At 54.9% G+C, this 56,069-nt stretch carries 55 protein-coding genes and 1 riboswitch (1 of these 56 only partly in view); of the genes, 10 read left to right on the top strand and 45 right to left on the bottom strand.

What is annotated here, in order from left to right; translation table 11 throughout:
• The 8 genes from HGKM_RS05115 to hflX all read right to left on the bottom strand — a co-directional run.
• On the bottom strand, window positions 1–297 hold the 5' portion of the coding sequence (locus HGKM_RS05115) for a penicillin-binding protein (protein WP_019134272.1). It extends 1,857 nt beyond the left edge of the window; 297 of the gene's 2,154 nt are visible here — the first part of the coding sequence; the start codon lies at window positions 295–297; its stop codon lies beyond the left edge, outside the window.
• Window positions 298–328: 31 nt separating this feature from the next.
• Window positions 329–850 (bottom strand): septum formation initiator family protein, encoded by a 522-nt coding sequence (locus HGKM_RS05110; protein WP_019134271.1) that lies wholly within the window; start codon window positions 848–850, stop codon window positions 329–331.
• Window positions 843–1,790, bottom strand: a complete 948-nt coding sequence (gene rsmH / locus HGKM_RS05105) for a 16S rRNA (cytosine(1402)-N(4))-methyltransferase RsmH (RefSeq protein WP_019134270.1) — start codon at window positions 1,788–1,790, stop codon at window positions 843–845. The genes HGKM_RS05110 and rsmH overlap by 8 nt, the downstream gene beginning before the upstream one ends.
• Before the next feature lie 12 nt (window positions 1,791–1,802).
• Window positions 1,803–2,240, bottom strand: coding sequence for a division/cell wall cluster transcriptional repressor MraZ (gene mraZ, locus HGKM_RS05100; RefSeq protein WP_019134269.1), 438 nt, complete (start codon window positions 2,238–2,240; stop codon window positions 1,803–1,805).
• A 210-nt stretch (window positions 2,241–2,450) separates the two neighbouring features.
• Window positions 2,451–3,254, bottom strand: coding sequence for a prolipoprotein diacylglyceryl transferase (gene lgt, locus HGKM_RS05095; RefSeq protein WP_019134268.1), 804 nt, complete (start codon window positions 3,252–3,254; stop codon window positions 2,451–2,453).
• A gap of 18 nt (window positions 3,255–3,272) precedes the next feature.
• Entirely contained in the window at window positions 3,273–3,998 is a 726-nt protein-coding gene (locus HGKM_RS05090) for a YebC/PmpR family DNA-binding transcriptional regulator (RefSeq protein ID WP_019134267.1), read from the bottom strand.
• A 48-nt stretch (window positions 3,999–4,046) separates the two neighbouring features.
• Complete coding sequence (locus tag HGKM_RS08845; protein WP_019134266.1) at window positions 4,047–4,679, bottom strand: IMPACT family protein; 633 nt, start codon at window positions 4,677–4,679, stop codon at window positions 4,047–4,049.
• A gap of 21 nt (window positions 4,680–4,700) precedes the next feature.
• Window positions 4,701–6,008, bottom strand: a complete 1,308-nt coding sequence (gene hflX / locus HGKM_RS05080) for a GTPase HflX (protein WP_019134265.1) — start codon at window positions 6,006–6,008, stop codon at window positions 4,701–4,703.
• A 212-nt stretch (window positions 6,009–6,220) separates the two neighbouring features.
• Between hflX and HGKM_RS05075 the strand changes: the two genes are divergently transcribed.
• The 3 genes from HGKM_RS05075 (at window position 6,221) to HGKM_RS08285 (ending at window position 11,233) form a co-directional block, all read left to right on the top strand.
• Complete coding sequence (locus HGKM_RS05075) at window positions 6,221–9,118, top strand: transglycosylase domain-containing protein (RefSeq protein ID WP_019134264.1); 2,898 nt, start codon at window positions 6,221–6,223, stop codon at window positions 9,116–9,118.
• Window positions 9,119–9,188: 70 nt separating this feature from the next.
• Window positions 9,189–9,887 carry a response regulator transcription factor gene (locus HGKM_RS05070; protein ID WP_019134263.1) on the top strand — a complete coding sequence of 233 codons (699 nt, stop codon included), beginning with the start codon at window positions 9,189–9,191 and terminating at the stop codon, window positions 9,885–9,887.
• The gene (locus tag HGKM_RS08285) at window positions 9,884–11,233 is read left to right on the top strand and encodes a sensor histidine kinase (protein WP_019134262.1); all 1,350 of its coding nucleotides are present in this window, start codon (window positions 9,884–9,886) and stop codon (window positions 11,231–11,233) included. Before HGKM_RS05070 ends, HGKM_RS08285 begins: the two co-directional genes overlap by 4 nt.
• Here the strand turns inward: HGKM_RS08285 and dusB are convergent.
• From dusB to HGKM_RS05000, 13 genes are all read right to left on the bottom strand, one after another.
• A complete protein-coding gene (dusB, locus tag HGKM_RS05060) occupies window positions 11,202–12,179 on the bottom strand; it encodes a tRNA dihydrouridine synthase DusB (RefSeq protein WP_019134261.1) in 978 nt (325 codons plus the stop codon). The two genes, HGKM_RS08285 and dusB, sit on opposite strands and share 32 nt — an antisense overlap.
• Window positions 12,169–13,008: a type III pantothenate kinase gene (locus HGKM_RS05055; RefSeq protein ID WP_019134260.1), complete on the bottom strand. Its 840-nt coding sequence runs from the start codon at window positions 13,006–13,008 to the stop codon at window positions 12,169–12,171. Before HGKM_RS05055 ends, dusB begins: the two co-directional genes overlap by 11 nt.
• Window positions 13,009–13,082: 74 nt before the next feature.
• Window positions 13,083–13,700: an ECF transporter S component gene (locus HGKM_RS05050; RefSeq protein ID WP_019134259.1), complete on the bottom strand. Its 618-nt coding sequence runs from the start codon at window positions 13,698–13,700 to the stop codon at window positions 13,083–13,085.
• Window positions 13,701–13,746: 46 nt separating this feature from the next.
• Complete coding sequence (locus tag HGKM_RS05045; protein ID WP_019134258.1) at window positions 13,747–14,700, bottom strand: P1 family peptidase; 954 nt, start codon at window positions 14,698–14,700, stop codon at window positions 13,747–13,749.
• Window positions 14,701–14,709: 9 nt separating this feature from the next.
• A complete protein-coding gene (locus tag HGKM_RS05040; RefSeq protein WP_019134257.1) occupies window positions 14,710–16,338 on the bottom strand; it encodes a CTP synthase in 1,629 nt (542 codons plus the stop codon).
• A 17-nt stretch (window positions 16,339–16,355) separates the two neighbouring features.
• Window positions 16,356–16,904: a DUF5673 domain-containing protein gene (locus tag HGKM_RS05035; RefSeq protein WP_019134256.1), complete on the bottom strand. Its 549-nt coding sequence runs from the start codon at window positions 16,902–16,904 to the stop codon at window positions 16,356–16,358.
• Window positions 16,901–18,763, bottom strand: a complete 1,863-nt coding sequence (ftsH, locus tag HGKM_RS05030; RefSeq protein ID WP_051010896.1) for an ATP-dependent zinc metalloprotease FtsH — start codon at window positions 18,761–18,763, stop codon at window positions 16,901–16,903. The genes HGKM_RS05035 and ftsH overlap by 4 nt, the downstream gene beginning before the upstream one ends.
• A 59-nt stretch (window positions 18,764–18,822) precedes the next feature.
• Window positions 18,823–19,377, bottom strand: a complete 555-nt coding sequence (gene hpt, locus HGKM_RS05025; protein WP_019134254.1) for a hypoxanthine phosphoribosyltransferase — start codon at window positions 19,375–19,377, stop codon at window positions 18,823–18,825.
• Entirely contained in the window at window positions 19,362–20,915 is a 1,554-nt protein-coding gene (tilS, locus tag HGKM_RS05020; RefSeq protein ID WP_019134253.1) for a tRNA lysidine(34) synthetase TilS, read from the bottom strand. The genes hpt and tilS overlap by 16 nt, the downstream gene beginning before the upstream one ends.
• 33 nt (window positions 20,916–20,948) lie before the next feature.
• The gene (locus HGKM_RS05015) at window positions 20,949–21,611 is read right to left on the bottom strand and encodes an FtsB family cell division protein (protein ID WP_019134252.1); all 663 of its coding nucleotides are present in this window, start codon (window positions 21,609–21,611) and stop codon (window positions 20,949–20,951) included.
• Window positions 21,604–21,861, bottom strand: coding sequence for an RNA-binding S4 domain-containing protein (locus HGKM_RS05010; RefSeq protein ID WP_019134251.1), 258 nt, complete (start codon window positions 21,859–21,861; stop codon window positions 21,604–21,606). Before HGKM_RS05010 ends, HGKM_RS05015 begins: the two co-directional genes overlap by 8 nt.
• Window positions 21,862–21,937: 76 nt before the next feature.
• Window positions 21,938–22,408, bottom strand: coding sequence for a dUTP diphosphatase (gene dut / locus HGKM_RS05005; RefSeq protein WP_019134250.1), 471 nt, complete (start codon window positions 22,406–22,408; stop codon window positions 21,938–21,940).
• An 18-nt stretch (window positions 22,409–22,426) separates the two neighbouring features.
• Window positions 22,427–23,254 carry an HAD hydrolase family protein gene (locus tag HGKM_RS05000; RefSeq protein ID WP_019134249.1) on the bottom strand — a complete coding sequence of 276 codons (828 nt, stop codon included), beginning with the start codon at window positions 23,252–23,254 and terminating at the stop codon, window positions 22,427–22,429.
• A gap of 153 nt (window positions 23,255–23,407) precedes the next feature.
• On the opposite strand from HGKM_RS05000, the gene ypfJ reads away from it, so the two are divergent.
• Window positions 23,408–24,280 (top strand): KPN_02809 family neutral zinc metallopeptidase, encoded by an 873-nt coding sequence (ypfJ, locus tag HGKM_RS04995; protein WP_019134248.1) that lies wholly within the window; start codon window positions 23,408–23,410, stop codon window positions 24,278–24,280.
• A gap of 89 nt (window positions 24,281–24,369) precedes the next feature.
• Here ypfJ and HGKM_RS04990 read toward each other — a convergent pair whose 3' ends face one another.
• The 6 genes from HGKM_RS04990 to HGKM_RS04965 are packed head-to-tail and all read right to left on the bottom strand — an operon-like array spanning window position 24,370 to window position 28,578.
• On the bottom strand, window positions 24,370–25,131 hold the full coding sequence (locus HGKM_RS04990) for an SDR family NAD(P)-dependent oxidoreductase (protein WP_019134247.1): 762 nt from the start codon (window positions 25,129–25,131) through the stop codon (window positions 24,370–24,372).
• Window positions 25,128–25,715, bottom strand: a complete 588-nt coding sequence (locus tag HGKM_RS04985; protein WP_019134246.1) for a TlpA family protein disulfide reductase — start codon at window positions 25,713–25,715, stop codon at window positions 25,128–25,130. Before HGKM_RS04985 ends, HGKM_RS04990 begins: the two co-directional genes overlap by 4 nt.
• A gap of 19 nt (window positions 25,716–25,734) precedes the next feature.
• Window positions 25,735–26,397, bottom strand: coding sequence for a cytochrome c biogenesis CcdA family protein (locus tag HGKM_RS04980; RefSeq protein WP_019134245.1), 663 nt, complete (start codon window positions 26,395–26,397; stop codon window positions 25,735–25,737).
• A gap of 4 nt (window positions 26,398–26,401) precedes the next feature.
• Window positions 26,402–27,334, bottom strand: a complete 933-nt coding sequence (locus tag HGKM_RS04975; RefSeq protein WP_081585144.1) for a DNA glycosylase — start codon at window positions 27,332–27,334, stop codon at window positions 26,402–26,404.
• Between the two features lie 3 nt (window positions 27,335–27,337).
• Complete coding sequence (locus HGKM_RS04970) at window positions 27,338–27,967, bottom strand: chromate transporter (protein ID WP_019134243.1); 630 nt, start codon at window positions 27,965–27,967, stop codon at window positions 27,338–27,340.
• A complete protein-coding gene (locus HGKM_RS04965) occupies window positions 27,964–28,578 on the bottom strand; it encodes a chromate transporter (RefSeq protein ID WP_245550624.1) in 615 nt (204 codons plus the stop codon). Before HGKM_RS04965 ends, HGKM_RS04970 begins: the two co-directional genes overlap by 4 nt.
• Before the next feature lie 193 nt (window positions 28,579–28,771).
• Here HGKM_RS04965 and HGKM_RS04960 point away from each other — a divergent pair, with 193 nt between their 5' ends.
• From HGKM_RS04960 to ppk1, 3 genes are all read left to right on the top strand, one after another.
• Window positions 28,772–30,130 (top strand): NCS2 family permease, encoded by a 1,359-nt coding sequence (locus HGKM_RS04960; protein WP_019134241.1) that lies wholly within the window; start codon window positions 28,772–28,774, stop codon window positions 30,128–30,130.
• A gap of 646 nt (window positions 30,131–30,776) precedes the next feature.
• The gene (locus tag HGKM_RS04955) at window positions 30,777–31,691 is read left to right on the top strand and encodes a Ppx/GppA phosphatase family protein (RefSeq protein ID WP_019134240.1); all 915 of its coding nucleotides are present in this window, start codon (window positions 30,777–30,779) and stop codon (window positions 31,689–31,691) included.
• A 2-nt stretch (window positions 31,692–31,693) separates the two neighbouring features.
• On the top strand, window positions 31,694–33,868 hold the full coding sequence (ppk1, locus tag HGKM_RS04950) for a polyphosphate kinase 1 (protein ID WP_019134239.1): 2,175 nt from the start codon (window positions 31,694–31,696) through the stop codon (window positions 33,866–33,868).
• Here ppk1 and HGKM_RS04945 read toward each other — a convergent pair.
• Genes HGKM_RS04945 through HGKM_RS04905 form a run of 9 tightly spaced genes read right to left on the bottom strand, consistent with a single transcriptional unit; the run spans window position 33,865 to window position 44,568 of the window.
• Window positions 33,865–34,587, bottom strand: coding sequence for a type I 3-dehydroquinate dehydratase (locus tag HGKM_RS04945; protein ID WP_019134238.1), 723 nt, complete (start codon window positions 34,585–34,587; stop codon window positions 33,865–33,867). The genes ppk1 and HGKM_RS04945 overlap by 4 nt on opposite strands.
• Window positions 34,584–35,612 (bottom strand): 3-deoxy-7-phosphoheptulonate synthase, encoded by a 1,029-nt coding sequence (locus tag HGKM_RS04940; RefSeq protein ID WP_019134237.1) that lies wholly within the window; start codon window positions 35,610–35,612, stop codon window positions 34,584–34,586. Before HGKM_RS04940 ends, HGKM_RS04945 begins: the two co-directional genes overlap by 4 nt.
• 21 nt (window positions 35,613–35,633) lie before the next feature.
• Window positions 35,634–36,860 (bottom strand): 3-phosphoshikimate 1-carboxyvinyltransferase, encoded by a 1,227-nt coding sequence (locus HGKM_RS04935; protein ID WP_019134236.1) that lies wholly within the window; start codon window positions 36,858–36,860, stop codon window positions 35,634–35,636.
• Complete coding sequence (locus HGKM_RS04930) at window positions 36,857–38,125, bottom strand: shikimate kinase (RefSeq protein WP_019134235.1); 1,269 nt, start codon at window positions 38,123–38,125, stop codon at window positions 36,857–36,859. Before HGKM_RS04930 ends, HGKM_RS04935 begins: the two co-directional genes overlap by 4 nt.
• 21 nt (window positions 38,126–38,146) lie before the next feature.
• Window positions 38,147–39,283: a chorismate synthase gene (gene aroC / locus HGKM_RS04925; RefSeq protein WP_019134234.1), complete on the bottom strand. Its 1,137-nt coding sequence runs from the start codon at window positions 39,281–39,283 to the stop codon at window positions 38,147–38,149.
• Entirely contained in the window at window positions 39,276–40,307 is a 1,032-nt protein-coding gene (gene aroB / locus HGKM_RS04920; protein ID WP_019134233.1) for a 3-dehydroquinate synthase, read from the bottom strand. The genes aroC and aroB overlap by 8 nt, the downstream gene beginning before the upstream one ends.
• Entirely contained in the window at window positions 40,298–42,091 is a 1,794-nt protein-coding gene (locus HGKM_RS04915) for an ABC transporter ATP-binding protein (RefSeq protein WP_019134232.1), read from the bottom strand. The genes aroB and HGKM_RS04915 overlap by 10 nt, the downstream gene beginning before the upstream one ends.
• Window positions 42,054–43,529, bottom strand: a complete 1,476-nt coding sequence (locus HGKM_RS08280) for an ATP-binding cassette domain-containing protein (protein WP_172634696.1) — start codon at window positions 43,527–43,529, stop codon at window positions 42,054–42,056. The genes HGKM_RS04915 and HGKM_RS08280 overlap by 38 nt, the downstream gene beginning before the upstream one ends.
• Window positions 43,530–43,566: 37 nt before the next feature.
• The gene (locus HGKM_RS04905) at window positions 43,567–44,568 is read right to left on the bottom strand and encodes an ABC transporter substrate-binding protein (RefSeq protein ID WP_019134230.1); all 1,002 of its coding nucleotides are present in this window, start codon (window positions 44,566–44,568) and stop codon (window positions 43,567–43,569) included.
• Window positions 44,569–44,748: 180 nt separating this feature from the next.
• Here HGKM_RS04905 and HGKM_RS04900 point away from each other — a divergent pair, with 180 nt between their 5' ends.
• The gene (locus HGKM_RS04900; protein WP_019134229.1) at window positions 44,749–45,021 is read left to right on the top strand and encodes a (2Fe-2S) ferredoxin domain-containing protein; all 273 of its coding nucleotides are present in this window, start codon (window positions 44,749–44,751) and stop codon (window positions 45,019–45,021) included.
• On the top strand, window positions 45,018–46,544 hold the full coding sequence (locus HGKM_RS04895) for a 4Fe-4S dicluster domain-containing protein (RefSeq protein WP_019134228.1): 1,527 nt from the start codon (window positions 45,018–45,020) through the stop codon (window positions 46,542–46,544). The genes HGKM_RS04900 and HGKM_RS04895 overlap by 4 nt, the downstream gene beginning before the upstream one ends.
• Window positions 46,545–46,596: 52 nt before the next feature.
• On the opposite strand, the gene HGKM_RS08275 is transcribed toward HGKM_RS04895, so the two are convergent.
• From HGKM_RS08275 to HGKM_RS04870, 5 genes are read right to left on the bottom strand one after another with little or no spacing between them, the layout of a single operon-like run.
• Window positions 46,597–47,403 (bottom strand): C39 family peptidase, encoded by an 807-nt coding sequence (locus HGKM_RS08275; RefSeq protein WP_154645927.1) that lies wholly within the window; start codon window positions 47,401–47,403, stop codon window positions 46,597–46,599.
• Window positions 47,404–47,448: 45 nt separating this feature from the next.
• The gene (locus HGKM_RS04885; RefSeq protein ID WP_019134226.1) at window positions 47,449–48,123 is read right to left on the bottom strand and encodes an aspartate/glutamate racemase family protein; all 675 of its coding nucleotides are present in this window, start codon (window positions 48,121–48,123) and stop codon (window positions 47,449–47,451) included.
• Window positions 48,120–48,986, bottom strand: coding sequence for a bifunctional 5,10-methylenetetrahydrofolate dehydrogenase/5,10-methenyltetrahydrofolate cyclohydrolase (locus HGKM_RS04880; RefSeq protein ID WP_019134225.1), 867 nt, complete (start codon window positions 48,984–48,986; stop codon window positions 48,120–48,122). The genes HGKM_RS04885 and HGKM_RS04880 overlap by 4 nt, the downstream gene beginning before the upstream one ends.
• Window positions 48,986–49,711, bottom strand: a complete 726-nt coding sequence (locus HGKM_RS04875) for an FUSC family protein (RefSeq protein WP_019134224.1) — start codon at window positions 49,709–49,711, stop codon at window positions 48,986–48,988. The genes HGKM_RS04880 and HGKM_RS04875 overlap by 1 nt, the downstream gene beginning before the upstream one ends.
• A 19-nt stretch (window positions 49,712–49,730) precedes the next feature.
• Window positions 49,731–50,231, bottom strand: coding sequence for a DNA-deoxyinosine glycosylase (locus tag HGKM_RS04870; protein ID WP_019134223.1), 501 nt, complete (start codon window positions 50,229–50,231; stop codon window positions 49,731–49,733).
• A 148-nt stretch (window positions 50,232–50,379) separates the two neighbouring features.
• Between HGKM_RS04870 and HGKM_RS04865 the strand changes: the two genes are divergently transcribed.
• Window positions 50,380–51,072, top strand: a complete 693-nt coding sequence (locus tag HGKM_RS04865) for a hypothetical protein (protein ID WP_019134222.1) — start codon at window positions 50,380–50,382, stop codon at window positions 51,070–51,072.
• 4 nt (window positions 51,073–51,076) lie between these two features.
• Here the strand turns inward: HGKM_RS04865 and HGKM_RS04860 are convergent, their stop codons facing one another.
• From HGKM_RS04860 to HGKM_RS04845, 4 genes are all read right to left on the bottom strand, one after another.
• Complete coding sequence (locus HGKM_RS04860; RefSeq protein ID WP_154645926.1) at window positions 51,077–51,400, bottom strand: hypothetical protein; 324 nt, start codon at window positions 51,398–51,400, stop codon at window positions 51,077–51,079.
• Between the two features lie 60 nt (window positions 51,401–51,460).
• Window positions 51,461–51,532: riboswitch (Fluoride riboswitch) on the bottom strand.
• 42 nt (window positions 51,533–51,574) lie between these two features.
• The gene (locus HGKM_RS04855; protein WP_034578991.1) at window positions 51,575–53,311 is read right to left on the bottom strand and encodes an ABC transporter ATP-binding protein; all 1,737 of its coding nucleotides are present in this window, start codon (window positions 53,309–53,311) and stop codon (window positions 51,575–51,577) included.
• 3 nt (window positions 53,312–53,314) lie between these two features.
• Window positions 53,315–55,228, bottom strand: a complete 1,914-nt coding sequence (locus tag HGKM_RS04850; protein ID WP_019134219.1) for an ABC transporter ATP-binding protein — start codon at window positions 55,226–55,228, stop codon at window positions 53,315–53,317.
• A gap of 44 nt (window positions 55,229–55,272) precedes the next feature.
• A complete protein-coding gene (locus tag HGKM_RS04845) occupies window positions 55,273–55,878 on the bottom strand; it encodes a TetR/AcrR family transcriptional regulator (RefSeq protein ID WP_019134218.1) in 606 nt (201 codons plus the stop codon).
• Window positions 55,879–56,069 lie beyond the last annotated feature (191 nt).

The following is a 56,069-nucleotide window of genomic DNA, read 5'->3' as shown; positions in this document are numbered from 1 at the left end:
GTCGGCAGGGTCCACCTGCTTGGGCGAAAGATAGGCAGAGGTGATGTTGACAGAGATGGCCAAGGGCTCCTGGTTCCGGTCATAGATGGCCCCCCGCTCCGCCTGGGCGATTTTCTTGGTCCGCCTCTGGGCATAGGCCTGGGCTCGGTAGTCGTCGCCTCCAATGACTTGCAAAGAAAAAAGCCGGAGGAGAAATATGACCGTCACGACCAGGAGGCTGAGAAAAATAAATTTCGTCCTGGCATGAAGGTTAATTTCATTCGGCTTTTTTGTTCGTTTAAATTTTCTGAAAAGCATGCCTCACCACCTGGTTTCTGAGCGGCAGCGATTATCTTCCTTGATCAGCCAGTTGATTTTGACTGCCGGGATCCTTGTAGACATCCTTGGGATTGGCATGAATGGAGATGATATCCTTGTCTTGGGGCTTGACCATATGAAGGCGTTCTTTTGCCAGCTTTTCAATCCGGTCCGGATCGGTATAGGGAGCCATTTTCATGGTCAGGAGATCGGTCTCTGATTGGAGAGCTTGGACTTTTTGCCGCGTTTCATTGATTTGATTTTGAACCATTGATACTTCATTATAACTGATTAAGTTAGCGATAAGCAAACCAACAAAAGCGGTCAACATGACCAAAAGAGATAGCCCCTGGGCAGGAGTGAAAATTGCCCTCTGCCCGGTCCGGGCAGTCTTCGATTTTGCTCCGAATCTTTTCTTTCCTTTGGCTCCAACTTTTTTGGGAGATTGCCTCCTCCCCTTCTTCTGAGCCGGCTCCGGCAGGTCCTGAATGATTTCAATCCGGCGTCTCTGGGCCGGTCTCTCCATGATGTACTGTCTTGCTGGCTCACCCATTGTTATCCCCTAACTTTTCTACAATCCGGAGTTTGGCTGATCGGGCCCTCGGATTGGACGCGGCTTCCTCCGGGGAAGCCTCAATCGGTTTACGGTTTATCCATTGAATTTCAGGCCGGTGTCCGCAAACGCAAACCGGAAAATCCGGTGGGCAGATGCATCCGGCCGCCATTTTTTTAAAGGCTTTTTTTACAATTCGGTCTTCCAAAGAGTGAAAGTCGATGACACAGAGCCGGCCACCTACTTCCAGACGATCCACTGCCTTTTGCAAGGTCTCTTCCAGAACATCCAACTCATGGTTGACTTCGATTCGGAGGGCTTGAAAGACCTGCCGGGCAGGGTGCTTGTCCATCCTGGCCCCCTTGGGTACCGCCCACTTGATGATGTCCACCAAATCACCGGTAGATTCAATGGGCTTGGTCTTCCGGGCTTGGACAATAAATTCCGCAATCCGGTCGGCCCACCGGTCTTCTCCATAGTCATAAATGATCCGGGAAAGGTCCTCTTTGGAATAGCTTCGGAGAATATCCTTTGCCGTCGGGATCTCTGCAGACCGGTCCATCCGCATATCGAGCTCAGCCTCCTGGTGGTAGGAGAAGCCCCGATCCCCCTGGTCCAATTGGTAGGAGGATACGCCGATGTCCATGAGGATCCCGTCCACCCGGTCAATGGCCAGGTGATCGAGAATATGGTCGAGGTCTTTGAAATTGGCGTGGACAAAACGAACATGCTCGGCCCAGGGGGCCAGATTCACCTTAGCGGCGTCTAATGCCTCGACATCCTGGTCGATGGCGATGAGTCTTCCGTTTGTCAACGCTTTTACAATCTCTTTCGAATGGCCTCCTCCGCCAACCGTACAGTCGACGTAGGTGCCATCCTCTCGAATGCGCAGACCTTTCAAGGTCTCTTGAAGGAGGACAGGCGTGTGCTGGAATTCCATAAGCCCTCCTTGCTAGAGATCCGTATCGGTGGCATTCAGAGATTCTGTAAGCTCGTCATAGTCCATGGCGTCGGAATCCATATAGGAGGCCCAGGCCTCTTTGGCCCAAACCTCGATCCGGTCACTGACGCCTACAATGACGGCATCGTTTTCAATGCCGGCATAGGACCGTAAATGGGGTGGAATAACAAAACGACCTTGCTTGTCCAAGCTGACTTCCATGGCTCCGGCATAAAAGAGACGGGAGAAGCCACGGGCTGCCTTGGCCGTCAATCGGAGCTTGCGGATCTTTTCATCCATCCGCATCCACTCCTCCTGGTCGTAGATAAAGAGGCAGTCTTCCATACCTCGGGTGATGTAAAAGGGTTGGGAAAGCTGGTCGCGGAACTTAATCGGCAGGGAAATCCTCCCCTTGCTATCCACGCTGTGGTTGTATTCCCCTAAAAACATAACTTTCCTCCACTTTTCTCCACTTGCTTCCACTTAAATCCATTTTAGGCCATATATTCTGAAAGAACAAGGGCTAATTCATTGTTTTTCTAAAATTTTGCATAAAAAAAGAGCAAGCTTCTTTCAGCTTGCTCCCTTGATAGGGCTTGGATTTTCAATCTTTTTCAGGGAAAGGCTCCTCTATTCTTGAAAAAGTGGAGGGAATTCCCATCAAAGTGATGAAAAAGATTCATTTTCCTTATGGTGATAGGGATTCTTGCCGGGTATGGAGGCGTTATCCGGCTTTTTCGAAAGGATGATGAACCAGACCAGGCCGACCACAATGCCCAGAATGGCCAGAATCTGTGCCACCCGGAAGTCTCCAACCATGAGGGAATCCGTCCGAAGACCCTCAACAAAGTAGCGGAGAATCCCATAGCCCACGAAATAGAGGCAGGTCACCTGACCGTCCCTCCTGAGCCACTTCCTCGTATAGAGGACCAAGAGAAGGAAAAGAAGGATATCTCCCAGGGACTCATATAAAAAGGTGGGATGGTAGGATACCCCGTCGATAATGACCCCCCAGGGAAGGTCGGTGGGCACTCCATGGGCTTCATTATTGATAAAGTTTCCCCAGCGTCCAATCCCTTGGGCCAGGGCTAGTCCGGGCATGATGATGTCCGAGAGGCGGGGAAACCAGAATCCCTTCTTTCGGGCGAGAACCAAGCCCACGATAAGTCCGGCAATGATCCCGCCTTGTATGGCCAGGCCCCCATCCCGGATGTTGATGACATCCAGGAAGGAGTCGTAGCGGTGCCATTCAAAAATGACATACCAGAGCCTGGCCCCTACCACACCGAAGGGAAGGATCCAAAGACCGATATCATAGGCATTATCGGGATCCATCCCCCGTCGACCCATCTCCCTGGAGACCAGGTAGAGGGCCAGGACCATCCCGGTGACGATGATAATAGCATACCAGTAGACGTCAATTCCAAAAAGGGAAAAGGCGACACGGTCCCCTGTATATTGCATAGGCATTCCTTTCTTCGACTAGGCTTCCTCCCAGTTGGAATAAACATCCTGGACGTCGTCATTGTCCTCCAGGTCGGAAATCAGCTTTTCGATCTGGCCGGAGGCCTCTTCGTCGGCCACCTTGACCTTGTTCTTGGGCAGGTAACCCACCTGGGCGGAGGAAAAGCGGTACCCCTTTTCCTGGAGCTTCTTACTGACCGTGATAAAGTCAGCCGGCGGACAAGTGATCAAAAAAACATCCTCTTCGCGGACCAGGTCTTCAGCCCCGGCATCCAGGGCATCCATCATGACCTCATCCTCATCCTTGCCCTCTCCATCAACGACGAAAATCCCCTTCCGGTCAAATTGGAAGGTGACGGAACCCGGGTTCCCCAGGTTTCCCCCGTTCCGGTCAAAGATATACCGCATCTCCCCGGCCGTCCGGTTCTTGGAATCGGTCAGGGTCTCCACGATAATAGCCACTCCTTCCGGTCCATAGCCCTCATAGACGATGGAGAAAAACTCAGCATTGCCCAGCTCGCCGGCTCCTTTTTTGATGGCCCGTTCAATGTTGTCGTTGGGCATATTTTCCGCTTTGGCTTTTTCAATGGCCGATTGGAGGGCGGAGTTATATTCCGGTTCCGGGCCACCTTCCCGGACGGCCACCATGATGGCCCTGGACATCTTGGTAAAGACCTGGGCCCTCTTGGCATCCTCTTTTCCTTTTACGTTTTTCACCTTGCTCCATTTATTATGTCCTGACATGACTAACCTTCTTTCCTTGTTTGATCAATCTCTATATTGTCATACCCCTTATTTCGGATTCACTTCCGGGAGCATGAGCCTTTGTTTTTCCTCAAATTTTGCCTGGCCGGCACTGATCTCCATGACCTGGGCCCGGATCCAACCGACCCGGTCTTCCGGGATGAGCCAGGTTAGAGCGACCCGGTCCGTAAAGACCCGGTCCCTTTCGACCACCGGGGATTCCTGGAGGAGGTAGTCGCATTTCCCCAAGCTCTCGTAGGCAATCTGAATGTCCACTTCTTTCCAGGGGACGTAGGAAGTGACCCGACCGGCTTCCAGGGCCTCCCGGGCTGCCTGGCGGTAGGCCCGGACCAGCCCCCCGGCCCCCAGCTTGATTCCGCCGAAATACCGGGTGACGACAATGACCACATTGGTCAGCTCCATCTGTTTGGCTGTCTCCAGGATGGGCATACCGGCTGTTCCTGAGGGCTCACCGTCATCATGGAAGCGTTGGATGAGGCCGGCCTCCCCGATGATATATGCCCGGCAGTGGTGGGTGGCCTGGGGGTGGGCGGTCTGAACGCCATCAATAAAGTCCAAGGCCTCTTCCTCTCTTTGTACAGGGCAAGCCTGACCGATAAAGAGGGATTTTTTGATGTCCAATTCAATCCTTGACGCTTTTTCTATAGAATAAAAAGTCAACTCTCCCCCTCCTCTCACGGGTCATTCTTTATCCCCTCCACCCTCCAAGAGATCCGGCGGAGGCTTCCTTCTTTCCAAGGCAGGATTCTTCTTTAAGTAGCTATCCAAGACTCTTTCCCTGGTCCGGACCCACCAATGGAGGCCTTCTTCGTCCCCCCACTCCCTGATAACCTGTGACTGGTCACGGAAGACTTGGAGGTTGCCAATGGCTTCGTAGGGAAGAAGGAGGTGGACCCTGTCTTCCTCCCCATAAAGCTCCACAAGAATCCGGTCGACCAGGCCTTCCACCGACTCCGGATCCTTGGCTGAAATTCGTAGGGTCCTGTCCCGGTCGGTAACAAGGGGTGGTCGGGCCAGGTCGGATTTGTTCATAAGAAAAAGGATGGGCGGCGGGTCCCCCTGTTTGCGTAGGGTTTGAGTGACCAGGTTAATTTCCTCCTCATAGGCCGGGTTGGAGGCATCGATAAGGACTAAAAGGAGGTCGGCTGACTCTGCTTCCGAGAGGGTGGATTCAAAGGAAGGCAGGAGCTTGTCCGGAAGGTCATGAATAAAACCCACTGTATCCACCAGGAGGAAGGGAGGCTCTCCTTCTTTTTGAATTCTCCTTGTGGCGGTATCCAGGGTAGCAAAAAGCCGGTCATCAGCATAGACACCCTTATCCGACCGGGCAGGCCCGCCAAAGCGATCCAGGGTCCGGTTCATGAGGGTGGACTTGCCCACATTGGTGTAACCGACCAGGGCAACCAGGGGGACGGAACCCGACCGCCTCTTTTCCGCCGCCTGGGCGGCCTGGCCGGAAAGCTTGTTTAGCTTTGCTTTAATGGACTTGACTTGGCTCAATATGGCCCGACGGTCGGTCTCCAGCTTTTGTTCGCCGGGCCCCCGGGTCCCCACCCCGCCTCCCAGGCGGGAGAGGGATTCCCCATAGCCCCGGAGGCGGGGTAGTCGGTATTCCAGCTGGGCCAGGTGGACTTCCAGTTTAGCCTTCTTGGTTCGGGCCCTTTGGGCAAAAATATCCAAGATGACATCCACCCGGTCCAGGATCTTGGCATCAATGGCATCCTGGAGATTTTTTCGTTGGGAACCCGTCAGTGATTCTTCAAAAATAACCAGGTCCCAGCCATTGGCCTTGACCAATTCCGCCAGCTCACTCACCTTCCCAGATCCAATCAAAGTCTGGGGCGCATAGGAGGAAACTTCTTGACTGACGATAGCGGCAACATGAGCTCCGGAAGAAATCACAATGTCTTTCAATTCTTGCTTTCTTGCTTCTATCTCGTTTTGGTCCTGATTGGTAAAAACAAAAACCAAAACCGCTTCTTCTGCCATCGTCTCCTCCTTTCATCATTATCTTATACGTTAAAGAGGATAACAGATTCCTGTTCAAGATGAAAGCGCTAGTTAATCTCCCCTGTAGGTGAGCAACTATCGTTTTTGTGGTAAAATGCTCTTACTATGATATGCCGAATTTTAACCATTTTTTCCGCCAGTCCGGTTTGAAAAATCAAGTCGGCTGACGGCAAAACTTTTTGGAGGACATTTTGCATAAATCAATCGGAAAAACGATCGCAAACAGCATAGGGATTTTCTTCGTCTCCCTTCTGATCTTCTTAGGCATCCTTGGCGGCTACCTGGCCGGTTCCATGCTCCTCATCGCCTCTGAAGCTCCTGAGGTGGATTCCAAGGAGCTCCTTTCGGGCTTAACCGAATCGTCCAAAATTGTCGACCAGGATGGGAAGCTCATCAAGCAAATTGAAACGGCTGAATTCCGCAAGGTCATCCCCTATGACAAGATTCCGGAGGACCTGGTCAACGCCTTCGTCTCTGCGGAAGACAAGCGTTTTTGGACCCATAATGGGGTTGACCTCTTCGGCATTGCCGCTGCCTTGAAGGATTTGATGAGTTCCGGCAGCCTTCGCGGGGCTTCGACCATCACTATGCAGCTGGCCCGGAATGTCTATTTGAATTATGACGTCAACTGGACCCGGAAGATCCAGGAAATGTACCTGGCCCTCCAGATGGAAGAGGCTCTTAGCTCCCGCCTGGGCAAGGAAGAAGCCAAGAAGAAGATCATGGAAAGCTATCTCAACCGGATTTTCTTCGGCCAACAGGCCTATGGGGTCGAAGCTGCGGCGGAAGTCTACTTCTCCAAGCCCGCCATCGACTTGGACCTCCCCCAATGCGCCACCCTGGCTTCCGTCGTCCCCGCCCCCTCCCACTACTCCCTCTATTCCACCTACCGTCCTTCCCAGGTGACCGATGAAAGGGTTCTGGGCGAGACCACCATCAATGGGGAGCGTTATGTCTGCGTCTACAATGCCCCCGCCTATGAGCGGTCCAAGTACGTCCTTAAGGAAATGCTGGCCAACGGCTATATCACCGAAGACCAATATGAGAAGGCCTCCAAGGTGGATGTGGCGGGGACCATCAAACCGGTGACCAAGCAGATGGAAGCCTCCACCTCCTATTTCACCGACCTCATCCGCGACCAAGCCATCCAAATTCTTATGGACCAGGGCAACATTTCAGAGGAAGAAGCCAAGAACAAGCTCTTCTATGGTGGCCTTTCCATCACCTCAACCATCGACCTGGCCCTCCAGGAGAAGCTCCAACAATCCATCTCCTCCATCAACACGACAGTCAACCAAACTGCCGGAGGCGCTTCCCGAAAATTCCGCCTCAACCTCAACTACGACCGCTGGGGCAACGTCCTCAACGCCAATGGAACCATCATCTACTTCAAAAAAGAAAACCTCATGGATGACCAGGGCCGGGTGGTCCTGCCTCCAAAGACTTTCACCCAGGAGGAGGACGGGTCTTTGACCATCCAGCCGGGCAGGGTCCGGGCCTACAAGGGATCCCTGGATATCACCAACTTCTACACCTGGGATGAAAATGATGTCTTCCGGACCCACCAAGTGGGATCCATCGCCATCGGCGAGGACTATGTTTCCAAGGACCAGGACGGGACCATCCATATTTCGGCCGACTATTTTAAGACCAGTGAGAATCAGCTCTATTCCATCCGAGAGGACGGGGCCCTGGTCATCAATGCCGACCACTACACCTATGATGAAGTAGGCGTCAAGCAACCACAAACAGCGGTGACGGTCCTTGATACCAAGACCGGTGAAGTCCGGGCCATCATCGGCGGGCGGGAGGATGATAACAGCAACTTCGTCAACCGGGCCTACGGCCTCCCCCGGTCCCCCGGTTCTTCCATCAAACCCATTGCGGAGTACACGGCCGCCCTTGCCCAGGGCTATAACCAAGCCTCTCCCATGGACGATGTCCCCATCTCCATGGTGGACGGTAAACCCTGGCCTTCCAACAACAATGGACGCTACCAGGGGATCGTCTACATGAAGAAGGCGGTTTCCGAATCCCTCAACCCCCCTGCTGTCCGCTGGTTGGACAAGGTCGGCATGAAGGCCACCAAGGACGCCCTGACCCGCTACGGGATTATCAACAAAGACCACCGGGACCGGGACCACTTTATTGAAGAAAGCGAGTCCATCGGCGGGGCCAATGATGAGAACCTCTCCCTGGCTTTAGGGGCCATAACCCGGGGACTAACCACCCTGGATATGGCCAACGCCTACCAGGCCATCGGCAACAACGGGAAGCGGATACCCGCCCTGGCCATCTCCAAGATTGTGGATAATAGCGGGAAGGTTTATTTCGAAAATAAACATCCCGAAACCGAAGTCCTCAATCCCCAGGTCAACTATCAACTCCTGGATATGCTCCTGGCGGCATCCAAGCAGTCCTGGATCAACCCCAGCATCTACATCCGGGGTCTTGACCAAGGAGCCAAGACCGGGACGACCAACGACAATAAGGACTACTGGTGCTGCATCACCAACCCCTATTACACCACCTCCGTCTGGGTGGGGATGGATAATGCCCAAATGTCCATGGCCTCCAATTCCGCCGACGGGGTCACCATCTACGGAAGAGTGGCCAAGATCCTCATGGAGGACAAAGAACCGGCGAAATTTGAAAAACCCGAGGGGGTCTATCCCACTTACCTCTGTGCGGCTTCCGGTCTCAAGCCGGGTCGCTTCTGCAAGCACGATGACCGCCATCCCATCATACAGGTCCTCTGTTCCAAGGAAACCGAACCCAAGGATGTTTGTGATATCCATGTATCCCGTCTGGTGGATACCCGGAACCTCCTCCTGGCTACCTCCAAGACACCTGAAAAGGTCAAGGGCTACTGGGTCTTCACCCAAAGAAAAGAACCCTATGATCCACAAAAATTCAATGGAATTACCCCGGAAGACTGGCGGACTGAACTGCCTACCATCTATTCAAACCTTGGTCCTGTTGAGCCCGAATCCTCTGATTCCGCCGAGACCGAAGAGAGCAAGCCCCCTGAAGATAAACCGGGAGAAGCTGTCAACCGGCAACAGGGAGGTCAGGCCGGGGCAGAATAAGAAAGAGACAAAAGACCAGCCTTCACATGAGGCTGGTCTCTCTACATACGAAATGCGAAAGGAAGGGACCATGGCAAAAATTCTGATCTGTGAAGATGAACGCTCCATCCTGAATATTGAAAGAGCCTACCTGGAAAAGGAAGGCTATGAAGTGACCACCTCCACCAACGGCAAGGAAGGCTTAGCCCTCTTCCGGAAGGTCCAGCCGGACCTGGTCGTTCTGGACCTCATGCTTCCGGGCCTGTCCGGCGAGGACTTCCTCAAGGAGATCCGCCGGGAAACCAAGACCCCTGTCATCATCGTCTCGGCAAAAACCGATGTATCCAACCGGATCGGTAACCTCCGGGAGGGGGCTGATGACTACATGACCAAGCCCTTTTCTGCCAGGGAGCTGGTCGAAAGGGTCAAGGCCATCCTCCGCCGGGTCTCGACATCGGAGGAAAGCTCCACCGCCCTCCTCTCCGGCGATGGTCGGGTGGAGATGGATCTGGAATCCATGCGGACCTATAAAGACCGGGAGGAAATCCACCTAACCAAAAATGAATTCCTCATCCTCCAAACCCTTCTCTCCCACCCCAAAAAGATCTTCACCCGGGACGAAATTATTGAAGTGACCTTTGGCATGGACTATGAGGCCTATGACCGGGCCATCGACACCCATATCAAAAACATCCGCCAAAAGATCGAGGATGATCCCAAAAATCCGGAATACATTCAAACGGTCTACGGTGTGGGTTACCGTGCCGGCAGTCCGGCTAAGGAATCATGAGACTCCGAACTCGGTTGGCCATCCAAGTCCTCCTCTTTATGACGGTGGGGGTCTTAGTCATTGCCGGCGTCCTGGTTTTCTCCTTTACGGATTCCTTTGACCGACTCCTGGTCCATGTGGAAGAGGAAAGGATCCAAAGGGTGGTCGAAGATGTATCCGACATTGTCCGCCAGGAGGGCTTTTCCTTCCGAGAGGATTCCTGGCGGGAAAAATTGGCTGCCTATGCCAAAAATTCCAATATCAATATCTCCATTATGGATGAGTCCTCCCGGATCCAGGCAAGCTATGAGGGATTGGTTGAACATGAGGACCAGAACCTCCAGGTTGCCCGCTACCTCCTGGTGGATAATGACCAAAACCAAATCGGGACTCTCCTGGTCACCCATGACCTCAACAACCCCATCTATGAAAGCCTACAAAACCGCTTCGTGACCGGGGCCCTGAGCTCGCTGGCCTTCCTGGTCCTGGCCTATTTTGTCGGTGCCTTTTTTCTGACCAGCCGCTTTTCCCGTCGCATCACTGAGCCTATTGAAATCCTCTCCAAACAAACCTCCCGGATCGCCCGGGGGGACTACGACTTGGATCCGGTTCCTTCCAATGTTCCGGAAATTCAGAACCTCTCCTCCAACCTTAACTACCTGGCCTCCAGCCTGAAAAACCAGGATAAGACCCGACTGGACTATGCCCAGGATATTGCCCACGAGCTTCGGACCCCCCTCACCAACCTTTCTTTGGAGTTTGAAGCCCTGGAAGACGGGGTCATGGATTGGGACGAGGAAGTCCTAAAAGGCCTCCAGGCCAATGTTAACCAGCTCTCTTCCATTGTCATCGGCCTCCGGGAATCCTTCGATGATGCCTCCTCCGAGAACCGCCTGGCCTTCGAAGCCACCAACCTCACCCTCCTGACCGACCAGGTTTTGGATTCCTTTGAAGGGGCTATCCAGAAAAAGGGTGGGAACCTGATCCGTGTCCTGGACCCCATGATCAAGATCGATACCGACCGTAGGCTCTACCGCCAGATCCTGGGCAACCTCCTTTCCAATGCCATCAAGGCCATTGACCGGGGAGGAAAGATCAGGGTCAGTTTGAACCAGGCAAAAAACACGGTCTATTTGACGGTGACGGATAACGGGGTGGGTATTTCCAAGGCGGACCAGGCCCATCTCTTTGAGCGTTTTTACCGGGTGGAATCCTCCCGAAACAAAAAAATGGGTGGGTCAGGCCTAGGCCTTTCCATCACCCAAAATTTTGTCCACCAGCTGGGCGGACAGATTGAAGTCACTTCCCGGCCCGGTCGAGGGACCAGTTTCCGGGTTATCTTTGAACAAGATCCTTTGAAAGACTAGACAGGCGGTCCCCATAGGCGGACAGGATGTCAAACACTTCCTCCCGGGTCCCTGCCCCGTTCACTTCCTTCCGGACCTTAGCCGCCCCGAAAAAGCCTTCAATATAACAAGGAAGCTGGGTCCTCATGATGAGGAGGGCCCCCCTCTCCCCCCTTTCCCGGATCTCCAGGTCATAATGGCGACGAACCAATTCCAGAACCCGGTCATAGGTCATGACCCGGTAGGTCCCCTTCTCAAAATACTCCTTAATCTGCCGGAAAAGGAAGGGGTGGCCCATGGCCCCTCTCCCGATGGCAATCCCATCGCAGGCGGTCACCTCCAGCATGGCCTTGGCGGCCTCCGGCGAATCCACATCCCCGTTTCCAATGACGGGGATTTTTACGTGGTCCTTGAGCTTCCGGATGGCCTCCCAATCCGCCTTCCCCGAATACATGGCCTCCCGGGTCCGGGCGTGGAGGGTCAAGGAGGCAATCCCTTCTTCCTGGGCGATCCGCCCGATCTCCAGGTAGTTGATGTGGTCCTTGTCCCAGCCCAGACGGAACTTGAGGGTAACGGGCTTGTTGGAAGCCCGGACCATAGCCCTCATGACCCGACCGGCCAGGAGAGAGTCCTTCATCAGGGCCGACCCCTCCCCATTTTTCACGATCTTGGGTGCGGGGCAGCCCATATTAAGGTCGACGGCCACAAAGTCCTCCCTGGGGTTGACCTGGTCCTCCACCACCTTAGCCAGGATTTCCGGCTCATGGCCGAAAAGCTGGAGGGACAGGTCCCCTTCCTCAGGATGGGTCGCCATGAGGTCTTGGGTCTTTCCGCTTCCGTAATAGAGCCCCTTGGCCGAGACCATCTCCGTGACGGCGAAGTCCGCCCCTCCTTCAAAGGCCAGGCGGCGGAAGGAGAGGTCGGAGACCCCGGCCAGGGGGGCCAAGCCGACCTTCTTACTTTTCATTGGCCCTGGCCCGCATGGTTCTTTCATAGATGAGGCGAAGACCCTGGAGGGTCAGGTCGTGGTCGATGTATTGGGTGTAGACGGAATTGGAGGAGAGAAGGCTGGAGAAGCCGCCGGTGGCCACCACGGTCACCTCCTTGTCCCTGCCTTCCGTTTCCTTAATCTCATCAATCAAAATGGCGGTCAGGTGGTCGACCAGGCCGATGTAGCCTTGGATGATCCCCACCTGCATGGCTTCGGCTGTGTTCTTCCCGATCGCATGGTCCAGCAATTGGAGCTCCACTTTGGGGAGTTTGGCGGTCCGGGAAGTCAGACCGTCCGTGGCAATACCTACGCCGGGAGCGATGGTCCCACCCAGGTATTCACCTTTGGAGGAGATGACATCGTGGGTGATGGCGGTCCCGATATCCACAACAATAAGGGGGCCTCCGTACTTCTCATAGCCGGCTACGGCATTGACGATCCGGTCCGCTCCCACATCCTTGGGGTTGTCCATCCGGATGGCCATCCCGGTCCTCGTCCCTTCCCCCACGATGATGGGCTCATGCTTGAGAAAGCGACGGGACATGGTGGACATCCGGTGGTTCATCAGGGGAACCACGGAACCCAAGATGACATCCTTAAGGCAGGAGGCAGAATAGCCCCAATGGTTGAGGATCTGCTCAATTTCAATCCCGTATTCATCCGAGGTCTTAAGGGAGTTGGATTGGAGACGCCATTGGTGCTCGATGGTGGATCCTAAAAAGATCCCCATGGTGATGTTGGTATTGCCCACGTCCAGGGCAAGGAGGCGGGAATCCGGTACATTTTTGTTTAATACGCTCGCCATGGTAAAACAACCTTTCATCCGAGTAAAAAAGAAACCCGGTCGGCCTGGGGACCGACCGGGAAGGTTCAAATCGATTAGTGACTGGTCAAGCTAGAAGCCGTCTTGGACTTTCCGGTCTTGACATCATAGGCCCCCATAACCGCTAGGGCCAGGATGGCCGCAAAAACCGCTTCCGGAAGACCGTTGGTGGCAAAGACGCCCAGGACCATGGCCCGAACCGCTTCCATATTTCCCCCGATCATCTCAGCCAAACGCTGCCCATAGACCAGGTAGATTCCCCCCATGACCATGGTGGTGTGAACCATGGTGCCCAGGAAGGCGGGGATGGCATAGTGGAAGAAGGGGTTCTTGCCCTTTAACCGGTCCACCAGGAAGCCTACAAAGAGGCCGAAGAGGAGGCGGGGCAGGATGGACAGGAGGGGGTTCATAAAGAAGGGGGTCATGAGACCTTGTCCCCCCTGAAGGGCCCTGAAGAAAGAAGTCAGGCCGAAGGCCAGGCCCAGGATTCCCCCGTAACGCCAGCCACCGATGCAAGCCCCGATAATGACCGGGATATGCAAGGAAGTGACAGAGATGACGCCAACGTTGAAGTAGCCCAGGTGGGTGATGTCAATCACCAGGATAATCCCGATGAGGAGGCCCAAGTAGGCCAGGTTCTTTGCATTGAAAAAACGTTGATCTTTTGTGTTCATGAAAAACCTCCGATCCGGCTCGCTCAGGATGCCGGTCTGTTTCGAGTCATAAGGAAGAATGGGATTTGAGTCCGTAGGCTTCTTCCGCTGACTCCCCTGCGTTGACAATGGCTCTTTGAAGGACTTTAGCCCCCAGGATACCTACGAGGTTAGGTTCCGCATCCACCTGGTTGGAAGCCAGGCAGAAGAGGCTATCTCCATCAAAGAGGGTATGGACGGGTTCGATGGCCCGGGCCAGGCCGTCATGGCCCATCTGGCAAACTTTAAGGGCCCCGGCCTTGTCCAGCCTTGAATTCGTGGCGATACAGCCAATGGTGGTATTTTTCCCCAGGAGGTCGGCCCCTCTCTCCCCGTCCAGGAGAAAGTCCATGGTCGATCCCTGCTCCCCATTGGGGCCAAGGAGGCCGGCGACGGGGAGGTTACCCTTTTCCGGATCCCGGATGTCCCCCACTGCATTCACAGCGACCAGGCAGGAGACCACCAGGTCTCCAAGCCGGAGGGAGGCCTGACCCAGGCCGGATTTCATGGCCCGTTCCATGCCGGCAATCTTCCCCACAGAGCAGCCCGTTCCGGCGCCGATATTTCCCTGGGAGGCATCCTCCGACGAGGCATAGAGAAGGGCTTCCCTCCCCATGGCCATATTGGGCCACTTGACCTGGCCCAGGCCCAGGTCATAGAGGACGGCTGAGCAGACGATGGGGACCTTGGCAAAACCGGTTTCCAAACCTAGGCCTTGAGCCGCCAATTCATTCATTACCCCGGATGCCGATTCTAAACCAAAGGCCGAACCGCCGGATAGGACCACGGCGTGGACCTGGGAAACCTGATTTTCCGGCCGGAGGAGGTCGGTTTCTCGGGAGCCCGGGGCCCCGCCCCGGACATCCACCCCACCGGTGGCCCCTTCAGGGGGAAGGATGACCGTCACCCCTGTCCCCCAGTCCCTATTTTGGGCATGGCCCACCCGGAAGCCCGGAACATCAACCAAATGACCTGGATACATGGGACCCCCCTATTTCTTTATCTTCTTCGTTGTCGCCACCGGATCCAGACCCATGGCAGCCCGGATCAGACCCGTAAAGAGGGGGTGGGGGCTGTTGGGCCGGGAACGGAACTCAGGGTGGAATTGGCTGGCAATGAAGTAGTTGAGGTCGGGTCTTTCCACGATTTCCATCAGGTTCATGGAGAGCTTTTCCCCGGAGAAATGGAGACCCGTCTTCTTTTCAATCTCATCCACATACTTGCTGTTGACTTCATAGCGGTGGCGGTGGCGTTCCACAATATCCGACCGTCCATAGAGCCGGTAGGCCAGGCTTCCTTCCTCTACATGGCAGTCCTGGTTGCCCAGGCGGAGGGTCCCGCCCAGGTCATTCTTATTTTCCTGGTCCGGGAGAAGGTGGAGGACAGGAATATCGGCATCGGGGACAAATTCCGTGGAATCCGCCTCCTTCCAGCCCAATTCATTCCGGCAGGCCTCAATAACCGTAAGTTGCATGCCCAGGCAAATGCCCAGGAAGGGCTTGTCATGGACCCGGGCATATTCGATGGCATTGAGCATGCCCTGGATCCCCCGGTTACCGAAGCCGCCGGGAACCACGATCCCGTCCATGTCCTTAAGGACCGCATCCATGGAATCCCGGGTCAGGGATTCGGAATCAATGTAGTCCACGGAAACCCGAGCGCCCAAGTTATAGCCGGCATCGGTCAGGGCCTCATAGACAGAAAGATAGGCGTCCCTAAGCTTGGTGTACTTGCCGACCAGGGCGATGTGGACTTCTTTGTCGGCTGCCTTAAATTCCCGGCACATGTCTTCCCAGCGGTCAATCCGGTTGGCCTTGGGCTTGAGCCCGAAGTGCTTGAGAATATAGGTGTCCAGGTTTTGCTGGTGGAAGACCAGAGGGACCTCATAGATCAGGTCCACGGTCTTGGATTCGATGATGGCTTCCCTGGGGAGGTCGCAGAAAAGGGAAATCTTCTGGAAGACCTCATCAGTGATGGGCTCCTGGGCCCGGAGGATGAAGACGTCCGGCTTGATCCCGTAGGACATGAGTTCCTTAAAGGAGTGCTGGGCCGGCTTGGTCTTGAGTTCGTTGGAGGCCGGAATGGTGGGGATCAGGACCGTATGAATATACATGACATCATCCGGTTGGGAGGAGTGGATTTGCCGGATGGCTTCGACAAAAGGCTGGGATTCAATATCCCCCACCGTGCCTCCGATTTCCGTGATGATAAAGTCCGCTCCGGTATCTTCCGCCACCGTAAAGACCTTTTCTTTAATCACATCCGTAACGTGGGGGATGACCTGAACCGTCTTCCCCCCATACTCCCCGGCCCGCTCCCGGCGGATAACCGTGGAATAGATCCGTCCCGAGGTGATGGAGGAGTTCTTGGTCAGTTCCTCATCAATAAAGCGCTCGTAGTGGCCCAGGTCCAGGTCCGTTTCTCCCCCGTCCTTGGTCACAAAAACCTCTCCGTGCTGGTAGGGAGACATGGTCCCCGGGTCGACATTGAGGTAGGGGTCAAACTTCTGCATAAATACCGAATAACCCCGGTCCTTGAGCAAACGCCCCACACTGGCAGCAGATATTCCCTTGCCGATCCCTGAGATGACACCGCCCGTTACAAAAATAAACTTCGCCACAATCTCCTCCTCAACCTCTACTTGCCCAGCTTCAATTCGCGTATCTTCAGGTTGACGGCTTCCATCAAATCCGTTCCCACATGGATGGTGGTGTTGGATTCCGCCTTGCCCCTCTCCTTAATCAGGAGGACCAGGTCCCCCTTCTTGGGGTCCCAGGCCCATTTTTTGACCTCATTCCAGGGAACAAAGACATTGTTGGACAATATCCCGTTCTCCGCCAGGTAGATGGGGGACTTCATGAAGTAGAAGAAGACCACACCCAGCCCCACCATGATGGCCCCGTCAACCCACTTCTTATTAAAGCAGGACAGGACGCCCAAGCCCACCATCAGGAGGCAGAGGAGGACGTTGGTTTTGGCGGTCGACCGGTCAAAGCGGGAGACCTCCCCCTGCAACTTCCGGGTTCCCCGACTGGCCTGGATAAGCTGGAAGAGGAAGTAGGCCAGGAGGCCCCCATAAATAACCGTAATAAAGGTGATTCCCAGGGGCCCCTCGGAGGTCAGGAGGGGATTTCTCGCCACCTGGCCGGAGGTGGCTATCTGACTGCTGATCCCTTCTCCGCTCATTCGCATGCTCCTTTCATCTCTTCAAAAGTATGACCATATTCCTGGAATAAGGATTCAAAGGCATCCTTGCGGACCGTTTCCTCATCCAAAAGAAGATTGGCCAGTTTCTCCATCATGGTTCGGTTGGCTTCCAAAATTTCCATTGCCATATCATAAGCGGACTTCATCAGCCCCCGGACTTCTTTGTCGATCTGTCGGGCGGTCTCTTCCGAATAGTGCTTGACCTGGCCCAACTCATTACCCAGGAAGACATTCTCCCGGTCGAGTTCATAGGCCACCGGCCCCAGGTCCGGGCTCATCCCGTAGCGGACGACCATGGACCGGGCCATCTCGGTTGCCCGCTCGATGTCGTTGGAGGCTCCGGTAGAAATGTCATCCAGGAAGAGAGCTTCAGCGGCCCTTCCACCCAGGAAGGAAACCAGCTCGGCCTTCATGGATTTCATGGACATAAACATGCGTTCATCCTCAGGAAGGAAGGCGGTAAATCCTCCGGCCATTCCCCGGGGAACAATAGTGATCAGGTTGACCTGGTCCGTATCCGGGAGGGCCCGGGTGACCACGGCATGGCCCGCCTCATGGTAGGCGGTCAGGATTCTCTCCTTTTCCACCACCTTCCGGGACTTTTTCTCCGGACCGGCCTGGACCTTGATGGCCGCTTCTTCGAAGGTGGCCATGTCGATCAGGCGTTCATTTTTCCGGGCCACCAGGAGGGCTGCTTCATTGGTCAGGTTCTCCAGGTCAGCCGGGGTGAAACCTGCCGTCTGGCGGGATAGGGCATCTAAGTCGACGTCGTCGGCAATGTGCTTGTTTCTCAGGTGGACCTTGAGGATCTCCGCCCGCTCCTTGGCATCCGGCATGCCCACCATGATCCGCCGGTCAAAACGCCCCGGGCGGAGGAGGGCGGGATCCAGGATGTCAGGACGGTTGGTGGCGGCCATGATGATAATTCCTTCATTTTCATCAAAGCCGTCCATTTCGACCAGGAGTTGGTTGAGGGTTTGTTCTCTTTCGTCGTTTCCCCCACCCAGACCGGCCCCACGACGGCGGCCTACCGCATCAATCTCATCCACAAACACAATGCAGGGGGCGTTTTTCTTGGCCTCCTTGAAGAGGTCCCGAACTCGGGAAGCGCCTACGCCGACAAACATCTCAACAAAGTCGGACCCGGAGATGGAATAGAAAGGAACGCCGGCCTGACCGGCAACGGCCTTGGACAGGTAGGTCTTTCCGGTGCCCGGAGGACCGACCATGAGGATTCCCTTGGGGATCCGGGCCCCTACCTCCTGGTACTTGTTGGGGCTTTTTAAGAAGTCCACCACTTCTCCCAACTCCTCTTTTTCCTCCTTTAAGCCGGCGACGTCTTCAAAGGTGATCCGCTTACCCGTATCCTTGTGGAGTTGGGCCTTTGACTTGCCGAAGGTGTTCATCCCTCCTTGGGCAGCCTGGGTTCTTTTATAAAAGGTGTAGAGAATAAAGCCCATAAAGCCCATGAAGAGGAGGTCGGGGAGGAGGGCCAGGAGGAAGTTGGGCTGGGGCGTTTCTTCAAAGACCATCTTGACCTGGCCCTTCTCCACTCCCTCTTTAATATACTGGTCATAAAACTCCGGGAAATATTCCTTGGGGATAACCACCTCAAAGGACGAAGCCTTTTCATCTTTCAAGACCCCCCGAAGTTTGTCACCTTGGTAAACCAGGCTCTTTACCTGGTTCTTATTAAATTGTTCGATCAATTGGCCATGGGTCATGGCTTCCTTGGTCTCCGGATTCCATCCGCCAAAGCTGAAGAACATGGCGATGATGGCGATGGGGATCAGGTAGCCCAGCAAGAGTCGCCAATTTCGGTTCCTGTTATTATCCATGCTTTCTTTCCCAACTCCTTTTTTCTTCCAAATCCTCATTAAGATGAGGAGGTAAAAATTTACTTATAATATCTTTCCTTCAAGATCGCTACAAAGGGAAGGTTGCGGAGCTTTTGGTTGAAGTCCATGCCGTAACCGATCACATACTCATTGGGGATTTCAAAACCCACATAATCGGCATGGAATTCGTTGGCCCTCCCCCCTTCCTTGTTGAGGAGGGCGGCCACCTTCACCGACTTCGCTCCCCGGTCCTTGAAGTTCTTGGTCAGGTACTCCAGGGTGTAGCCGGTATCAATGATGTCCTCAATAATCAGGATATTCTTTCCCATGAAGGATTCCTGGATATCCTTGATGATCCGGACGTCCCCGGAAGAGACGGTGGAGGATCCATAGCTGGAGACCGCCATAAAGTCGATTTCCACATCCAGGTCGATTTCCTTCATAATGTCGGCCATAAAGATCACCCCGCCCTTTAAGGTGCAGACCAAAAGAAGGTCTGCTTCCTCCTTTTCATAGTCCCGGGTAATGATCTTGCCCATTTCCTTTACCTTGGCTTGGATCTCCTCTTCACTGATCAGGATCCGGTCCACATACTTCATTAAATCTTGGTCCATTTTGGCCTCCACTCCATTTCAACTGCTGGGGCTTCCCCCTCCAGGGGACCATACCCTGACCGTCCGGCCCAGGGTATCCAGATGATCCTTTCCCCCTCCCAAACAAGGGGGTAGTTTTCTCGTAAACAGGAAGGAATCTTCCATTCGTTGAAGACCTTCCGCAGGGGCTTTCTTCCACCGCCGAATTTTTCAAAAAGCTCTCCGGGCCGGCCGGGGCCAAGAGAAAGTCGGGTCAAGGCCTGGGCCGGAAAGTAAGCAAATCGGGGGTTGGTCAGGCGGTCAGCAGAGACCGGTCCCCGGCAGGTCCGAACCAGGATTTGTCCGGCCGGATAGGCCCAAGACAGGGTCAGTATCCGGGAATTCTCCGGAAGGCGAAGGGCTTTTCTCTGCCCCATCTCCCCTTTATTTGTGGCTGATTTTTCTCCAAAACCGGGGTCCGGGAAAAAGGAAAGACCCTGAAAATCACATAGAATTATCATACCACAAAGCCGGGTCCATGTTGAAACCGACCCCCCCGCTAAGTGGAAAATTTGTTCAATATCTTTATAGGTGACTTGCCGGTCGCCATCCTCAAAAGAAAGGAGGCTCCGGGTTAAGTCTCGGATAACCCGGTAGACCAGGGCCGGATCCAGGTCCAAGAGGTCTTTTTTCCGCAAGCTAACCCCTCCCAAAAGATGGGCATTGCGTTGGAAGACCCATTCATCCATCTCCCCCTGCGCTATAAGCCGGTCCAAGTCCATCAGGTCCTCTTCCGTCCGGATGAAAATCATGTCCATCAAGGCTTTTTGGCTCATCCGGTCCAAATAATCATTCTCAACCTGAAGGATCCGGGCAAAGCGCGAAAGGGCCCCGACGGCCTGGGGATTGATCGTCGATTGGATGTCGGGAAGAAGCTGGAGGCGGATCCTGTTCCTTAAAAAATCATCCTCACGGTTGCTGGCATCTTCCCGGAAAGGGACCCCCCTCTCTTCCAAAAAGCCCAGCAAATCTTCCTTGCTGAGATCCAGGAAGGGGCGAAAAATCCGGTATCCCGGCCATGGCCCCGGTTGGGGGAATTTTCGGTCGGAAAGTGGACGGATCCCCCCTCCTCCCTCCAGCCCGCTTCCCCTGAGGATATGGAGAAGGACCGTTTCCGCCTGGTCGTCCTGGTGGTGGGCCGTCAGAAGGATAGGGGGATGGTCGGCATGAACCATCCGGTCTTCAAAAAACCGGTAACGAGCCCGACGTCCTGCCGCTTCCAGGGAGAGGCCCTCTTCCTTGGCCAACTTGTTCACGTCCACAGACTCGGAAAAGCAGACAATCCTGTGGTCTCGGCACCAGGCTTCCACAAATTCCTGGTCTCCATCCGCCTCCTTCCCTCGGAGCCGGTGGTTGAGGTGGAGGACGGTCAGGTCGTGTCGGAAATGGCGGACTGTTTCCAGAAGGGCCATGGAATCCGGGCCGCCGGATACGGCAATAAAAAGGGAAGAAGGGGCACTTCCCGGCCCCTTCTTCCACTGTCTGGTCCACTCTTCAAAGATTTTATTCGTAAAAATCATGGTCATCTCCGCTTATTCCCGGAAGCCGGTGGATTACTCTTCAGGCTTGTTCTCGCTTGGCGTCTCCTCGGAAGAAGACTCTCCGCTCTGACCCTCTTGTGCAGATTCCTCGGATTCCTGGGCCTTTCTTCCCTCCAGTAAGCCCTTGACCGCTTCCTGGTTGACATCATAGGATCCATCCTGGGTCTGGACCAGGATTTCATTGGGTCGGATCATACCCAGCTTTTCATGGGCATATTTTTCCACATAGTCATCAGTCTTGACCATCTTGAGCTGGTTGTTCAGGTCATCCAGGGAAGCCGCCAATTGCTTCCTCTCCTCTTCCAACTGACTTTGGACTTTTTTGGCCTCGGCCAGCTGCTGGTTGGTCGAATAGAGTTTGACACCGGCCGGTACAAGAAGGAGGAGAAGGATAACACCGGCGACGATGAGGTAGAGGAAGGGCGTGGACCCTCCCTTTTTCCCCCCATCCTTGCGAGGATGGGACCGCCGACCTTCCCTGGACCGACGGTCGGGCCTTTCTTGGGGATCCTGCCCACGTCTCCTTGAAGAGGGACGGCCCCCTTCTTCCTCATAGGGACGACCGACCCTATCCTCTTGTGAAGGCCGGGGCCTCTCCCTGTAGACCTCCTCCCGATTTCTCTCCCCGTGGGAACGGTTAGGTTCCTGGGGAAGGATGGAACGAAACTTACTCATAATCACCCTCCTCAATCTCTTCATAGAGGGAGTCTGCGTCCTCCTTGCGAACGACTTCCGGTGTTTTCAGAACACGAATATAAAGGGGGGCCTTGGCAAAGGAGATTTTCACGAGGTCTCCTTCAACCACCTCGGTTCCCGCCTTGGCCGACCGACCATTGACTTCAATCCGGCCGCCGTCTGCCGCTTCTTTGGCGACGGTTCTCCTTTTGATGATTCGTGAATTCTTCAAAAACTTATCAATTCGCATCTTGCACCCTTTCCCCTCAATAGGGCCCGAACCCATCTTGTCCGGACCTCATCTTTTTTTACCAGTATACCAAATATCAGAAACGGCCGGAAGAACCGAATCCTTCATGGCCCCGGTCCGTCGAGTCCAATTCCTCCACTTCTTCAAAAGCCACCTGGATATAGGGCAGGAGGACCATCTGGGCCACCCTCTCCCCCTCCTCCAACCGGATGGGGTCCCTCCCATGGTGGAAGAGGGGAATCATGATTTCCCCCCGGTAGTCGGGATCGATGATCCCCACCCCGTTGGATAGGATCAGCCCCTTCCTTCCCAGGCTGGACCGGATGCAAACCAGGCCGAAATAGCCCTCGGGAATGGACAGCTTGACCCCGGTATGGATGGTCTTATGGTCCCCCGGCTCGAAATCCACCCCGCCCTTGTCGGCGATGGATAGGTCCATGCCGGCAGCAAATTCATTGGCATAGATGGGGGGTCTCCCCTCCGCAATCATCTTCATTGTCTTCAATTCTTTCTCTCCCGTCTTCTCCGGCAAGTCTCCTGCCCTCATTTCTATTTCTTCCTCCACCTAGGCCAAAAGGAGGCCGGCCTCGGGGTGAGCGATAATCCAGTCAACCGCCTTAACAAAGCCCATCCGGTCGACCGGGTCCGTGGTCATCTTGGCTGCTTGGATGGCCCGGTCCGACCCGTCGCTCATGGCGAAGGACCAGCCGGCCCCCTCCAGCATCTCCACATCGTTATCAAAGTCGCCAATGGCCACCACTCGGTCCATGGGAACCTGGAGAGTCCGGGTCAGGGTCCGTATCCCTTGGAGCTTGTTGACCCCTCCGGCCATCACTTCCACCTTATCATCCCCGGATTGGGTGGCTGACAGGCCTCCGGACGAATTGATCTCATCGATGAGCCCCTGGAGATCCTTCTTCACATAGATGTTCATTTTGAAGGCTCCTTTTTCCAGAAAATGGGGCTTCCGAGGGGAAAAAGACCCGACCTTCATTCCCGTGCGCAAGTTGACGATCCCGGAAGCGATGCAGGAGCCCAGGAGCCGGGACCAGGATGTCGGGAAATAGCAGACCTCTTCGCTATAGAAGAGGTAGTTCCAGCCTTCTCTTTCTGCCCGGTCAATCAGGGCCTTGGCCTCCTCCGGCGGGATGGGGTAACCTTGGGCCGGCCCTACCCCACCCGGGAGGCATAGGGCCCCGTTGTTGGCAATGATGTGGCCCCTTATCCCGTATTTTTTGAAAAGATACCGGATATTCCCAGCCGGCCGACCGGAAACCAGGACAAAATCCATCCCGTGGTCATTCAGGCGGTGGACGGCTTCCACGTTTTCTTTCGGGATCTTCCCCTTGCGCGCAATCGTATTGTCAAAATCGCTGCAAAAAAGTCGCTTCATTTGGGCTCCTTCAGGATAAAATGGGTAAATTCTTCTTATTTTAACATAGAGACCGGGGGAAACCTAGGCGGGAAAAGGAGACAAGGGTTTAAGATATTGCGGATCTGGTAAATATAAAGTATATGCGTTTTCGAATAGAAGGAGGACGATGAAATGAAATGGCAAAACCGCAGACAATCTTCCAATATACGCTCCGGCGGACGGGGACGGGCAGGCATGGGCCTGGGCCTGGGTGGCATCATCATGGGCCTGGTGGTCTTCGCCCTGACCGGGAACCCCTTCGCCGCCCTGAATGCCGGCCTATCCGGCGGAGCCATCCAAACCCGGGATATCAAGCAGGAGGAGCTCCAGCTTTCTGAAAAGGAAAAGGTCCTTTATGACTATTCCAGCGTGGTCCTGGCCGACACGGAGGATACCTGGCATAGTCTCCTGGCCAAGGAAGGCACCCAATATAAGGAGGCCACCATGTATATATTCCAGGATAATGTCAAATCCGGCTGCGGCATCGCCCAATCCGGCATGGGCCCCTTCTACTGTGGCCAGGACCAATCCGTCTATATGGACCTTTCCTTCTATGACACCTTGATTAAAGAATTCGGGGCCGATGAGGGCGACTTCATCCTCTCCTACGTGATTTCCCACGAGATCGGTCACCATGTCCAGAATGTCCTGGGCATCATGGACCAGGTCAACCGCCTCCGGTCCAAGGCCAGCCAATCCGACTTCAACAAACTCACCCTCCGATTGGAGCTTCAAGCCGATTACCTGGCCGGGGTAGTGGCCCGCTACCAGGCCGACCGGGGCTATCTGGAGAAGGGGGATATTGAGGATGCCATCAAAGCTGCTTGGGCCATCGGCGATGACACCATCCAAAAACGGATGCAGGGCCATGTCACTCCTGAATCCTTCACCCACGGGACCGCCGACCAAAGAATGCGCTGGTATAAGAAAGGCTATGATACCGGAGACCTCTCCCAATTCAACACCTTCGACACCGACAAATACCCCGACGTATCCGACCTTTAAATCCTCCTCCAACGAAAAGAGGCTGTGTCCGAAAGATTCTCTCTTTCAGACACAGCCTCTTTTTTCTGCGTATACCGCCCCAACAGAATCTAATAAAAGCCCATCAAGCCCTCCACCCAAAGAACAAAGGAGTGGGGAAGGATTTTTGAGAAAAACCGGATGACATAGGCTGTGGGGTGGGTGATCGATAGGTCCTTCCCCCGCCGTGACCGGTCCAGGGCTTTCCGGGCGACCCGGTCAACCCGGTCCAGGCCCAATCGTTTCAAACCGGTCGGCCCGATTCCCCCGGAAAGGTTGAAAAATTCGGTCATCATGGGGTTGGGACAAACCGCAGTTACTGAAATCTCCCTCTTCCTGACCTCCCGGTGGAGGGCCCGGGAGAAGGAGAGAACATAGGACTTGGAGGCCGAATAGATGGCCAAACCCGGTTGGGGAAGGAAGGCGGCAACGGATGCGACATTGATAATCCGCCCCCCCTTCCTCATGAAGGGAAGGCAGATATGGGTGGCCAGGGTCAGCCCACGGATGTTGAGGTCCAGAAGGCCTTGAATATGGTCCCCCTCCAAGTCCTCAAAGATCCCGGCCTTACCGATCCCGGCGTTGTTGATGACCAGGGCCAGGTCCGGTTCTTCTTTTTCCATGAGGTCTTTGAGCTTCCCTGCCCACTCCTCTCCACTCATGTCCCAGGGAAGGAGGCGGCAGGGGGTCTTCAGGGATTGAGCCAGTTTTTTTAGACGGTCTTCCCGGCGGGCAAGGAGCCAAATCTCATCCATGGCCTCTTCCTGGTCGACCAGTTCGGCCAATGTCCATCCCAATCCTGAGGAAGCTCCTGTGATCAGTGCCACTCTCATTTCGATTCTCCTCCATCAAGCAGTTTTTTCAGGCCTGCTTCCAAATCCCCTTCCATCACCATGCCCTGTATGGTTTGAACCACCCTTCCGTCCTTGATCAAAACTGTAGTCGGATAGGCTGCCACCTGGAAGGCGGAGACCCCTTCCAAGTTTGTATCATAATAGACCGGGAAAGAAAAATCCTTGTTTTTCAAAAACTCTTGAGCGGATTCCTTGGTCTCCTGGAGTCCATCCGTTACATTTAAGAAAATAAAGTTTACCTTATCCTTATACTCCCGATAAGTAGTATTGAAGAGGGGCATTTCCGCCCGGCAGGGTGGACACCAGGAGGCCCAGAAGTTGAGGACGACCGGCTTGTCCATAAAATCTTTTAAAGAGACCTCATTCCCCATGGCCCCTTCCATAACAAAGTCAGGGGCTTCCACCCCCGTCTCTTGCTTTTTTTCGACCTTTGTACTTTGGGGAAGGGTTTGAGCTCCCTTATCTTTAAGAAAATAGTAGGACAGGCCGGCGCAGACCAGGACCAGGATGATGGCCAGGAGATAAACCAGCCCCCAATTCTTTTTCGCATTCTTCTTTTGCATCATTGACTTCCCTTCTACTTTAGGAGAGGACGGTGAACAGCCTCTGGAGGAGACCCGTGGCCATAAGAAGGCCCATGATGACAAGAGCGATACCGGAAACTTTTTGGATAGTCCCATAATGGGCCTTGATGCCATCAAAGGTTGATTCCAGTTGGTCGATCAGGAGGGCGGAGAGGAAAAAGGGGATGGCCAAGCCCATGGAATAGGCAAGGAGCATGGCTAAGCCCTCCACCATGTGGGCCTGTTGACCGGCCAACATGAGGGCGGCTCCAAGAAAGGAACCTAAGCAGGGGGTCCAGGCCAGGGAAAAGGTCAGGCCGAAAAGGAAGGACTTCCATGGCGTGAGTTCTGCCCTTTCCTTCCCCGCTCCCATACCCCGAAAGAAGGAAAGCTGGAAGAGGCCCAGGTATTGGAGGCCGAAAAAGACCACCACTCCCCCTGTCAGAAGGTTGACCAGGACCCGGTGCTTCCTCAAGAGAAAGCCCAGGCTTCCTGCCAAGGCCCCCATAGCCATAAAGACCAGGCTGAAGCCCAGGATAAAGGCCAGGACATTTTTCACCATCCCGGACCTGGTCCTCCCCCCTCCACCGCCGAAGTAGGCCAGGTATATGGGGAGCATGGGCAATAGGCAGGGGGAAATAAAGGTAATCAGACCTTCTAAAAAAGATAAGAGATAGGGCATGGTCTCAGTCGCTCCTTCCGTCTTGCCTTGCTTCCGGCCGAGGCAAGCCCCCTTGGATCAGGCGGATATGGTAAAAAAGATATTGTTGGATGAGGCCGGCATGGGGAGAATAGGCGGTCAGGTCCATCTCTCCCCCATAATAGTCCCGGCTGACCCTCTCCATCCAGACGTCGATAGGGGCCAGGTCCAGCCGCCCATAGGCGAAAAGGGCCACACAGGAGGCGATCTTGATGCCTACACCGTAAAAGGAAAGAAGGCGGTCCATGAGGTCGGGATCGGAGAGATCACGGTAAGTCTCCAAGATACCGGGGGTCTGAGCCAGGTCAGCGGCCAGCCTCCGGATGTATTTTTCTCGGTAGCCCAGTCGGATCCTCTTGAAGGAATCCTCCGAAAAAGCGTGGACCTCCCGAGGGCCCGGGAAGCGATAGATGGGCCTTTCCTCCCCATCGAAGGCCAGGAGGTCTCCCCCCTCTTGGGCCAAAGTTTCCACAGCCTTTTGGATAGCGGGAATATTCTTTCGCTGGGAAATGACAAAGGTCACCAGGCATTCCCAGGGATCTTGGCGGAGGATCCGGATCCCCTTGCCCGATTCCAGGGCTTGGGCTAAAAAAGAATCCTTCTTGGCGTCCACCCCCTCCCGAACGGCCCGGTAATCCCTATCCAGGTCAAAATAAGGGGCCCAGATTTCTTCAAAATCCTCATCCGAGCAATCCATATACACCCGGCCTTCTCCATCCTGTCCCAGGAAAAGGACCCGGTCCTTCACAGGGAGTCGGTAGGATTCTATGCTGGTTCCCTTTGAATGAAGGAGTGAGAAAAGCTCAGTCTCACGGGGAGGCTGAGCCGGCATTAAGCGGAAACACTGGCCGCTTTCTGCAATCTTCTTCAGGTCGAAATCGGCTTGGGAGGGGAGGCGGATCAAGGATCTTCCTTTCAAATTTTATACCCCGGGGATAGCCTGGAGAACCAGCTGAACCAGGATCCCGAAGGCCGCCCCGCCCAAAAGGAGCTTGGTCATATCCGTCTTTTTGGACAGGAAATAGAGGGCAGCCAGGAAGGGGATAAAGGCCATGAGGTCCAGACCGATCCCCCCAAAGCGGACAAAAGCCCGGGCTCCTTCTTCCATGCTTGAGGGGAATAGGTTGGTGAAAAACAGGTTAACCGTGATGGCGGCGATCAGGCCAACGGTGGCGGACCGGAGGGCTTGGATGGCCCAGTTGAGGGGTTTGAAGGTCCTTCCCTTAAACATGAGGTGGGCCAGAATGGTCATGAGGATGATTTGGGGGGTGATGACGCCCAATGAGGCAACAATGGATCCCAAAACCTGGCCAAATAGGCCCAGACCCAGGGTCGCCCCCATCTTTGTCCCCACGAAGGTAGCCGCATTGATGGCAATGGGACCGGGGGTCATATTGGAGATGGTGAAGACGTCGGTCCATTCGGTGGCGGACAACCAGGCCTGGTCATGGACCAGGGCTTGCTGGAGGAGGGGAAGGGTGGCCAGACCACCACCGAAGGCCAGGGCTCCGACTTCCAACAGAACCAGGTAGAGTTTGACGAAAAGAATCATTGGCTCACCTCCTCGGACTCATTCTCTCCATCTTCTTTCAGGATGAAGCCGAAGACCACGATGCCGATGACGATCATGATCAGGACGATGTAGGCCACATCCAGGATCTCAAAATAGGAAGCGACAAAAGCAAAGGCCATGAGGGCTAGGGAGAGGGCTTTATGCTTTTTCACGGCGGGGACAAAAAGGCCCTTGACGGAAAAAATCAGCATGGCCACGATAACGCCTGACATCGCCCGGAGGGCGGCCCGGACCAGGGGGTTGTTGGCCATGGCCGAATAGATGAAGTAAACCACCGTGATGATGATCAGGGGCGGGAGGGTGGAGCCCAGGATCCCCATAAGCCCCCCGAAAAACCCGTCCAGCTTCATCCCCAGCAAATAGGAGGTGGAAACGGCCATGGCTCCGGGGCCCGACTCCGCTACGGCAATGATATCCAACATATCATCATCGGAGAGGAGGCCTCGCTTCTCCACAAATTCCTGGCGGATGATGGGGATGATGGTGTAGCCTCCCCCGAAGGTGACGGCATTAATCCGGAAGAGGGTGGAAAAAATGTCCCAACCGGAAATCTTTTTGTCCTTGACCGGACTGTTCTCATTCTTTTTCATGGGGTCCAATACTTTATCCTTTCTGATTGCCGGTCGGGAATTCCCGGCCAAGCCTTAGAAGATTTATAGAAGACGATGTCACACATTATACCAAATCTCACCAAAAAGTTTCAGAGATGGGCAATATGTAGTAAACTGGGTATGCTTTTATTTTTTATCGCACCCTTTTTATTCTTTTACTAAGGAGGAATCTATGTTCGAGAAATACTTCAAGCTCTCTGACCATAAGGTAACGGTCCGGAGCGAAATCATGGCGGGCATTACGACCTTTGTGACCATGGCCTACATCCTGGCGGTCAATCCCCAGATTTTGGGCGATGCGGGCATGCCGGCCGGGGGCGTATTGATCGCCACCGCCATTGCATCCGCCATCGGCTGCTTCTGCATGGCCATCTTCGCCAACCTGCCCTTTGCTCTTGCGCCGGGGATGGGGCTGAATGCCTTCTTTGCCTACACGGTGGTCTTGAAGATGGGCTATCCCTACCAAATTGCCCTCTTCGCCGTATTCCTGGAAGGCTTGATCTTTATTGTCCTTTCCCTGACCAATGTCCGGGAAGCCATTTTCAATGCCATCCCCTTGTCCCTGAAAAACGCCATCTCCTGCGGAATCGGCCTTTTCATCGCCTTTATCGGCCTCCAATCCGCCAAGTTGGTGGTTGCCAGCCCGGCCACCCTGGTTTCTTTCTCCGGCCTGAATAAGAACTTCAACACCGCCGGCATCTCTGCCCTTCTCTGCTTGATCGGGATCATCATTATTGTTGTCCTGACCCACAAGAAGGTCAAAGGGGCCATCCTCATCGGCATCCTTTCCTCCTGGGTTCTGGGCATGATTGCCCAGGCCGCCGGCCTCTATGTTCCCAATATTGAAGAAGGCTTCTACTCCCTCTATCCCTCCTGGTCCGCCCCCCACTTTGAGGAGTTCTCCGGCCTGGTCGGACAAGCCTTCAAAATCGACTTTTCAGCCATCTCGCCCTTGGAACTCTTCTCCATCACCTTTGCCTTCCTCTTCGTCGATATCTTTGATACCGTCGGAACCCTGGCCGGCGTAGCCGCTAAGGCAGACATGCTGGATAGCCAAGGCCGCCTCCCCCAGGCTCGCGGTGCCCTTTTAGCCGACGCTGTCGCCACCTCCACCGGAGCTGTTCTGGGGACTTCCACCGTCACCACCTTCGTCGAATCCTCAGCCGGTGTGGAAGCCGGCGGACGGACCGGACTCACCGCTGTCACCACCGGTGTCCTCTTCGCCCTGGCCATGATTCTCTCCCCGATCTTCATTGCCATCCCGGGCTTTGCGACGGCATCAGCCCTGATCTATGTCGGCTTCTCCATGTTCACCGCCGTCGTCAAGATCGACCTATCCGACCTGACCGAGGCCTTCCCCGCCTACCTGGCCATCCTCTCCATGCCCCTCTTCTACTCCATTGCTGAGGGCATCTCCATGGGCGTGGTCTCCTTCGTCATCCTCAAGCTCCTGACCGGGAAGAAAAAGGACATCTCCCCCCTCATGGCGGTTCTCGCCTTCATCTTCATTCTCCGCTACATCTTTATGTAGGCTGAGAAGCACGAGGCTTACTGGTTCATGTAGCCTCAGAAAAACACAAAACTTATTTCTAAAGAGTGTGGCAAAACAACATGTTGTTTTGCCACACTCTTTTTTATGGGTAAGTCAGTGTAGTTTTCACCCCTGATATTTTTGAGACTCAAAAAAATATCAGGGCTCCAGACCCTGCTATTCCCTTTTTTTCTCGAAAAATCAGGGTTTTCCACCCTGACAAATTTGCGATCCTATTAGATTGTCAGGGTGGTTTTTGACCCTGATGTTTCTATGATTCGTCAAGTTATCAGGGTTTTTACCCTGCTTTTCTTGCCATTCGCCCGATTATCAGGGTCATTTTCGCCCCTGATGTTTTTGAGATTCTGCGAATTGTCAGGGTTCCAAACCCTGTTATCCTCATGTTTTTTCAAATTGGCAGGGTTCCTGCTATTATCGGAGTCTGAATTCCGCTACAAATAGGGTTCCCGCTCTGGTCAAGCCAGGATTTCGGCCCTAACCAGGACGATCCCACCCTGGAGGGCTCATATTCCGCCATAGCTGGCCCACTTGGGATATAATAAAGCTGGTGGGTCCGGCCTCCGGGCTCATGAAAAGAGATTCTCATTTGCTTTTCACAGGATGTAGAAAAATAAAGGGGGGGATCATGTCAAAAGACTATTTAAGCGGTGTGATCGATATCGGGTCCAATACCATCCGGCTCAATTTGTACCGACCGACAAAAAATGCTGAGGGCTTTAAGACGGTGGTCTCCAAAAAGACTTTTGCCGGCTTGGCCTCCTACCTCATCGATGAGAAGATGACGGAGTCCGGGATCCAGAAGGCTTCCAAGACCCTGAAGAAATTTAAGCGAATCCTGGATGACTTGGAAATTGATGAATGCTATGCCTTTGCCACGGCTGCCATCCGGAATGCTTCCAATGCTCAGGAAATCCTGAAAAACATTGAAAAAGAATCCGGTATCCGGGTGGAGCTGGTCTCCGGACAGGATGAGGGCTACTTCTCCTATTTGGGCCTCTGCCTTGACCTGGGTCCCTTCGAAGAGGGCTATGTCATCGACATCGGGGGCGGGTCAACGGAGGTTACCCTGGTCAGAAAAGGCGAGTACATTTCTACTTCATCTATTCCTGAGGGCTCTCTCTCCCTCCACCGGGCCTTCGTCAAAGACTTGATCCCCACCGTCGAGGAATACCGCTTAATCAAGTCCTATGTGGTCGAGCTCCTTGAGCGCTACCCCCTCCCCCTGGCCGCCTCTAACCAGGCATTCGGCGTGGGCGGGACCATTCGGGCGGTCGGGAACTTGGCCCAGGAAATCAACCAAAAGGAAGGCAATGGTCAAACCACTTTAGCTGAGATTGAAGACCTCTCCCTCCGCTTTTTAACCCATGACTCCTCTTCCCTAAAGACGGTCTTAAAAGTTACCCCTGAACGTCTCCACACCCAGCTTCCCGGAATGATCATCCTCCAGGAGGTCATGAAGACCCTCTCCTGTTTCGACTTGACCATTAGCCAAAACGGGGTGCGTGAGGGCTACTTGTTCAATAAACAAAAGGAGGTTTGACGATGGACCTTGGCGAAAACCGTTTGGCAGACAACATCCCCGTGGCCGATAATACCCCCAATGAAAACGAAAAATGGGACACCTCATTCACCCAAAACCGGGAGCTCTCCTGGCTCAATTTCAACCGCCGGGTCCTGGAGGAAGCCCTGGATGACGACGTCCCTCTTTTTGAAAAGCTCAACTTTATTAAGATCTTCTGCTCCAACCTGGATGAGTTCTGCATGGTTCGGGTGGGCAGGCTGACCGACCTGGCCCTCTTTAATGAGGATAATATCGACAACAAGAGCGGGCTGACCCCTTCCGGCGAGCTCCGGGCCATCTTCCAAAAGATGCAGGAACTCTATCTTCTCAAAGACCGGGTCTTTGAAAAAATTGACCGGGAATTCGAGAAGTATGGGGTCTATAACCTCACCATTGATGAGCTGACCAATGCCCAGGTCCGGGCGGTGAAAAAGTATTTCCAGGACTATATCTTCCCCATCCTTTCCCCCCAGACCCTCTCCCTTCACCGTCCCCTGCCCTTCCTGGAGAACAAGTCGGAGTACGTCATTCTTAAGCTGGAGAAAAAGGGCAAAGTCACCTACGGGATCGTCCCCATCCCCAACTTCCTCCCCAAAATCATCAAGCTGCCCACGGATTTGGGCTACCCCTTCATCCGGACCTCTAAGGTCCTCTATGAACATGTGGACCTCTGCTATCCCAAGTTCGAGATCCTTCAGAAGACCATCATCCGGGTTACCCGGAATGCCGACCTGTCTGCGGATGATGAGGTCTCTTATGAAGATGTGGACTACCGGTCCTTGATGAAAAAAATCCTGAAAAAGAGAAACCGCCTCCAGGCCGTCCGGGTGGAAGTCAATGAGAAGGACAAAGAAGCCTTTGTGGATTTCCTCTGCGGAGAACTGGGCCTGGAGCCCGACCAGATCATCCAGTCCGATGCGCCCCTGGCCATGGATTATGTCTCCGAACTCAAGGAATACCTGGACCGGGACTTCATGATCAACCACACCTACGACCGCTACCTCCCCCGTCTGGGTGAGCGGATGGGCTTCTCCGGCGACCTGATCGAGAAGGTCCGGGAAAAGGACTGGCTCTTCTCCTACCCCTACGATTCCATGGACTCCTACCTCAAGCTCATGGACCAGGCGGCCCATGATGACCGGGTGGTCTCCATCAAAATCACCATCTACCGCCTGGCCAACAACTCCCGCCTGGTGGATGCCCTCTGCCGTGCGGCCGAGGCCGGCAAGGAAGTCCTGGTCCTCATGGAACTCCGGGCCCGGTTCGATGAGCAGTCCAACCTGGACTACTCCCGTGAGCTCTACGATGCCGGCTGCGACATCATCTACGGAATGGGAGGCTATAAGGTCCACTCCAAGGTCACCCTTCTTACCCTAAAGAACGGGAACTCCTGGTCCTATATCACCCAAATCGGGACAGGAAACTACAATGAATCAACGGCCATGGGCTATTCCGACCTCTCCCTCATGACCGCTGACCCAGAGATCGGGAACGACGCCAACAACTTCTTCCGCAACCTCCAGCTGGGCAACCTCTTCGGATCCTACACGCACCTCCTCCAGTCCCCCTCCACCGTCAAACCCACCCTCCTCGACCTCATGGAAAATGAAAAGGAAAAAGGCCCTGAGGGCTTCTGCTTCTTCAAGATGAACTCCTTCACCGACCGGGACTTCATCGACAAGGTCGCGGATGTCTCCCAGGCCGGGGGGCGGGTTCAGATGATCATCCGGGGGATCAACTGCCTCCTTCCCGGAATCCCGGGCAAGACCGAGAACGTGGAATGCCGGTCCATCGTAGGCCGCTTCCTGGAGCACGCCCGAGTCTATATCTTCGGCAAGGAGGATCCCAAGATCTACATCGGATCCGCCGACCTCATGACCCGGAACACCGAACACCGGGTGGAAATCCTCTGTCCGGTCTATGACCCCCAGATCAAAGAAGAAATACTGGACTTCATGAACCGGCAATTCCAGGACAACAAAAAAAGCCGAGTCTTCGGCCCTGACGGGGACTTACACCCCATCGAAGATGGAAGGGATCCCTTTATCGCCCAAAACCACTTCATGGAAGAGTCCTCAAAAAGTCTGGTTAAGCTTCCTTCGGACGAAAAAAAAGGACCCTCCCTCTGGACGAGAATCAAGTCCTTCTTTTCCTAATTTTTATTCAGCAAGCGACTGACCGCCTCCGCCTCTATCTGGCCGGGGGCGGTTTTTTTTCCTAGACATCCAAAGGTCCAAAGAGAGGGATTGGTCGGGCCGGGCAGGCGGCTGGCCCGACCCGCCTCCCCCATCCCGACCAGGATGGGACGGATGTCCGGCCTCCGGTCCATGGCCCGGGCCAAGCCTTGGGAGGGTCCTTCCAAGTCCTCGGACCGGTCCACCCGGAAAGCCAGCTTTTGGTAGTCGGACCCAGCTTCCACCATATCCAGGTAAAGGTCCTCCGCCTCCCGGGCGGAGTAGGGACCATCAAAGCGGTGAGCGGAGAGGATGAGGCCCATCCTTTTCGTCCGGACCAAGTCTCCCAAGTTCTTAACTTCCTCCCTCCCCATGGACCATTCCAGGTCCACCAGGTCAGGTCCCGGGCCCCCTTCCAGACAGGCCTCCAGGAGGTCGTGCAGGATAACCGCCTTTTTCTTCTCATCCATCCCGGAATCTTCCCCTCCCTCACGGGCGGTTCGGAGGGTCAAAATCAGGGGGTGGGGGCCGATTCTTCTTTTGATGGTCCGGACGATGGTCAGGAGACTTTCCCCAGTCCAGGCTCGGTCCCAGGCATCTGCCCGAAATTCCAGGAAGTCATAGGTCAGGCCCTCCAAAAGGTTCAATCGAGCCATAGCCTCTTCCCGGTTCCTTGCCGACAGGCAGACGACCAGCTTCATCTTCTCCCTCCTTGGGCCAGGTTCAGGAGGAGGGTCCGGGTCTTTTCCCAGCCCAGACAGGGGTCGGTGATGGACTTCCCCTCCACGATCCCATCCTCAGCCTGGGCCCCATCCAGGAGATAGGATTCCACCATGAAACCCTTGACCAGGGTCTTGACCCAGGGCAAGCGGGAACGAAGGTCCATGAGGGAGCGAATAATATCCACCTGCCGGTCCGGATCCTTGCCGGAATTCGAGTGGTTGGCATCCACTAGGACGGCGGGGTTCATTGCCCTGCTTTCCTTGAACCGGTCCCGGACCTCTTCCAGGAATTCCGGGCCAAAATTGGGCCTGGGCCGGCCCGTCCGGTCGCTGTAACCTCGGAGGATGAGGTGGGCATAGGGGTTGCCCAAGCTCTCCCACTCCTTCCCCCGGTAGGGGAAGCGCTGGGCCATCTGGATGGAGAGGAGGGAGGCCATGGCCACCGAGAGGTCGCCCGATGTGGGATTTTTGACCCCCACCGGGAGGTTCATACCGGAGGCTAACATCCGGATACCCGGGCTTTCCACCGACCTGGCCCCGATGGTCAGGTAAGCCATGAGGTCATCAAAGTAGGCATAGTGGTCGGGATAGACCAGCTCCAGGGCCGGGGCAAAAGAGCCTTCCTCCAGGACCTCCCGGAGGAGGTCCCGGCTGGCGAAAAGCCCACGGGAGAGATCGGGGCCTTTCAGGGGGTCGGGAAATTCCACCATCCCTTTATATCCGGTTCCCCGGGTCCGGGGTTTTTCGACGTAGACCCGGGGGACCAGGAGAATTTGTTCGGACACTTCCTTTTGGAGGCGGCCTAGCCTTTTGATGTAATCCATGACTGGACCCTTCCGGTCGGCAGAACAGGGGCCGATGACAAGAATGAGGCGGTCATCCCTGCCGGTTAGAATTTCCTTCATTTCCCGAATCTTAGACCGGCGGAGGCAGGCGGAAACAGAAGAAAGAGGAAGGTCTTTCTTCAAGTCCCCGGGAAGGGGCAGGTCTCGTATTTCTTTCATCTCAGCCTCCTTTCTCATGACTTAAAGACGGCGGTAGTTCAGGGATAGGCTTTCCAGCTTTTCAAAATAGGAGGGGAAGGACTTGTCTACAGCTTCCTCTCCCTCTAAAATTCCCCCGGTGATGGTCAGCAGGGGGACCAGGGCCATGACCAGGCGGTGGTCACCATGGCTAGAAAGAGTTTCCCTTGGCGGATGGAGAGATCCGGCCTCCACCCGGGCCCAGTCCTCTCCCAGGCGGACCTCGATGCCCAGCTTGGCCAACTCCTCCTGCATGGTCTGGGCCCGGGAGGATTCCTTGTCCTTGAGCCGACGGGTCCCTGTGAAATCACCTCCGCCCTTCAAGGCGGCCAGGCTGAAGAGAATGGGTCCCAGGTCAGGGTGGTCCTCCAGGTCCACCCGACCGGGGCCCCGGACCAGGGCTTGGAAAAACCGGGGGTAGTCCCGGTCTCCCTGGAGGCTGGAGCCTTCCGGACGGTTCAGGTCCACTCGGCTGCCAATGAGGTTAAAGAGATCCAAGGCGGCTCCGTTGGACCAGTCCCCTTCCAGGGTCAGTTTTTTTGGCGAGGGCTCCTGGGGGCCTTCCACAAGATAGATTATCCGGTCTCCCCGGTCCCGGACCTCATAGGCCAGGCCGAAATCCTCCATCATGGCCAGGGTCATCTCAAGATAAGGGGTGGAGACCAAGGGCTTGGTCACCGTCAAGGAGGACCTCCCCTCCAGGCGGGGAAGGGCCAGGAGGAGGCCGGAGAGGAACTGGGAGGAGACGTCCCCCGGGAGGACAAAGTCCCCGGCTTCCAGGGGCCCCTTGACCAGGAGCCTGTCTCCCTCCCTCTTGAAGGTTAAGTCCCGGGCAGTGAAAAGGGCTTGGAAGGCATCCAGGGGGCGGTCCATGAGCCGGCCCTCCCCCTGAAAAAGGACCGGTCTGTCAAGGGCAATAGCCTGGGGGATGAGGAAGCGGAGGCTGGTCCCCGACTCCCCTACAGGGATGGTGAGGGGGGACCGGTCTCCCCCGCCCCGACCGGCCAAGGGTCCATGGACCCTGACCCCCTCCCCTTCCTTATGGATGACGGCACCCAGGGCCTCCAGACCGGTCCGGCTGGCTAGGAGATCACGGCTCTCCTCCCAGGGACGGAAGAAGGTCTCCCTACTCGAAAGAGAGGCTAAAAAGAGGGCCCGGTGGGCCTGGCTCTTGGAAGGCGGGAGTTCAACCCGACCCTCCAGTCGGCAGGGAAAAATCTCAATGGTCATAACCGCCCCCCCATCAGGCACTGTCGGGGCCAATCGGCCATGATTTTCTCTGCCACCTGGTCGGATTCCATGGACCGGATATCCAAGTGAACATCGGCCTGGCGGTAGAGGTCCACCCGTTCCCGGTAGCGGTCCTCCATGGCCTGGCGGTTGGGCGTCAAGGGACGGCGGTAGGTGGAGAAAAGTTCTCCTACCGGACGGTCCAGGAAGTAGACCAGGCCGTTGGCCCGTAGGGCATCCCGGTTTTCCTCCTTGAGGATGGCTCCGCCCCCGGTGGAAATAACCAGACCGGTCTCCAGTCGGAGGTCCGAGATGACCTTGGCCTCCCGGTCTCGTAGGGCCTCCTCCCCCTCTTCCAGCAAAATCTCCGAGACGTGGCGTCCGGTTCGATCTTCAATGACCCGGTCGGTATCCACCAGCTTCCGTCCCATCTTCCAGGCCAGGAAACGACCCACAGTGGTCTTGCCCGAAGCCGGCATCCCGGTCAGGACGATATTCCGCTTTTCTGCCACTAAGTCCCGGAAGACCCTATCCGCTTTACTCCGGTCCAGGTCTTGGTCAAGGAAGAGCCGGGCGGCATAAAAGGCCTGGAGGACCAGCATATAGAGGCCGCCGATGGAGGGAATTCCCTCCTTTTCTCCTTGGATAACCAGGGGCGTCCGGATGGGGTTGTAGACCACATCATAAATCCCCTCCAGTTTGGAGAATGCGGAGGGAGGGATGGCTAAACGGTCCATGGGGTCCGGGGCCATGCCCACCGGGCTGGTGTTGATCAAAAAGTCCACATCCTTCTCAAGAACCAGGGCTTGCTGGTAGGTCAAGGCCCCCTCTCGCCCGGTCCTAGAGACCTTCCGGACCCGGCCGGCCCCCAGTTTCCTCAGGACATAGGCGGCGGTTTTGGAAGTCCCCCCCGTTCCCAAGATCAGGGCGGACTTGCCGGCCAGGGAGAAGCCGGCCCTGCCTAGCCCCTCCTCCATGCCCAGGACGTCTGTATTGTAACCGTAGAGCTTTCCCTCCCGGTTGACCACCACATTGACCGCCCCACAGGCCCAGGCCCCCTCATCCATCCCCTCCAAATAGGGAATGACCGCCTCCTTGTAGGGAATGGTCACATTAATGGCCCGGAAGGCCCTTTGGGTCATAAATTCGGCAAAGGAGTCGGGAGGAACTTCAAAATAGGCATAGGAATAGTCCGCCAAGCGTCGGTGGATGTCTTGAGAAAAGCTCTGGGCCAAGGGCCAGCCTAAGAGTCCGTAGGTATGCATGGTCCCTCCTTTCGTTTTCGGTCAGGACCGGGGATCTTCCGGAGAAAGAAAGGAATCCGGACCCTCCTGGGACAAAATCAAGTCAAAAAGAACCAGGGCGGTTAAGGAATTGACCACCTCATAGACCCGGTGGACGATGGCCGGGTCGTGGCGGCCGCGAATGTGGATCTCCTCTTCTTTACCTGTTTTCAGGTTGACCGTCCTCTGGACCTTTCCGATGGAGGGGGTGGGTTTGACGACCGTTTGGAAAACCAGAGGCATGCCGTTGGAAATCCCCCCTTGGATCCCCCCCGAATGGTTGGTCAGAAAGCTCGGCCCCTTTTTGGTCATGACCATGGGGTCGTTGGCCTGGGACCCCTTCATCGTCGCCAGCTGGAAACCCGATCCGAAGGAAATTCCCTTTACCCCGGGTATGGTCAGGATGGCGTGGGCCAGGCGAGCATCCAACTTATCAAAAAAGAGGCTCCCATAGCCAGGCCCCAATCCGGTAACCATGGTCTCCAGCCGGCCACCCAGGGAATCTTTCTCCTCCCTGGCCCGGGTCAGGAGGGTCAGGAAGTCGGACCGAAGGTCATCATTCACCAGGGGAAAGTCGGATTTCGCCACTCTCTTCACTGCCTCTTTCGGGTCCCCGCAGTCTGCAAATCGACTGTCTTCCAGGGGGCCGACCTGGGCAATATGACTCCCAACGAAAATCCCCCGGTCTTCCAGGACCTTCCGGACCATGGCCCCGGCAAAAACCACCGGACAGGTCAAACGACCTGAGAAAGCCCCCCCGCCCCGGTAGTCCTGGAAGCCCCGGTAGCGGATATTTCCGGTGTAGTCCGCATGGCTGGGCCGAGGGAGGTCCTTAAGATCCTCATAGGGCTTGGCATCCAAGTCCTTGTTCCAGATTAAGACAGCCAGGGGGGTTCCGGAAGCCCAAATCCTCCCGGATTCCGGGTCCTTTCGGATCCCGGAAAGGAAGACATAATCATCCTTTTCCCGACGGGGGGTGGATACGGATTCCAGACCCCGCCGCCGGCCCAGGGCCTCTTCAATATAGTCCTTGTCAATGGGGAGGCCCGGAGGGAGGTTGGTTAATACAAAGCCCATGCCCAGACTATGGCTTTCTCCAAAGAGGCTGAGCTGGACGGATTTTCCAAAAAGATCAGACACGGGTGTCCTCCTTGTTGACATTTTCTTCTTCCTTCTTCTGAAGGAGGTCTTCCATCTCCTCCAGGCTGATCCGACGGATTTCCGGATGGCCCACTTCCTCCAGGAAGATGGCCCGGACCTCCCCCCGGTCCAGCTTTTTGTCGTGGAGGATGGCCCGGAAGAGGGTAACCGCCGGGACAGGGGTCCGGGTGGGAAGACCGTAGGATTCCAGGAGAGGGAGGAGACTTTCCAAGACTCCGGCCGAGGCAAAGTAGGTCATGCCCACGGCCACCGACTCCCCATGGAGGAGGTCTGATGAGGCTTCGATGGCGTGGCCCACGGTATGGCCGAAGTTCAGGACCTGGCGGACCCCATGGTCGGTAAAGTCCTCCTCGACGATCCGGGCCTTGGACCGGAGGCAGGCCATGATGACCTCCTCCATCCGGTCCTCCGCCTCGTGGTCACAGAGGGCCCGGTAAAGGTCCGGGTCCAGGATGGCGGCTGTCTTGATCACCTCCCCCATCCCGTTCCTGAATTGGCGGTCGGGGAGGCTGTCCAGGGTATCCGGATCCACCACCACCGACCGGGGGTGGTGGAAGGCCCCAATCATATTCTTAAACCCCCCAAAATTCAAGGCCGTCTTTCCACCGATGGAGGAGTCGATCTGAGCCAAGAGGCTGGTGGGGACCGTATAAAAATCAATCCCCCTCATGTAGCTGGCCGCCACAAATCCCCCCAGGTCCCCAACGACCCCACCTCCCAGGGCCAGGAGGCAGTCTCTCCGGGTAAATCCCTCCTCCACCATGGCCCGAAGGATGGACTCGTAGCTTTCCAGGCTCTTGGCCCCCTCTCCGGAGGGGACTCGGACCGGGCAGGGGGATTGGCATTGGCAGGCCACCTGGTCAAGGTAGGTGTCGGGAATGTCCTCATCGGCTAAGATGAGGACCCTCCGGTTCAGGTCCATATAGTGGCCCAGGGACCGGAGGGACCCCCGACCCAGGTGGATCCGGTAGTCCCGGTCCCTTCCTTTGATTTCTAAATCCATGCCTTATCCTCCTCTACATCCCCATCCAGGCCTCCTTGGTAGAGATCATAGTAGGCCCCACGAGCTGCCATGAGGTCCTGGTGAGTCCCCCGCTCCTGAATTTTTCCTTCGGAAAGAACGATGATCTCCTCCGCATCCCGGATGGTCGAAAGCCGGTGGGCAATGATCACCGTAGTCCGGTCCTTGGACAGGCGGACCAGGGACTCCTGGATGAAGCGCTCGGATTGGTTGTCCAGGGCCGAAGTGGCCTCATCCAAAATCAGGATGGGCGGGTTCTTAAGGAAGACCCGGGCGATGGAAATCCTCTGCTTCTGTCCTCCCGACAGCATGACCCCCCGCTCGCCCACATAGGCATCAAAGCCGTCCGGCAGGTCCATGATAAAGTCATAGGCCCCGGCCAGCTTGGCTGCCCGAACCACTTCCTCATAGCTAGCCCCGGGCTTCCCGTAGGCGATATTGGCCCCGACCGTGTCCGAGAAGAGGTAGACATCCTGCTGGACGATCCCGATATTGTTGCGGAGGGAAGAGAGGGTCAGGTCCCGGATATCGTGGCCATCGATCCGGATGGCTCCTCCCGTCACGTCATAGAAGCGGGGGATGAGGTTGGTCAGGGTAGTCTTTCCCCCGCCGGACGGCCCGACGATAGCTAGCTGGTGGCCGGCTTCGATGGCGAGATCCAGGTCGTCAATAACGGGTTCATCCGCATTGGGGTAGGTGAAGGAGACCCGGTCGAAGTCCAACCTTCCCCGGACCTCCTTGAGGTCCAGGGCCCCTTCTTTTTCCTGGATATCCGACCGAGTCGACATGACCCCGTCGAAGCGCTCCAGGCCGGTCATCCCCCGCTGGAACTGCTCAGTAAATTCGATGATCCGGGCCAGGGTCACCAGGAGGGTCTGGGTGTAGAGGATATAGGCCACGAACTCACCCGGGCTGATCCGCCCCCAAACCAGGGAGAGGCCGCCGAAGATGAGGACAGTTAGCATCATGAGGCCATCAAAGATCCGGGAAACGGACTGGAAGGCGGCCATAGCATAATAGAATTCCTTCTTGATCTTGAGAAAGGCGGAGTTATCCTTTTGGAATTTTTCCTCCTCCACATCCTCGTTGGAAAAGGACTTGACCACGGAGAAGCCCAGGAAGGAATCCTCGATGGATGCGTTGATGTCCCCGATCTTCCGCCTCTGGTCCATCTGGGCCTGGCGGAGGCGGTGGCGGAACTTGGCCGATACATAAAAATACAAGGGGATGAGGGCAAAGAGGATCAAGGTTAGGAGGATATCCACCCGGATCAGGATGATAAAGGAGGCCAGGAGCTTGATGGCCCCGATAAAGTACTCTTCCGGACAGTGGTGGGAAAACTCGGTCACATCAAAAAGGTCATTGGTCAGGTTGGACATGATGTGGCCGGTCTTGTGGGTGGAAAAATAGGCATGGGGCAGGGTCTGGAGGTGGCGGTACATGTCCGACCGCATGTCCATCTCAATTTTTGCCCCCATGATGTGGCCGGTCCCCTGCATAAAGTAGCGGGCGGCGATCTCCACCAGGCGGAGGACCAGGTAGAGGGCCGACATTTTCCCGATAAAGGCCACCGTCAGGTTGGCCACATCCCGGGTGGCCGTATCCGTAATTCGGGACAGGATGAGGGGAAGAACGATGTCGCATACCGTCGTTAAGGCGGCACAGAAGAGATCCTTGGCCAGGAGGCCCGCATTCTTTTTATAGTAGGGGCGGAGGATGGCCATCAGTTCAAGGTTGGATTTTTTTGTCGTTGTTTGCTGGGTCATAGAGACTCTTTCTATCGGTTAGCCTTTCCAGCCGCCCGGTCTCCTCCAGTCGGAGGATGACGGGGGGTTGGGAAAGGGAAAGGGCATCCAGGTCCTCCGGGTCATGAAAGACCAAAAGGACCGCTTGGAAGCGGGGAAAGGCCCTGTCCTTAAGCCAGGTCCACGTCCGGTCCCGGCTGGCCCGGTCCAGGCCGCGGAAGGGTTCATCAATAATCAGGAAGTCGGCCGGAGCCAGTCCGGCTCGGAGGAGGGAGACCCTCTGCCTCATCCCTCCGGATAAGGCTTCTACCGGGCTCTCCCCCTCCCCCTCCAGGTCCAGGGCTTGAAGCTCAAGGTCAAGGTCGCCTGACCGGTCCGGCCCCACCAAAAGGAGGTTCTGGCGGACGGTCCATGAGGGGATCAGGCGGTCTTCCTGGAAGGCCGCCGAGAAGGTCAGGCCTTCCCTCCTCTTTATCTCGCCTTCATCCGCTTCCTCCAATTCCAAAAGGAGGCGGACCAGGGTGGTCTTGCCGGCCCCCGATGGCCCCAGGAGAAAGGTCAGACTCCCGGGCTGAAAGGAGTGACTGGCCCGGTCTAAGACCCTCCCCTTGTCAAAGGACTTGCTGACCGAACAAAGGTCCACCAGGGGCCCCTCTTGGTCCATAGTAGGCCCTTCCGGCCGGGGGCCCCTGGCCGGCAGATTCGCAAGGGCCTTCATCATCACATGAAGGAGGGCCCGGAAAAGTTTTTGAAACAAGGCGGCGACCAAGAGAAGGACCAGGGTCCAGGCCAAGAGGCCGGACAAGTCCAAGTAAAGCTTGGCATCAAAGAGGGCCTCGCCGATGGAGGGGGCCGCCGTGGCGATGATTTCTGCAGTTACCCCCGACTTCCAGGCCATTCCCATCCCGGTTTCCGCCCCGGCCAGGACCTGGGGAAAGGCGGAGGGAAGGAGGATGGCCCGAAAGACTTCACGGGATGGGAGGCGGAAAACCCGGGCCATTTCCAACATAGAGACCGGGGTGGACCGGAATCCCTCGAGGGTGTTCGTATAAATGAGGGGAAAGACGACCACAAAGGGGATGACCAGGGAAAGCCGGATGGGGGCCAGCCAGAAAAGGGCCAGGATGACAAAGGAGGCCATGGGGATGGCCCGCATGACCTGGACCGGGGGCCGGAGGTAGGCCTCCAGAGAGGGCCGACGCCAGGAAAGATGGGCCAATCCGACGCCCATGAGGAAGGCCAGGAGGAAACCCGACAGGATCCGGAGGCTGGAGGAAGCCAGGCGGAGGTAAAAGTCCCCTTCAAAAATAAACCGGGCCAGGGCCCCCAGAACATCCAGGGGGCCGGGGAAAAGAAGAGGACTGTTGACGAAGAAAGACGCCAGGAACCAAAGCCCCATCCAAAAAAGGATGGGGCCGGATTTTCCACCTCCTCTTTTCAGCCAAGCCGGCATCCTCATCATTCCTCCCCTTTACTACAGATGAAATATGACGATCTTATTTTGCTAAATAGTAGAAATCATCCCCGGGGACCTCTCCCCCCACGGACTTGGGATCCTCTTTTTGGAGGACGGATAGGTAGCCCCCGAGCTTATCCTTCATTTCCTGGCCGTCAATATAGACCAAATTGCAATGGGGAAGGGCCTTTTGGGCGATCGGGGCCTTGATGATGCCCAAGTCCTCATCAATGATCCGACTGGCCTCCTCAGAATGGTCTAAAACATAGGTCAGGGATTCCCGGGCCTCTTTCAAGTAGAGGTCGATTAGGGCCTTATTCTTGTCCATGAAGGACTTCCGGGCGATGGTCACCCCCATAACCAGGGCTGAGGCGGGATCCTTGCCTTCCTGGGCCCGGTCCCACTCCTGGGTCAGGTCCAGGGCGACTTTCAGGTCCTTCATCTTGGTCTGGGCCACGGTCACAAAGGGCTGGGGCAGGAGGGCCAGGCCCTCGGGATCCTTGGTTAAGGCCTGGAGGCACTGGGTATGGTCCTGTTGCCAGGAGATGTTGATGGACTCCCGGTCAATCCCCTTTTCATCCAGAAGGTAAGACAAGATATATTCCGGGCTGGCTCCCTTTCCGGAAGCATAGAGGGTCCTCCCCTTAAGGTCTTCCAGGCTGTGGACTTGACCTTTGGGATCAACAATGTAGAGGACGCCCAGGGTGTTGATGTGGAGGACCTGGACATCCCCCTCCAGCTTCTTGTAGAGGAGGGCGGCAAGATTGGAGGGAACTGTGGCCAAATCCGCTTCTCCGCTGGTAAAGGCGGTCACCGCCTGGTCGGGGCTGGCTGCGATGGTATAGGAGGCCAGGCTCTTGGACTTTCCCTCTTTTTGGTCTTTGAAGAGCTTGGCCAGGCCCATGGAGGTCGGCCCTTTGAGAGCCACCATCTTGATGGCAGCCTCCGGCTTTTGGGGGCCACAGGCCGTGACCACGAAGAGAAGGGCAAAAGCTAGGGCCAAAATCTTTATCCTTAAGAATTTTGTTTTCTTCATATTCATATTGCTTCCTTTCTAATTTACCTCCTCTATTATAAGCCACCCGGGGGCCGGGGTAAAATCCAAGGCGGAAAAGGAAGCCGGAGAAAGATTTCCGACCCATGAGGAGCATTTCTCGATAATTCTTGGTAGAATAGGAAAGGAGTGTTCTATCTATACGTATGAAAGAAAGTTGGTGAAAGCATGGATGTCAAAATTTGTACCGGAGCCAAGTGCACCCTCTACGGTGCCAGCGGTATCATCGAACAGTTAGAGGAACTCCAGGAGAATCTCCATGAGTATCCCGGAATTCCCGCTGATGCGGTCCTCAACATCGAAATTATTCGCTGCGACCGTCGCTGTAAAGAGAAGAAGGTTTCCCCCCTTGTTTTCGTCGACGATGTGGCCTTTGAAAATGCCAAGGTCCCTGAATTGATGGAAGCGATCTTGAATGGGTTGGAAAAGGAGAAAGCATGAAGTCTTCGTATGTAGACGTTCTCAATATCCGCCGTATGGCCTTCGCCGCCATTGCTCGGATGGCCTATGAGGATGACGACTTACATAACATTGGACACGAGATCTATGAGGCCCTCCCCGGAGAAGTGGCCTCCTACCGGGAGAATATCTTCCGGGAAAGGGCCGTTTACGGCGAAAGACTCCGTATGGCCCTGGGCCTGGATGCCCGGACAGCTGCCGACACGAACGATATCACCGACGGCTTGGAAGAGGTGGATGTGGCAAAACGGGTCTACCAGCCACCCCTGGTCTCCGTCATCAAAATCGCCTGTGAAGCCTGCCCCACCCACCACATTACCGTCACGGACAATTGTCGGAAGTGCTTGGCCCACCCCTGCATGAATGTCTGCCCCAAAAACGCTATCTCCACCGGCAAGGACAAGATGGACCTTAACCAAGACAAGTGCATCAAGTGCAAGAAGTGCATCAAAGAATGCCCCTATGACGCCATCGTTGAGACGGGCCGCCCTTGTGAGGATGCCTGCGGGGTTCAAGCCATCGAATCCGACTATTTGAACCGAGCCACCATCAACCCGGACAAGTGCGTCTCCTGCGGCCAATGCATCACCGCCTGTCCCTTCGGCGCCATCGCCGACAAGTCCCAGATCTACCAGGTGATTAAGAATATGAAAGAGGGCCATGAACACTACGCCATCATCGCCCCCTCCTTCACCGGTCAATTCGGTGCCCTGACCAAGCCTTCCCAGGTCAAGGCCGCCATCAAAGAATTGGGCTTTAAGGATGTGGTGGAAGTCGGCCTGGGTGCCGACCTGACCACCATGAATGAGGCGGAAGAGTTCATTGAGACCGTTCCCAAGGAAAGAGCCTATATGGGAACCTCATGCTGCTATTCCTGGAAGCTCATGGTGGAGCAGAATTTCCCCACGGAAAATGACCTCATCTCCGACTCCTCCACCCCCATGATTTACACGGCCATGCAGATCAAGAAAGACCATCCCGAAGCCAAGGTGGTCTTCATCGGCCCCTGCATCTCCAAGAAGCTGGAAGCCCTCCAGGAAAATGTCAAGCACTATGTGGACTTCGTCATCACCTATGAGGAGCTCCTGGGCATGTTCGTCGCCAGGGATATCGAACCATCGGCTATTGAGACCGATGAAGTCTGGGAGGATGCCTCCCAAACCGGCCGGGCCTACGGGGTCGCCGGTGGCGTCGCCCAGGCTGTCGTGGACCGGATCCATGAGCTGGAGCCCGACCGCAAGATCTTCATCGACAATGCGGAAGGCCTTCATGAATGTGTCAAGCTCATGCGCCTGGCTAAGGCCGGCATCAAAAAAGGCCACCTCCTGGAAGGGATGGCCTGTGAACGCGGCTGTATTGGAGGCCCCGGCATCGTCGTTCCTCGCCACAAGGCCCGGAAGGCCAACACCGAATTTTCCAAGGCCTCGCCCTTCAAGTCACCGGCCGATAACACCAATATTCCGGAAGAAGACAAGCCCGTCTATAAACCGGCTACTTCAAAATAAAGTGAATAAAGCAAAGGCTGTGTGGAGCAAAGAACTCAACACAGCCTTTTTTCTATTTATAGTAAGACCAGGCATTTTTGATCTGGGGGAAGAGTCGTTCCTGGGACCAACTTTGCTTGGTCCGTGTCCAGGAGTTGGGGTCCTGGACGCGGATCTGGTCCCCTTCCTTTCCCGCAATGACGATGAAATGGCCGTGATTGGTGAAGTCCCCCGGCTTGACTGAAGCGATCAGGACCCGGCCTTGGTCCAACTCCTTCAAGATGTCTTCCGGCTGGTTGCCGATTTCCTTCCCATGGAATCCATACATGGCAGGGGCCTCGCTCATATAGGTCCACTTGGTCCCGATATCTTCCACATAGTAGTTCCCGGCCAAAAGCTCATCCGCCACAAGGTCGGGGGTCAAGGCATAGTTTCGGGTCAGGGACATGGCCACCATGGCCATGCAGGTGGGTCCACAGCCGGCTTCTCCTACCGTGGATTCCCCCATTCCCCGCTGACTCCACCGCCCGTCCTTCTGCATGAGATAAGGAATGGCCATGGTCTTTTCCTCATCTTCTACAATCTTGGGACGGAGTTTGAGGAAGGATCGCGGAATATCTGATTTGCTGTCCTCCATGATGACCAGGTCCTGGCCCGGATCCCGAATTTCCTCCTCATGATCACCGGAAGAGGGCCCATAGCCCGGACTTCCCCCGGACTCCATCCCGCTTGTCATCTCCCCCTTTCCTTCCGATCCGGAATAGGGGCTGGGCCGGAGGATCTCCCGAATTAAAAAGAAGGAGACCGCCAGGAGGGCGAAGAGGATGAGGATGGAGAGGAGAAAAAGGACTCTATCTTTTTCGGACTTGGTTGATTTCATGGTTTTTTCCTTTTCATGAATGGGCAAATGGTGGGCAGGGAAGATTTACTTCTGAGCCTTCAGGGCTTTTTTTAAGCGGTCCACCATATCATCCTTGGGGTCAATGATAGGAATGGACGTTTCTTTATGCAGGGCCTCTTTGATGTAGGGAAAGTGGGTGCAGGCCAGAATGATGGCATCCACCCGGTACTCTGGGTCCCGGATCCCCTCAAAATAGGACAGGAGGCCCTTTAGGTTGAGGTCGCGGACGATATCCGAACTGGCCTTCTCCTTTTCAATGGATTCGACGATGGAGAGATTCCCCATGCAGACCGTCTTGATGTCCGGCTGGGCCTCTCGGATGATCTCATCCACCCGGTAGGCTGAAACCCCGTTGGCAGCAAGGACGACCACCGAAGTCAGTTCCTTAGGCAGGTTCCGGTAGGTTTCCAGGGGGGTGATAATGGGGAGACCGATCTTCTCCTCCGCCTCCTGATAATGGAGGGAGGCCGATAAGGAATTGCAGTTGATGTAGACCCCCTGAGCTCCCTTTTCTTTCGCCTCGCTTACCATATCCTGGAAGGCCCGGTCCAATTCCTCCTGGGAAAAATACTGGAGCTTGGTCTGGTCTTCCGGGCTTTTGGCCATGGGATAAGAGAGGGTATCATAGCCCTCCTTTTCCATGATGGCTACTCCCATCTTGGTATCGACCGGCGTTCCGGCTACTACGGCAATCATCATCGTTGTCCCCTTTCTTCAAAAGTTAATTCTTTCGCTGCCTGAATCAAGTGTAGGGCAAGGATCGTTGTTGTAATCCCGGAAATGCCTCCCGGTGTTGGGGTCAGGGCCGCTACGATGGGCTCCACCTTCTCCCGATTGATATCCCCCCTGAGCTTTCCCTCTTTATAGGTCGTCCCCACATCGATGACCACCTGGCCCTCCCGGACATAGGTCTCATCAACCAGGCCGGGGACCCCGGCGGCAGAAATGAGGATATCCGCTTTCTTGGAAAAGAGGGTCACATCTTCGGTAAAGACATTGGTCAGGGAGACCGTAGCCAGGGCGTTGACGAGGAGCATGGCCAGGGGCTTGCCCACAACAAGCCCGGACCCGATGATGCAGATGTTTTTTCCTTTCACCGGAATCCCGTAATAGTCAAGAAGCTCCATAACGGCGGCCGGCGCACAGTAGGCATAGGCCTCCGGCCAGCCCGCCATGGTGGCCCCCAGGTTGTAGGCTGTGGCGCAGTCCACATCTTTGATAGGCTTGATGGCTTCTTTGACCCGCCTCTCATCCATTCCCTCCGGAAGAGGCTGAAAAAGGAGGATACCGTGGATATCCGGGTCCCGACCCAGGGCCTCCAGGCTTTGGATGAGCCTTTCCTCTTCCACACCCTCGGGAAAAACCACCGACTCATAGGCCAGGCCATAGCTGTCCATCTTCTTTCTGATTCCCTTTTCATAGGAAAGGTCGGGGCCCTTTTCACCCAAGCGGACCATGGCCAACTTGGGGGTGACTCGCCTCCCCTTTAAGTCCTCAAGATCTGCCTGCCAACCGGCCTCGATTCCTCGGTTGACTTCTTTTGCTAGCAATAGCTTTGCCATCACTCCTCCTTTCCCCGGTCTGCTTTCTCCTCTTCCTCACTCCCGGCCTCCTTCTCGGCTAACTCCTCTTCCAATTCGCTCAAGCGGACCTGGATCAGGTCGGCGTTGATGTAGGCCCTCTGTCGGTTCTTATCGTAGCGGTCGCCCAGTTTGTTGAGGGGCGGGAACCAGTTGATGAAGAGGGCGATGATGACCCCGATAATGTTGTTGATGACCCGGGTCATGGCATAGACAGCCGGCTGCTTGTTGGCCGAATCCGATACGCAGATCAGAAGAAAAACGATAGTGGCGATAGTGACCGTATCCCTCTGATTCAGGAGAACCAAAATCTGCATCAGGGGGATGACAAAAAGGCCAACCAAAAGAAGATAGGGTAAGGAATAGCGCTCCAGGCTCGTATAGTTGGAAACCAAGGTGACGAAGCAGGTCGCATAAATCCCGGCTGCGAGAGTGCCTAAGACCCGGAAAAATCCCGCCTTCCATGTCCTCTTGGTATCCTGCCGGAGAGTGACGATGGTAGCGATGGCGGCATCATAAAAGTTGGAAGCCCCCCGAAAGTAGTCCACTGTCAAACACAGGAGGATGGCCAGACAGGTCTTAAAAATCCGCATGCCCGGCGAATTGACCAGGATCATGTTTCCCGTATTGTAGGCCTGAAGGCGGAGGACGGAATCCTCCTGCTTCAGTTTTTCCAAATAGGATAGGTATCCCTTTGATTTTTTCATGAAACTTTTTACCCTTTCTCTATCTCAAAATCAGAGACCAGGCATCCACCAGATCTTCCATCCGGTAGCGGGCATTAGCAGGGCTGGTTGAAGGTAATCGAACCCCCTCCATCCCTAGCTGAGCCGCCTGGTACTTCTGGTAATACTTGTATGCTGTTCCTCCATTACAAAAAACCTGATCAATCTTTGCCTGCCGAAAAATCTCATCCAGGTCGGACGGAACCACGTTTTTTACAGAGGCGTCGCTAGACCCGATGATATCACACCGGTAGATGGCGTCGTAAAGAGCAATCCGGTGGCGGAGGAGGAAGGCCTTTTTCTCTTCCGGGCTCGACCCGACCTCCTCCCCGAAAAGAATCCCCATCAGGGGCCAAAATCGGTTTTGGGGGTGACCATAAAAGAAGCCATACTCCCTGGTTTTCACGGAGGGAAAGGAGCCCAGGATAAGGATCCGCGAATCCTTGTCAAAGACAGGTTCCAGCGGATGGGTAATGGTCAAATAGTCATTTTTCTCCCTCATCCAATTCCCCTCCTCTTTATTACTCTATTTTTCTATTTTACCAGAGAAGGGACATGACCTTTGGACTTTTAATGGAGATTGTTGGATTTTATTATAAGAAGTATAATAAATATAGAAATCGTTTTTCCGAAAACGAAAGGAGCTTACGATGAAAAAAAAGACTAGTTACTTCGTCATTGGAGGCCTGCTCATTATCATCCTCATTGAAAGCGCTATGCTCATCTCCTCCAAGAAAGGAGATAAGCAACTAGGCCAAGAGTCTTCGACCCCGATAGAGGCTTCCTCTTCCGAAGAATCCCCCCAGGAAAGCCAAGTCATGGAAAGCGAAGAAGTCACTCCCGGCGAGGAGAATCCCTATATCCTTCCCCCCAAAGCCATGGTCGATTCAATCTCTATCCAGGACCTTCGATTCGACATGGAAGGAAAGAAGCTCCTGGTTACCCTCGAAGTCCATCCCCTTCCGGGAATGGAAGGGCTTCTCACCAGTCCCCTGGTTTCGTCAAAATGCAAGGCCCAGTTCCGAGGCCAACTGTTCTTTTATCATGGCGACCAGTCGGACGATCTCCTTCCGAACCCGGTGGAGACAGAAGTAGATTTTAAGGCCAACCGGATCGTGAATCTTACTTTTTCCTTCGAGGATGTTCACTTCCCGGCTGACCTTTACACCATGGAGGCCACCAACCAGAACCTCAGCTCCGTCACTATCTATGCCAAATTTCCCGGTGATGGATTCGAGCAAGATGCCGAGTTTGCGCATTCCGTGGTCAACCCCGAACTCAAGGATCCTCAGCAGGATGTTTGGGTCCATGAGGGGAAGCTTGGGAATGAAATCCAGGACTAGTGTTTTAGGAAATCACACAGAAGACCCTCTCTTTCACGGAAAGAGGGGTCTTTTTTGTGGATATCCAAACCCCGACCGACCGGTTTCTGATCATGAGGGCCATGCTGACCACAGCCAATAAGCCGGAGACGGCAATCACTCCCTCCAGAGCTTCTTCAACAACCAAAAGGAGAAAGGCAAAGGCCATGACGAGAATGACCTTCACGCTGTTCCTAATAAGATGATCCCGACGATAGGCCCATTCAAAGAAAGCCTGGAGGACATAACCTGTCAGGAGCCCCAAGAGGATTCCCATGACGATGGAGACCGGGATATTGATGAAATCCATGACTTGGGCACCTTGTCCCTGGGCCTCCTTCAGCAATAAAAAAACCGATGACTCCTGACAATAGAGACAGAAGTCATCAGCTTACGCAGCGGTTTAGGTTTCCCAAGGGAGTACTTCATTCCCCGATTATTCTACCACTTTTTCGATGGGCTTTCGAATGGATTGGCGGGCTTTTTAAAGCCTCCATTCTGCTGCCAGCTCCCGGGCCCGGATAAAGTCCGCATAGATTCCTTTCTCTTTCACCAGGTCTTCGTGCTTCCCTTCCTGAACAAGATGCCCCTCATGGATGACTAAAATCTGATTCGCCTTTCTCACCGTTGACAGTCGGTGGGCGATGGAGATCACGGTATGACCTTGGGTGAGGGTCTCGATGGCGGCAAGGATTTCCGCCTCATTTTCCGGATCCACTGAACTGGTTGCTTCATCCAGTAGGATGATAGGCGCCTCCTTTAAAAGGGCCCTGGCTATGGATATCCTCTGCTTTTCTCCACCGGAAAGGGAGCTTCCTCCCTCGCCCACCATGGTCTGGTAGCCCCGCGGAAGGTCCATGATGAAGTCGTGGCAATGGGCCTTTTTAGCAGCAGCCACTACCTCCTCATCGCTGGCATCGGGACGGGCGAAGCGGATATTGTTTTCGATGGTATCTTGAAAAAGATAGACGTCCTGGAAGACCAGGGAAAGGTTCTGCAGGAGGCTTCCTACCTTGTAGTCCCTAATATCTCGCCCCCCGATAAGTACCCGTCCTTGGTCCACATCATAGAAACGGGCCATGAGGTTGATGATGGTGGTCTTTCCCGAGCCGGAAGGGCCCACAATGGCTGTCCTGGATCCCTGAGGGATGGTGAAGGACAGGTTGTCCAGGACAGGCCTTTCTTTCGTGTAGCCGAAGCGGACTTGGTCAAAGACGATGTCCTGCTTGTCCCCCATTTCCTCCCTTCCCTCCCTGATTTCAGGAATGTCGAGGACCTCCTCCAGGTACTGCATATTGGCCGGATTTTTCACCATGAGGATGGCGGCATTTTCCAAGGGCTTGAGGCCCTCAAAGATCATGAAACCGGCAGCAGAAACAGTCAAGGCCTGGGGCAAAAGAACCTGACCCTTGGCGTAAAGATAGCAGGCAAAAAGGGTGATGCCCAAGCTGGAGAGGTTGATGAGGGTCATGAACAATCGGGAGTAGAGGACAAAGACCGTTTCAAAATGGACCTGAGTTTTTTGAAGCCCTTCGGAAGCATTTTTTAATTCGGAATGGATCTCCTCAACCAGACCGGATTCAATCGCAGGAAAGCTTCGGAGGACAGGAATCCCGGAAATGCTGTCCACCAGGGCATCACCTAATTTCGTGATGGCCGCATGTTCCTTTTCCACCTCCCTCCTGGCCAGGTGGACCATCCGGAAGACGCAGAACCAAATGATGGACAAGCAAAACAAAGTAAAGATGCCCATTTTACTATTGACGCCGGTCATGCCCACCAGGAGAAAGAAGGAGCAGGATAGGCCTGATATGGCAAAGTCGATGCTCATGGCTGAGTAGTTCTCCAGGCTCTTCATGACGTTGGTAAAGGCCGCCAGAATCCTTGATAATCGCTGGTCGGCAAAGTAGCCCATGGGGGCTTTTTTTAATTTTTCGCCCACCTGCAAGCGGTAGTCTTTGAAAATGCCAAAGAAGACCCCATCGCTCAAGATGCTCTTTCCCCAGCCAGTCAAGAAGTTAAAAAGGAAGGAGGCAAAGAGGACGGCAAAGAGGATCCAGGCATGGGCTGGTGTCGTCTCCTTTATCCAGCTAAAAGCGAGAAAGAGGGCAAAAAAGCTGATCAAGATGGAGGCATTCCGCAAGAAGACTAGGGCCATGCCTCCTTTCAAACGGTTTTTATAAGAACCAGCCAATTGTAAGGATAGTCGGATAAATTTCATGATTTATTCCTCCCCCACAAAGGGTTTCCAGAGGCGGGCATAGAGAGAGTTTTGCAAGAGTTCCTCATGCCGTCCCTTGGCGACAATTCGTCCTTTATCGATCAAGATGATTTGTTGGGCACCTTGGATGGTGTTCAAGCGGTGGGCAACGATCAGGAGGTTCCGCCCTCTGACCAGGTGGGAAATAGCTTCTTGAATGAGGGCTTCATTTTCCGGGTCAGCATAGGCGGTCGCCTCATCCAGGATGATGGTGGACGCGGGCTTGAGGATGGCCCGTGCCAGGGTGATCCGCTGGCACTCCCCGCCCGACATGGCTTTTCCAGCTTCTCCTGCCGGAGTGTCGTAACCCTCAGGCATTTCCATAATAAAATCATGGCAATGAGCCGCCTTGGCCGCCTGGATGATTTCCTCCTCGCTGGCATCGGGTTTGCCCAGACGGATGTTGTCCCGGATGGACACATCAAAAAGGAAGGTGTCCTGTGAGACATACGATATCTCTTCCGCCAGCTGCTGGAAGGAGAGAGCCTGGCTGTCTACACCCCCGATGGTGATTTTTCCTGAGGAAGGATCCCAAAAACCGGCCAGAAGCTTAGCAATGGTGGATTTTCCCCCGCCTGAAGGCCCAACCAGGGCTGTAACCTGACCCGGTGTGGTCTCAAAAGAAATCCCATGTAAGACTTCCTTGCCCTTGTTGTAGGAGAAAGTCACCTTGTCCCAGGTTATCCCCTGATTGTGGTCCAGGCTCAGTCGCTTCCCCGGATCCGGCCGCTTTTGCTCCGGCAAGTCCAAAATCTCCTTGATCTCCATCCAATTGGAGGAAGCCATCTGGAAGAGCTCAAAACTCATCATGATGGTGAAGGCCTGGGGCAGTATGGAGATGGGCAGGACCAAGGCAAGGAGGAAGGTTTCTATGGTGATTTGACCCTGTCCGTACAAGGAAAAAGCCAGGGGCAGACTGACAAGTTGGGGGGTCATGAAGGCGGCCATCATCAAAGCCTGGCCCAGCCAGCTTTGTTCCCACCACTTCATGGTGGAAAAATGGTAAAACTTGACAGCATCCGCAAACTTCCCGTAGGATGCCTGGTCCTGAACGAAGGCCTTGATGACCGGAATCCCGCGTATGTATTCGGCGCTCCGCTCCGCCACATTGGCATACGAAGACAGCCAAATGGCCATCCTGGCTCGATATTTATACATCATGATGGCCATGCCGACCATGACAATCGGCAAGGGAGCAAAGACGGATAGGCCAATCCGCCAATCCAGGTAGAATAAAATGGCAGAGCATAATAGGGGGTGGAGCATGCGACTGGGGAGTTCCGGCATAGTATGGGCCACCCAATCCTCCATATCCCCCACCCGGTCCATGATGACCACTTTCAATTTGCCAACCGGGTGGTCGATCAGGTAACCCAAGGGGATCTTTTGCAGCTTTTCAAAAAGAGTCTGGCGCAGTTTGGCCAGGATGGCAAACGAGGTCTTGTGAGAAAGGATGGTGCTAAAACCGGTCAGGGCAAAATAAAGGGCCAGGGAGGCCATGGCGAATAGGGCGCAAGTCAGTAGGTCCGAAAAAGGAAGGTCCTCCCCTCCGGCCCGTTTGATCAGCCAACCGGCCGCATAGGCGCTAAAAAAGTAGACAGCGAAACCGAACAATTCACCCAAGCAGGCCAGGAAGATGGAAAGTCGCATCTTCCCTTGGTATTCCGGGGCCAGGCTCATGAGGTCTTTGGAGAGCCCTCCCATGGTGATCTTTTCCCGAGCTTTACTTTCCTCAAGGACCTTATCAATCCGGTCCATCACCTCATCCGGCACATTCAGCTGGAGGCTGTCGATCTCCTTGACAAGGCTTTCTTCTTTTTCTCTTTTGGGGTCCGAAGGGAATCCAACCCTTTCTTTTTCCCCTTTTTTTCTTCTCATACCGTACTCCTTACGTTAGTTATGGCTAACTATTCCTTAAAAAATTAATCCACTTTTCCATTTTCATAGGCTTTAATAAAGGCCATCAGGATCTCCACCAGGAAGGATCGATTGCGGAGGAAGCTATCCCTGGCCCCCTCTAAGGTCTCACAACCCAAGATCATGGTATTGATGAAAGCAATGAGAAATCGGCTGGTCATCATCTGAAAGGCTGGATCCTCCCCTTCCTTCATCCCGGCGGATACAGCTTGGAAGTTCTCCTGAACCAGGACCGGAAAAAGCGCCCGAAGCTCCTGGTTGGTTTTTTGAGCCTGGAGATACATGGCATAGAGGCTCATTAGGTCGCTCCGGTCCAGGATCTTGTCGACCATCATCTCAGCTATGGCCATTTGATCCATCCTGCCGGAATATGCGGCCATAAAAGCCTTCACCTGTCCCACCCGGTAGTCTATGCCCTGCTTCATGAGATCGTGCATGATATCCACTTTGTTTATGTAATAGTAATAGACCCCGCCTCGGGAGAGGGATGTTTCTTGGATGATATCCTCCATGACCGTATCTGCGAATCCCTTCCGTAGAAAGACCTTTTTTGCCGCTTCCAGGATCTCTCTCCGTCTGATTTGCCCAATTTTTTCTTTCTTTTTTTCCATGCGCAACTGCTCCCTCAAAAAACCGACACTCTTGTCGGTTTTTAGTATAATCGATCAAAATGTTAAGGTCAACTAACTTTTTCCCTTTTTTTCAAAAAAATTTTTTAAGCATAATTCCTTTTATAAGAAAGCAGAATCAATCTGTTGCGAAAAATAAAAAATAGCCGATTTCTATTAAAAATAAATTAAAC

Source organism: Kallipyga massiliensis ph2, from assembly GCF_000311985.1.
In the GTDB taxonomy this organism is placed as follows: domain Bacteria; phylum Bacillota; class Clostridia; order Tissierellales; family Peptoniphilaceae; genus Kallipyga; species Kallipyga massiliensis.
This window is presented reverse-complemented; position numbering and strand designations above follow the sequence as displayed.

What these genes read in the sequence shown, in the direction of transcription:
- HGKM_RS05110 (WP_019134271.1), bottom strand. Translation starts at nt 850, where the DNA reads ATGGGTGAGCCAGCAAGACAGTACATCATGGAGAGACCGGCCCAGAGA.
- rsmH (WP_019134270.1), bottom strand. Translation starts at nt 1,790, where the DNA reads ATGGAATTCCAGCACACGCCTGTCCTCCTTCAAGAGACCTTGAAAGGT.
- mraZ (WP_019134269.1), bottom strand. Translation starts at nt 2,240, where the DNA reads ATGTTTTTAGGGGAATACAACCACAGCGTGGATAGCAAGGGGAGGATT.
- lgt (WP_019134268.1), bottom strand. Translation starts at nt 3,254, where the DNA reads ATGCAATATACAGGGGACCGTGTCGCCTTTTCCCTTTTTGGAATTGAC.
- HGKM_RS05090 (WP_019134267.1), bottom strand. Translation starts at nt 3,998, where the DNA reads ATGTCAGGACATAATAAATGGAGCAAGGTGAAAAACGTAAAAGGAAAA.
- hflX (WP_019134265.1), bottom strand. Translation starts at nt 6,008, where the DNA reads ATGGCAGAAGAAGCGGTTTTGGTTTTTGTTTTTACCAATCAGGACCAA.
- HGKM_RS05070 (WP_019134263.1), top strand. Translation starts at nt 9,189, where the DNA reads ATGGCAAAAATTCTGATCTGTGAAGATGAACGCTCCATCCTGAATATT.
- HGKM_RS08285 (WP_019134262.1), top strand. Translation starts at nt 9,884, where the DNA reads ATGAGACTCCGAACTCGGTTGGCCATCCAAGTCCTCCTCTTTATGACG.
- dusB (WP_019134261.1), bottom strand. Translation starts at nt 12,179, where the DNA reads ATGAAAAGTAAGAAGGTCGGCTTGGCCCCCCTGGCCGGGGTCTCCGAC.
- HGKM_RS05055 (WP_019134260.1), bottom strand. Translation starts at nt 13,008, where the DNA reads ATGGCGAGCGTATTAAACAAAAATGTACCGGATTCCCGCCTCCTTGCC.
- HGKM_RS05050 (WP_019134259.1), bottom strand. Translation starts at nt 13,700, where the DNA reads ATGAACACAAAAGATCAACGTTTTTTCAATGCAAAGAACCTGGCCTAC.
- HGKM_RS05045 (WP_019134258.1), bottom strand. Translation starts at nt 14,700, where the DNA reads ATGTATCCAGGTCATTTGGTTGATGTTCCGGGCTTCCGGGTGGGCCAT.
- HGKM_RS05035 (WP_019134256.1), bottom strand. Translation starts at nt 16,904, where the DNA reads ATGAGCGGAGAAGGGATCAGCAGTCAGATAGCCACCTCCGGCCAGGTG.
- ftsH (WP_051010896.1), bottom strand. Translation starts at nt 18,763, where the DNA reads ATGGATAATAACAGGAACCGAAATTGGCGACTCTTGCTGGGCTACCTG.
- hpt (WP_019134254.1), bottom strand. Translation starts at nt 19,377, where the DNA reads ATGGACCAAGATTTAATGAAGTATGTGGACCGGATCCTGATCAGTGAA.
- tilS (WP_019134253.1), bottom strand. Translation starts at nt 20,915, where the DNA reads ATGATTTTTACGAATAAAATCTTTGAAGAGTGGACCAGACAGTGGAAG.
- HGKM_RS05015 (WP_019134252.1), bottom strand. Translation starts at nt 21,611, where the DNA reads ATGAGTAAGTTTCGTTCCATCCTTCCCCAGGAACCTAACCGTTCCCAC.
- HGKM_RS05010 (WP_019134251.1), bottom strand. Translation starts at nt 21,861, where the DNA reads ATGCGAATTGATAAGTTTTTGAAGAATTCACGAATCATCAAAAGGAGA.
- dut (WP_019134250.1), bottom strand. Translation starts at nt 22,408, where the DNA reads ATGAGGGCAGGAGACTTGCCGGAGAAGACGGGAGAGAAAGAATTGAAG.
- HGKM_RS05000 (WP_019134249.1), bottom strand. Translation starts at nt 23,254, where the DNA reads ATGAAGCGACTTTTTTGCAGCGATTTTGACAATACGATTGCGCGCAAG.
- ypfJ (WP_019134248.1), top strand. Translation starts at nt 23,408, where the DNA reads ATGAAATGGCAAAACCGCAGACAATCTTCCAATATACGCTCCGGCGGA.
- HGKM_RS04990 (WP_019134247.1), bottom strand. Translation starts at nt 25,131, where the DNA reads ATGAGAGTGGCACTGATCACAGGAGCTTCCTCAGGATTGGGATGGACA.
- HGKM_RS04985 (WP_019134246.1), bottom strand. Translation starts at nt 25,715, where the DNA reads ATGCAAAAGAAGAATGCGAAAAAGAATTGGGGGCTGGTTTATCTCCTG.
- HGKM_RS04980 (WP_019134245.1), bottom strand. Translation starts at nt 26,397, where the DNA reads ATGCCCTATCTCTTATCTTTTTTAGAAGGTCTGATTACCTTTATTTCC.
- HGKM_RS04970 (WP_019134243.1), bottom strand. Translation starts at nt 27,967, where the DNA reads ATGATTCTTTTCGTCAAACTCTACCTGGTTCTGTTGGAAGTCGGAGCC.
- HGKM_RS04965 (WP_245550624.1), bottom strand. Translation starts at nt 28,578, where the DNA reads ATGAAAAAGAATGAGAACAGTCCGGTCAAGGACAAAAAGATTTCCGGT.
- HGKM_RS04960 (WP_019134241.1), top strand. Translation starts at nt 28,772, where the DNA reads ATGTTCGAGAAATACTTCAAGCTCTCTGACCATAAGGTAACGGTCCGG.
- HGKM_RS04955 (WP_019134240.1), top strand. Translation starts at nt 30,777, where the DNA reads ATGTCAAAAGACTATTTAAGCGGTGTGATCGATATCGGGTCCAATACC.
- ppk1 (WP_019134239.1), top strand. Translation starts at nt 31,694, where the DNA reads ATGGACCTTGGCGAAAACCGTTTGGCAGACAACATCCCCGTGGCCGAT.
- HGKM_RS04945 (WP_019134238.1), bottom strand. Translation starts at nt 34,587, where the DNA reads ATGAAGCTGGTCGTCTGCCTGTCGGCAAGGAACCGGGAAGAGGCTATG.
- HGKM_RS04940 (WP_019134237.1), bottom strand. Translation starts at nt 35,612, where the DNA reads ATGAAAGAAATACGAGACCTGCCCCTTCCCGGGGACTTGAAGAAAGAC.
- HGKM_RS04935 (WP_019134236.1), bottom strand. Translation starts at nt 36,860, where the DNA reads ATGACCATTGAGATTTTTCCCTGCCGACTGGAGGGTCGGGTTGAACTC.
- HGKM_RS04930 (WP_019134235.1), bottom strand. Translation starts at nt 38,125, where the DNA reads ATGCATACCTACGGACTCTTAGGCTGGCCCTTGGCCCAGAGCTTTTCT.
- aroB (WP_019134233.1), bottom strand. Translation starts at nt 40,307, where the DNA reads ATGGATTTAGAAATCAAAGGAAGGGACCGGGACTACCGGATCCACCTG.
- HGKM_RS04915 (WP_019134232.1), bottom strand. Translation starts at nt 42,091, where the DNA reads ATGACCCAGCAAACAACGACAAAAAAATCCAACCTTGAACTGATGGCC.
- HGKM_RS08280 (WP_172634696.1), bottom strand. Translation starts at nt 43,529, where the DNA reads ATGAGGATGCCGGCTTGGCTGAAAAGAGGAGGTGGAAAATCCGGCCCC.
- HGKM_RS04905 (WP_019134230.1), bottom strand. Translation starts at nt 44,568, where the DNA reads ATGAATATGAAGAAAACAAAATTCTTAAGGATAAAGATTTTGGCCCTA.
- HGKM_RS04900 (WP_019134229.1), top strand. Translation starts at nt 44,749, where the DNA reads ATGGATGTCAAAATTTGTACCGGAGCCAAGTGCACCCTCTACGGTGCC.
- HGKM_RS04895 (WP_019134228.1), top strand. Translation starts at nt 45,018, where the DNA reads ATGAAGTCTTCGTATGTAGACGTTCTCAATATCCGCCGTATGGCCTTC.
- HGKM_RS08275 (WP_154645927.1), bottom strand. Translation starts at nt 47,403, where the DNA reads ATGAAATCAACCAAGTCCGAAAAAGATAGAGTCCTTTTTCTCCTCTCC.
- HGKM_RS04885 (WP_019134226.1), bottom strand. Translation starts at nt 48,123, where the DNA reads ATGATGATTGCCGTAGTAGCCGGAACGCCGGTCGATACCAAGATGGGA.
- HGKM_RS04880 (WP_019134225.1), bottom strand. Translation starts at nt 48,986, where the DNA reads ATGGCAAAGCTATTGCTAGCAAAAGAAGTCAACCGAGGAATCGAGGCC.
- HGKM_RS04875 (WP_019134224.1), bottom strand. Translation starts at nt 49,711, where the DNA reads ATGAAAAAATCAAAGGGATACCTATCCTATTTGGAAAAACTGAAGCAG.
- HGKM_RS04870 (WP_019134223.1), bottom strand. Translation starts at nt 50,231, where the DNA reads ATGAGGGAGAAAAATGACTATTTGACCATTACCCATCCGCTGGAACCT.
- HGKM_RS04865 (WP_019134222.1), top strand. Translation starts at nt 50,380, where the DNA reads ATGAAAAAAAAGACTAGTTACTTCGTCATTGGAGGCCTGCTCATTATC.
- HGKM_RS04860 (WP_154645926.1), bottom strand. Translation starts at nt 51,400, where the DNA reads ATGGATTTCATCAATATCCCGGTCTCCATCGTCATGGGAATCCTCTTG.
- HGKM_RS04855 (WP_034578991.1), bottom strand. Translation starts at nt 53,311, where the DNA reads ATGAAATTTATCCGACTATCCTTACAATTGGCTGGTTCTTATAAAAAC.
- HGKM_RS04850 (WP_019134219.1), bottom strand. Translation starts at nt 55,228, where the DNA reads ATGAGAAGAAAAAAAGGGGAAAAAGAAAGGGTTGGATTCCCTTCGGAC.
- HGKM_RS04845 (WP_019134218.1), bottom strand. Translation starts at nt 55,878, where the DNA reads ATGGAAAAAAAGAAAGAAAAAATTGGGCAAATCAGACGGAGAGAGATC.